This is a genomic window from Pontibacter diazotrophicus (assembly GCF_003367245.1).
Taxonomy (GTDB): domain Bacteria; phylum Bacteroidota; class Bacteroidia; order Cytophagales; family Hymenobacteraceae; genus Pontibacter; species Pontibacter diazotrophicus.
Genome location: NZ_QRGR01000036.1, coordinates 1 through 57036, shown reverse-complemented (window position 1 = coordinate 57036; position 57036 = coordinate 1). Strand labels below are relative to the sequence as shown.

Below are 57036 nucleotides of genomic sequence, written 5' to 3'. Positions count from 1 at the left end.
GCCTTACCCCCAGCTGCCAGTGTGCAAACAGGTTCGGAACGGCTTTAGCCACTCTCCCTAACCAGTCACTCGCTCTGACTTTGTGGCCCCGCAGTTTCTTGTATTTCTGCCTGGCCCAGCTCTTGAGAACAAGGTTTAAATATCCCAATACCTCCTGCAGTTCCGATTTGTAGAAGTGTCCGTAGTAGTTTATCCACCCTTTCAGAACCGGATTGATTTCCTCGGCCAGCCTTGAGAGGCTACTGCCACTTCTACCCGTCAGTTTCCATGCCCTAACCCTTTCCCGGATTGCCTTCTTGGCTTTATCGCCCACTGCCGGTAAGAAACCTGTAAAGTGTTTACCCTGCTTATTCCTTGACTTCCTGCTTCTGAATGTATAGCCCAGGAAGTCGAAAGACATATTCGGGTAAGTTTTGCGTCGGTCCTCGTCCCTGCAGTAGACAATTTTGGTCTTCTCCGGATGCATCTCCAGGCCACACGCTTTTAATCTCGCCTTCAGGTCTTCTCTTAGCTGCTGAGCTTGCTGTTCTGTGAGACAGTGTAACACACAGTCATCTGCGTAGCGCTCGAACGGGCAGTCCGGATAGTTTATCCGAAGCCATTCATCCATACAGTAGTGCAGGAAAAGGTTGGCCAGCAGAGGGCTGATGACAGCCCCCTGCGGTGTTCCTTTCTCCCTGTCTGTAAGCCTGCCGTCCCGTTGCTGAACAGGCACTTTGAGCCACCGCTCGATATAGAGCAGGGTCCATTTGCAGTCTGTGTGCTTGCGTACTGCCTTCATCAGCAGCTCATGCGGAATGTTGTCGAAGAAGCCTTTGATGTCCAGGTCCAGCACCCAATCGTACCTCCAGCATCGTTGCCTGGCTTTGCCCACCGCATCCAGTGCGCTTTTCCCGGGCCTGTACCCATAGGAATCCTCATGGAATACCGGCTCTAGCATCGGACCCAGTGTCATGGTGACTACTATGACCGCTGCTGACTTCTTGGCTCATAGAAACCGAATCTATTCCAAGACCTCCCCAGGTAAGACACTTATCCTTCCACCTAACCCTGCTGCATCTACACAAAGTCGTTTGTTGGTCAGGGGCTTTGCAAAGATGTGCTTGCTTACCCACGACTCCCTGCCTCTTATGCAGCACTACGTGCGCTCTTTTCGCACTCCCGTGCTCAAGAGTATTCGTCAGTTCAGGCTTTTGCAGTCCCGCTTTCTTCAGTGCATCGGTCACCCCAAACCACCTTGCGGCTTGCTAATCGGCTTCACCAACTCGCCGATAAGGGATTTGCACCCTCTGGATAATCTGAGTATATTCATTGCTGAATATAACTCGCGCCATGCTGGGCGCACACATCATCCCGCAGGCTCTCAACAACAACCAGGAGACGTGGGCAAACCTGGAGGACTACACCCGGGACCTGGTGCGGGACGGCATGGAGGTGTATGTGGTGATGGGCTCCTACGGCATAGGAGGGACCGGTGACAGCGGCACCGCCAGGATCATCGACAACGGGAACATAACCGTTCCTGGCCGCAACTGGAAGGTGCTGGTAGTGCTGGAAGAAGGGAAAAACGACCTGCAGCGGATAAACGCCGGCACACGCGTGATAGCCGCCGACACGCCCAACAGCAACACCGTTCGCCCGGACTGGGGCACCTACCGCACAACAGTGGATGCCATCGAGCAGGCCACTGGCTATGATCTGCTTACTGCCTTGCCGGTACCGGTGCAGCAGGCGCTGGAGAGCCAGGTGGACACAGGGCCGACACGGTAGGAATAATGAATATAATGAGGTTAATTAACATCATTATGTAAGACTCCAAGCCATGAACCTCTACCAATTCAACTACTGTGACCTGGGCCGCAGAGCAGAGATAGTCTGGCAGAACGGTAACTATCTTTCTGTGCGGCATGATGGGGAATACAGCGTGGTCCTCTACCACATGGGTGAGGCTTTGTTTTAGTTGCTGTAAGTTCGCAAGACATCTTGAATTCAGAGCGGTGGGAGTGGAGTAGGGCGTAGATCCCTATGCGAATTTCTGGAGACAGCCCTCAAGGACTACTACCTCTACAACCTTGGCATAGACCTGACCTTTACTACGCCGGAAGTGGCTGGCTTCTTTTCTCGGTATCGTTACAGAGCGAGTAGAAGAACACCTCAGCCTCTACCTTCAGTATGTTCCGGAGGTGCGTCAAGTCGCCGCGTGAGTAGCTGGTTATCATTACAATCATGAGGTTCATTAATCTCATTAGCTTCGTTTCCCTTTTGTTATGGTAGTTAAATACGTAAGTATCCTTTCTTATAAAGATCTCATTAACTCGTCTCAGAAATAGAAAATGATTTTGATTTTTGAGACGGCAAACTGAGATTGTTTAGAGGCTGTAGGGGCAGGAGCCGCTGGAGGTTCCACGATCTCATTATTCTCACGTTTTCCGGGACAACGGGAAAGAAACCAAGGCCCCAGCTGTGAACCGCAAAGAGCCCAGAAATCGTGTTGGTTTCCGTTGAGGATCATCTCTCCCGCCCGTATCATAATTCCGCCGTTTCTTGGGACGCCGAAAAGTGGTGGCGGCGGTTTGACTCGTCCTGAAAAAAGTTGAACGAATGTTGTTAATCCTCCTTCCACGTTGCCTGCGACTGCCGGTAAAGGCTCCCGCCTGTGACAGGTTTTCCTTACCCACCTCAAGGTGCAGTAGCAACTTTCCCCTTACCCAGTGCTTTTGCCTACAGGAAACGTCTGTGGCTAATGTAGTGCCGCTACAGGAATACTAGCGCATTGAGCCCAAAGCAGGTGGAGAAAATAGTACTGATTTAAGATAAAGCCCATAACTTTGGAGTTGAAATGAGCATTGGTGCTGATTTCGTGTACCACAGTCAGCATGCAAACTCATACAGTCTACCTAAAGATGAATACTAATGTTGAAAAGCCCAAATTCCGCCCGTCAGGAGGAGAATAATAGCCCGGCTGTGCCATTTCACAAGGTCTTCGAAACGCTGCCTGGGCTAATACTTCTTCTATCACCAGACCTGGTCATAGAGGCTGCCACGGATGCCTATCTGCAGGCAACGCTAACGACGAGAGGGGAAGTTGTCGGCAAGCATGTCTTCGAAGCCTTCCCGGATAACCCGGACGGGCAGGCGGCTTCCTCAGCCAGTCACGTGGGCGCGTCCTTCCAGCAGGTTATCTCCTCTGGGAAGCCGCACAAGATGGGTATTCTTCAGTATGACATTCCCGACCCCGACAGGCCTGGCGGATTCATCGAGCGCTACTGGAGCACCACCAACACGCCCGTGCTGGGCGAGCAGGATGAAGTGCTCTACATCATACACGAGACGACCAACGTTTCGGATGAAGAGAGGGCGAAAATCCTTCTGGAACAAAGCCGGAAAAGGGAGCAGGGAGCGCTGGCACAGGCCGAGCAGCAACGGCTGCGCCTGGAGCGCCTGTTAGAGCAGGCGCCTGCCGCTTTCGCCATGCTGGAAGGCCCGGAGCTGGTTTACAAAGTCATCAACAACGCGTACCAGCAGCTCTTTCCAGGACGCCAGATGCTGCACCTGCCGCTTTTCGAGGCGCTGCCGGAGCTAAGGGATCAGCCCATCTACGAAATCGTGCAGCACGTCATCACCACAGGCGAGACTTTTGAAGGGAAAGAGGTGCTGGTTCCATTGGCCAGGTACGAGGGGCAACCCCTAGAGGCCATCTACTGGAACTTCATTTACCAGGCGCTCTATGATGCCGAGGGGCAAATCAGCGGCATGCTCATCTTCGCGCTGGATGTTACCGATTTTGTGGAGGCCCGCCGACAGGTTGAGAAAAGCGCCGAGTCCCTGCAGGCCCTGAACGCAGAGCTGGAGGAGCGGGTGAGGAGCAGGACCCAAGCCCTGCAACTGGCGCAGGCGGAGACCCTGCAACAAAAGCAGCAGCTCGAGGAGCTGTTCATGCAGGCCCCGGCGGCCATCATGATCCTGGAGGGCCCTGAGCTTGTCCTTCAGCTGGTGAATCCGGTATACCAGCAGATATTCCCTGGAAGGGACATACAGGGCAAACCCTTGCTGCAGGCCCTTCCCGAAATGGAAGGCACCCCCATTCCCGCTGTTCTGGGCAACGTGTACCGGACAGGCGAAACCTATATGGCCAATGAGCTCCCCCTGATGCTGGCCCGCCATGAGGGAGGCCCGCTGGAGGAGATCATCTGGTCCTTCACCTACCTGGCCAGGCGCAATGGGGAAGGCGCAATTGACGGGGTACTTGTCTACGCGCACGAGGTGACCGGCCAGGTGGCCGCGCGGAAATCCATTGAGGCAACTGCGCAGCAGCTGCAGCTGATCACAGACTCGCTGCCTGTCCTGATTAGTTACCTGGACAGGGACCTGAAGTACCGCTTTGCAAACAAAGCTTATAACTCTTGGTTCGATTTGAAGGAAAAAAGCATACTTAATGTTCCTATTATCGATGTAATAGGAGATAAAGCCTATGAAGAAATAAAAATATACATTGAACGGGTCTTGGCAGGAGAAAAAGTGGATTATGAAGCAGCCATGCCCTACAGGGAAGGGCTAAGGCATGTTCGCACCACTTATGTTCCGGATTTCCGCAACGGTCAGGTCGTGGGGTTTTACTCCCTGGTGATGGATGTGTCCGACCAGGTCGCGTCCCGCAGAGCGCTGGAGGAAAGCGAGCGGGAGGCCAAGGGCACCGCAAGGGAGCTGGAGGCGGCAAACAAGCAGCTGACGCATATTAACGCGGACCTGGACAACTTCATCTACACCGCGTCCCATGACCTGAAAGCCCCCATATCCAACATCGAGATGCTCATGCAGGAGCTGCTCTTGGAGCTTCCGCAGCAGAGCCAGGAGCAAGAGGAGCTGAACAAGATCCTGGGCATGATGGGGGGATCGATTTCCCGCTTCAAGAAAACGATCGAAACCCTGACGCAGATATCAAGGCTTCAGAAGGATGAGCCTAGCCTGGCGGAAGCGGTAAGCCTAGAGGAGGTAATAGAGGAGGTAAGCCTGGATATGGGGCAAATCATATCCAAGTCCGGGGCGCAGCTGGAGATGGCCATCGCCGGTTGTGACAAAATCATTTTCTCCAGGAAGAACCTTCGCAGCATCGTTTACAACCTGCTCTCAAACGCCATCAAATACCGGGATCCGGCAAGAAAACTGGTTGTGAAGATCAGCTGCCGCGAAGAAGCGGATTTAACTGTGCTACAGGTGAGCGACAACGGGCTTGGGCTTAGCGGGGAGCAGCAAAGCAAGCTTTTCACGATGTTCAGGCGTTTCCATGACCATGTGGAAGGGTCCGGCGTTGGGCTCTACATGGTGAAAAGGATAGTGGACAACGCCGGGGGAAGGATAGAGGTGCAAAGCACGCCTGGAGTAGGCACGGCTTTCCAGGTTTACTTAAAAAACCAGTACTGGGGACGTTAAGCTCACCTAAATCTTTCTTATGCTTGAGAGCCCCGCGCTGAACGCTTCACCTATTTCACTGGATGTGTTCTCCTGTTTTGTTATCTGTTTCGTTATTCCCTCTATTTCCGGGACAAAAGCAAGCACGGACAATGGTTAGCGTTCGGGAGCAATCTAAAGCAATAACTATGTCCAGAATAACTCTCTGCTGTGCATAAGAGCATTTATGATCAACACTCGATCTGCCTTAGGCTCATGATTCCTCTATTTCCGGGACAGGAGAGCAGCAGGAACAAGCATAGGCAAGCAAAAACAAGCAGGAGCACGCGGAAGCAATATCTGGATTGACCTTCAAAACCTATATCGGTAAAACGGCCGTTTTCTGGGACAGCGGGACAGGCTGAAAGGCTACACTACTTTAAAGCTACTGCTCAATACCACAGCAAAACTGCTTAAAGCCGCAAATAAGCCACTGTTTTTAGCTCATTAGTGCTGAAACCTAGTGCTAACATAGTGCGAACCTAGTGCGGAATTTAGTGCTAACATAGTGCGAATTAAGAGCAGATATAGTGCGGACCTAGTGCTAAATAGTGCGAACCTAGTGCGAGCTCCAGACATCATCAGTGCCCTTACCTCTTATTGACGCTTACCGGCTATACAGCTAAATCCAGTACAGCAAAGGCCTCTTTTTAAATCTCAAAATTCCACGTTTCGCGGGACGAAGCATAGCAACAAACCGCAGCTCTGCCATCTTCCACCAGTGTTGTCTTGGTTAAGTAATTCGTTCTCTAATAACACAGGTTCATCTTGATTTCTTTACCGGGTTTCTTGCTTTAAAATACAGCGGTTTGATGAGCTTAAGCGCCTTATCCTAGAGTGGAAAGTAAACCACCGTTTGTAATACACCAACCTAAAGCCTCTTGTGTGGAGTGCGGAGCAGAAAAGGATGTGTATATCCGGCAACGATTATGGAACATCCATAGTAAAACAGGGAGCGAGCGCACCCAAGCCTGCAAACCATGGATGAGAAAATTAACTTCGGATTCGGAATATTTGATAAGCTGTTTTTCCAAGCAAGTAAGGTGCTATTTGTTTACGATGTGGACGCTGCCTCCATCACGTACCTGAACGCTGCTTTCAGCCACCTCTGGAACCGGACAAGGGAAAGTGTGATAGCAAGCCCTGCCATTCTATTGGAGACCGTTCACCCGGAGGACAGGGAACACCTTTTCAGAGAATACCATGAATTGACGGAGGGTACACCCAAGTACGGAATTGAATTCCGCATCCGGACTCCTGACGGGTCGATTCTGTGGCTGCTGCTGACCCCGCAGTTCTTCACCGATGCTACAGGGGGTAGGTGCATAGCAGGTATGGTCGAGGATATTACTGACGCAAAGGAAAACATCGACACGCTACACAAGCATGGGGCTAAGAAAAACGCCATTCTGGAAATTCTCTCACATGATTTGGCAGGACCACTTGCCAGCATCCAGAGTCTGGCGGACGCCCTCTCCGAGTCGACCAAAAGCTACGAGAACGCTGAGGCAAACAACCTTATCAGGATTATCCGAGAGAGCAGTGAACGGAGCCTCCGCATGATAAGGGACTTTGTGCAGCAGGAATTCCTCGAAACGGCTGAAGCAGCGATGGTGACGAGAAGGGTGAATCTGGTTAAGAAAGTAAGGGAGGTGATGGAGCAGTTGGAAGGCGGGGAGCGTATCATAAACAGGGAGTTCCGCTTCAACTCTTCCAGCGATAGGCTCTACGTCTACATCGACCAAGATAAGTTCGGTCAGGTCATTACCAACCTCATTTCCAACGCCATCAAGTTCACCCGTGACGGTGGAGTAATCGCTGTGGATATAAGCGAGCAGGAGACATCGGTGCTGATAGCGGTGAAGGATAACGGCATCGGCATCCCTGAGCGCTACCATGACAAGCTGTTCGAGAAATTCACCCCGGCAAGACGGGAGGGGCTGAAAGGGGAGCCGTCAACAGGGTTAGGGTTGGCGATTGCAAAAACCATCATGGAGTGGCACAAGGGGAGCATCTGGTTCGAAAGCGAGGAAAACGTGGGAACGACCTTCTACATTGAAATCCCGAAGGAGTAGAGAGGATAGGAGGGACATGGTCGTTACTTAGGCTGCCGCAGGAGAAGAAGCGGCTTACCTGCCGTTCTTCTGATTTAACTCCGCCAGTCTCTCTTTCAGCTTCTCTTTTGTTGACTGGAACTCCCTTTGTAACTCGACATTGTCCTTAGATAAGTGATAAATGTACAGCAGGCACTGACCTGCTTCGTTTGCGCTCAACTTTCCCACATCCAACCCCCTTATATATTCCAGTATTCCAGCATGTACGCCATGAAAGGGGATACTGCAAATCCCGCAGGAGGTAAGTTGTAAACTCTGCCTTTTTTACCCGGAGAAGCTTTTGGCTGTACATGGAACAGTCTATGCCATCACTATCCAGCCAAAGAAAGTCCTTTACATACAGCCCCTTTCCTTTTACTCCGCAGTGGACTCGAACTATATGGTTTATGGATAATTATTTGCGGTTTTTGGCTGGATTCACCACAAAAAGTCTCCATAAGCATTAACAGTTGGTGTAAGGTTACGCTTATCCAGTATCGAAGCGATAAAGCCACAGTTTGTTGAGCAGCGATTCTTGCCATTTTGAGGTGCAAACGTAGCCTCCATTTTACTGACGCAGGGGTGGTGTTAGTTAGCTTAACTCAGAATCATAACCCATTTTGAACAGATAAGCAGGAATGGTCGAAGCAAGATGGGGCTACTTTTGCAAGCACAGTTATTGTTCGAATGTTTTACTCAGAGAGGTGGCTGCGGCAGCATTCTTTGAGTAAATAAAACAATCAACATTATTTATTCGGAAGCGTAATGCATACTAAATTTTAAAGATGGAGCAGCAGGTAAGGTTGAAGAAAGTGTATGGCGATGTGTTTTTCACAGCCACAAGAATCGACAATGGCTCTATCCTGTATGCACAGTGGTTCGGTGTGCAGTCGGAGGAGACTGTTAAGGAGGGTGGCTACAAGCTGCTGGCGATGATAAAGGAGCAGCCCTACTCGAAGCTGCTCAATTGCAACAAGAATGTGGTCGGTTCTTGGGATACGGCACTTGATTGGGTAGAGACCACGTGGACGCCTCAAATGAAAGCCGCAGGCTTGCGTTATCTGGCGCAGGTAATTCCGAAAAGTATTTACGTTACCCTAACCATCGAAAGCCTAATACAGCGGATTGACAAAGATTTTGAGATAAGGGTTTTTGAAGACGATAAAGAGGCTGAAGCCTGGTTACGTTCCATTAGAGGATAACAACCTAAGCTTCCTCCTCTGAATGAATTTCTTTATGCTTTCTCAATATCATCCATCACAGCAGCAGCAAGGGTTTGAAGCATCTTCTGGTCTGAACCAGAGAACTCCCTCGGCACCTTGTCGACAATACAAACAGCCCCTATGTTATAACCATCAGATGTGGTCAAGGGAGCGGCAGCATAGAACTGCAAGCCAAAATCACCTATAACCATGGGGTTCGCCAGCAGGCACGGTTCCTCTCTGGCATTCTCGAAAACGGTGACATCAGACCTTAACACAGCCAGAGAACACAGGCTTATAGCCCTGCTTACTTCGGTTGAGCCTTCCACCCCCACACGGGCTTTTGTGACTACATAGTCCTTATCAACAAAATTAACCAATGCTATTGGTACATTAAACATACGGGATGCAATGGCAGCAATGTGCTTAAAGGTTCCGTTCTCTTCGTAGGTATCCAAAATGTGGAGGCTGCGCAGCTTAGCCAGTCGTTCATCTTCATTATCGGGAATAATGGGTATCCCAAAAGTATTGTCCATGTTAACAGATTATATGTATAATAAAGTGAACCTAAAAGTGTAGGTATAGTACAAAGCTGATTAGTTAACAGTGCTGAATATATATACAACGCTGTTAGCATAAATGAAGCATTCAGCAGCAGAATGGTTGCTACTGGTAAAACTAATCAACTGCAACATCAGTTCAGAAATCCACCCTTATCTGGACTCTTTCCTCTTCAGCCGCAGTCAGCCGTGTTACTGAAACAGTGTCGTCCTCATGAAAATGCTTTGCGATGCCTCTGATGATGCCAACGGCTACTCCCGACATTCTGCGCTTGGAGTAATAGTCGACAATTAATTGCCTTTCGCCTTTCTTTGTCACCAGAAGCATAGGAGGGTTCGCCCTCTCGTCTAATTTCTTCACTGCCCTATGCATAGTGCATTCCGTGTTCAAGAGCATATCGTAGGTGCGCCAGTTCGGATTCATGTACTTGCTGTAAATCAAGAGCAGGTCTGGTACTAAGAACTCCCCAAACTGCTCCATTAAGGTATGGTTCGGGATACCTGTTACTTCGGAAGCCTTGTTAACAATGGCAAACAGTTCTTTTGTGGGGTACATCTCGTGCATTTGGAAGGCTGCTCCTTCCAAGCCTGTTGCTTGGAGCAGTTTTACCCAGGTACTGTAATCGTATGAGTTTTCTACAAAACGCTTCAGCAGAGCGAAAAAAGAACCATGCATCTTATCTTCGCTGATTATGCTATTATTATCCATTCGGTAAGTAATACTATTAGTAATGTGGGCAGTATGCTGGATGTATCAAATTGAGAGGGTTTGAAGCCGAGGCTTCGGTAAAACATCACTTTTTAACCACTCAAGAGCAGCACTAACCTCTGTGAAACGCTGGATTTTCACCGAAAGAGTCATATTGTTCAAAAGATTTAAAACGACTTTTTCCCTTTTTGAATCGGGTGTGACAATTCGGGCTACCTTCTGGACTCTGGTTGCCATTAGGTTACGGTAGAACTCGGAGATAAGGCATGCATAGCTGTCCTCATACACCCAGATGTTTGTCTGTCTTGCATCCAGCAACACCCTCTTAACATCGTATTTTCGCACATGCTCCACTATAACCGCTAAGCTTCGCTCCATCTCTGGCATGACAATATCATCAACATTCGGCATCTCAAAAGTGAGAATGTCGGATGCTGGCTCGTAGTCCAGCCTTAAGAAGCCGTTCTTGTATATAACCATCTTCTACAATCTGTTCTTGCTTAGTGAGCCAAGCCCATTTCACCTAAAGGAGATACGCTTATTCACCTTCAAAAGTAATGGTTTTATAATATAGGATTTGCTCAAAAGTAGAAATAAGTCTACAAGAGGTGATAGAGTTACAGTTGTTACGTTTTTTTTGAGTTGGATTAGAAGTTTGACAGGTGTTATTGGAAGTGACAAAGCAGAGAATCGAATATCTTCGATTTTAACCTTATGTTCTTTCTAAAGTAATGGTGAGTCATTCCAGTGTCTTCAGCTAAGGAAATCTACCTTGATTTGCACATTCTCTGCATCAGCAGGTGAGAGCAGCATTACCTCCACCTTATCGCTTTCATTAAAGTACCTGGCAATCCCTTTGACAATGCCCACCGCAACGCCAGCCATCCTGCGCTTGGACGAATACTCTATCATAAGCTGGTCAACACCCTTCTTTGTTACCAATAGCTTAGGTGGATTAGTTCTGATGTCCTCCCTTCTCGCAGCACCGTGCATCGCTTCCTCTGTATTAATCAGCATCTCATAAGTACGCCACTCTGGTCGGACATACCTGCTGTACAGCAGCATCAGGTCTGGCACCATGAACTCCCCGAACTCCTCCATCAAATCAAAAATAGACTGTCCTGTGGTCTCGCTCAAACAACCGACAATGGCAAAAATCTCATGGGTAGGATACATCTCCTGCATGTGAAAAGACATATGCTCAACGCCTGCCTCTTTAAGCATTTTTACCCAAGTGCTGTGGTCGTGGGTGTTTTCAACGAAGCGTTCAAGCAGCACAAACATGGAGCCGTGCATCAGGTGTAATGCATCGCCTTGTTTTTCCATACAGAAACATTTTATGTCTGTACAATATAGCAAAATAATCCTGTTAGATATGTTAAAAGGCAAATTTCCTGTACCAGTTTCTAAGGAAGCCAAGCTTTGCAAGATAGGTTCTTTGCTTCTTCTGTTCTCTTTAAGTTATCTCCCCCAAATGATGCACCCTCACTTAAAAACGCTTTTCTGCTCCTGGTGCTGCTCAACCTCTCTTAAGTATGTATAATATTCAAACGTTTATTTTCTCGTGAATAAACAGTGCTTTTTTGACCTTAGCGGAGGCTCTGAATGAAATATTATATTGCAACTTAACCTACTGCTATGATTAGTTGTAACTTTGTAGCACAAGATGTATTCATGAGAAAAGAATATCCAAATATTTTCGGGAAGGTGTTCCTGACTGTTGATATAGATAAAAAGAATGAATGGGTACACAATGACTGGATTGGTTACCTGACAAGGGATAACGTTCAGTTTGGTGCCTTGGCATATTTGAATGCTGTAAGGGAATCAGGGTTTAGCTGTGTATTGAATGACAACAGCAAAGTACTGGGTAGTTGGGACCACTCACTTGAGTGGACTGCAAAGGAATGGGTACCGCTGGCAGCCAAGGCAGGTTTAAAGTACTTTGCAATGATAGTGTCCCCAGATTCCTTGGCAGAGTCCTCGGTTTTAAGTTTTGCTAATCTTATTACATCCTTCGAGGTAAAAGTATTCAGTAATATAACCGATGCGAAAAGCTGGTTACGCTACCATTCCTTAGGAGCAAAAGTGTAATCATGCATCCAATAGAGAGTGTGTTAATCATTGATGATGCAACCAGCATCTACCTCACTAAGCGTGTGCTCAGCAGCATTTGTATTGACTCTCGTGCAGGATGTGCGAAACGGTTTGGAAGGACTTAAAGGTCCTGAGACAACTAAACGCAACCACTTTTGGTGATTGGAGTAGTCTGTTGATGTGTTCATGGGGATATGTATCATTCAGAGGATTCACTTGTCTCTGCGTCCGAGTTCCGCACAATTCAACTATTTAGAGTGTTCGCAGTAAACACTAAGCACAAACATTCAATGACCAATGGATCAAACCAGCAATTACGAGGTGTTTAAAGAATTAATGAGGCAAACAAGCAAGGTACTCTTCTCCTACGAGGTAGACGCAGCCTCATTTACCCACCTTAACCCTGCTTTCTCCTACCTGTGGAACAGGACGAGGGAAAGCATCATGGCAAAACCAAGCACCATCTTAGACACCGTTCACCCAGACGATAAAGACTACCTTATAAAGGAGTACCATGAGCTGTTAGATGGCATCATCAAGTACGACATAGAGTTCCGAATCATCCTCCCCGACAAGTCTGTCTCTTGGATGCTGCTGAACCCGAAGCTTGTCACCGACAAGCAGGGGAGGCGGGTACTGGCTGGTATCGTGGAGGACATCACCGCTGCCAAGGAAAACATTGCCAACCTGCAAAAGTTTGCAGCCAAGAAGAACTCCATCCTGGAAATACTCTCACATGATTTGGCTGGTCCCATCGCTAACGTGCAGGGCTTAGCCGACTTGCTATCGGATTACACGAAGGAGTATGGAAACAGTGAGGTTGATAATATTGTAAGAATAATCCGTGAGAGCAGCGAAAAGAGTATCCGCATGATCAGGGAGTTTGTGCAGTATGAGTTTCTCTCTTCCTCCAACACGGCTGTGCTTAAGAGGCGGGTTGACCTTGTGGAGAAGTTGAAGGAGGTGATGGAGCAGTATGAGGATGGGGAGTTCCTGATTAAAAAGAATTTCCAGTTCACTTCTTCCAGCGAGGAGCTGTATGTGTATCTTGACCAGAACAAGTTCATGCAGGTTATCAACAATCTTATCTCGAACTCCATCAAATTCACCCATGATGATGGGGTGATACTGGTTGACGTCAGTGAAAAGGAGGCATCCGTGCTGATAACAGTGAAGGACAACGGGATCGGCATCCCAAAGCGTTACCATGGCGAGTTGTTTTTAAAGTTCACACCAGCAAGACGTGAGGGGTTGAAAGGAGAGCCTTCCACTGGACTCGGCATGTCCATCATCAAGACCATCGTGGAGTGGCACAACGGTAAGATCTGGTTTGAGAGCGAGGAAAACAGGGGCACAACCTTTTTCATAGAGATACCCAAAGAATAAATGGAGGAAAGCTGCGTCAACTGGCACCTCACATTGTCTTCTCCCTTCCCTTCTTAGCTCGGTTAGCCTGCCCTGTAGCTTTCTTCTGATGTCTACACTGTCTCCCCCTATCTCGGTATCCTGCCTCGACATGTGGTCGAGGTAGAGGAGGCACTGGCTCACCTTGCTTGCGCACATCCAACGGCTTGATATAATCATTCATAAAACCATGGGTAAAATCAAGGGAGTAAGCGGTGGTGTGTAACGGGATTAGTTCTTAATCTGCATCGGGGAAATACTTAAAATGCTCATTTTATACTGAAACAGTCACGTTTCCTGTGGGGCGACTATTTGCGGCAGTAGTGTTTTTGATTTTTTTTCATTTATTTCGATAAGATGGAAAAGTTCAAAGGAAGAATTGCGCCCCTGTTGGAAAGCGATGAGATCAGGTACCAAGCCAGCGGTGTCGTAAAGTCCATGTCGGTAGATTATTTCAGCAGCAACTTTAGGGAGATAACTGTTACTGAACTGCCAAACATAGGGCTAAGCTCCTACTACTATCAGAGCATTGAAAACCCTGACTTAGTCATGCATTTCAGGATTTCCGAAACTGCTGGTCTGTCAGCAACGCTGATGCTGTGCAGAGACTTTGAAAGTAAATTGAAGGAGACAGGTATTTAGCCTCTCTTGAAGTTATCTGTGAGGCAGAACAGGTATTGACTCGCCTTAAAGTCTATTTTCCTTGCGACCACCAGAAGCTTTTTCCCATGACGTATGCTCCACGACCATGCTCAGGCATGCTGGCGTTGCCTGTGGATAGCATCCTCGGGGATAGGAGTGAAACTGTGGTTTTTTGCCAACAGCCACTCCGCAGCACTATCCTGATCGAAGAAGTTTTTCATCTTGATGCTGCCCTTGAAAACTGCCATTGAATTCCTGCGCACCTGCTCTGCCACTGTTTGCAGAAAAACGTCCTGTGACATGATCACTGCAATCCTTCGGAGGCTGGTTCCTGCGAGCAGTGGGGCAAGCACCTCCACCGACCATTTCTGATCACTCATGTTAGGTGTCGAGAACTTAGAGGCATCGTAGAGCCAGAGGCTTAAATGATGCTGCTTTATGTGCCCGTACAAGTGCAGCATGCCCTCTCTGTACATTTCGCTGTCAACACTGGTAAGCCACCTGCTTTGGACCCTATTGGCGCTGTTTTCCACATGGCAGGACCTATAGTTCGTGAAATTCTGCATTTAGGAATACAGATATACTATGTTATAAAAGGAAGGAAACTGCTTGAATAGATGGAATGGGTGAGTAAACAGCCCTTTTAGGAGGGTGTAGGTTGTGAGAGTGTATAATATAAAGCAAAACTTCGATACATCTTGCCTTTCACCAGACTCGGAAAACTGCTTATTAGCTAATTTGCGCCTGCTATTAGTAATCTCTAAATATATTCTTTGGGTTATTCCTTTTTAAAAAATAAATAAAATAATATATTTAAATACAAGGCTATAATATCAACTGCATGACTACTGCTGTTTCCACAAATCTTAACGTGCAATTGTTAGCACCTGATGCATTAAGGTTATACTACATCTTTAATACTTATCTGAGAGGCTGTTTTGATTTGTTATTATTGCTTTACAAGTGCCTTTAAGTGACTATTATTGAAATTCAAGAAAGTACTTATATAAGCTGATTTTAGCGTTTCAAGTTTTTTTCTTCTGTTAAAAAAGCATTTTTATATAAAATCAAAACAGCCTCTGAGAGAGAATGATCATAAAGCATTCTATAAACTTTTAGATTTCAAGTATGAATTGAATAAAAGTGATGAAGAGGTGATGATGTATCTTATCAAGATAATGAATGAAAAGCACCCTGCACAGTTACAAGTGTTGCTAAGAAGTATTATACATTAAGATGTTATTATTCTTTAGATTTGTATTGAGCCGACAGAGCTTTAACTATTCTTCCGATCTTCAATACATTCTGCCCTCACCCGATTAAGTGTATTCCTTTCACTCCTGCCTCTTTCTGCCAGCCATTGAGCCATCACAGCAGTGTTTACATCACTGTTGAGTATTAATGTATAATAGTCATTAGTTGAGCTTACACCTCCGCTGGATAAACCATCACATCATCGTACAAGCAAACCCTCTTTCCTGTCTCTGAATAAAGAGCCTGCGTAGCAGTTCTCTTGCCCATACCGTTCTGCTGCTCCGTGTTGGGTGTTTAAATATTTACAATAGTATATAAAAAATACTTATACAGTATGTTAAAAATACTTATAATCATTCTAAGTATTTTTTGCGTGTAGTACGAACTATTCACCATAGATTTTTGTATTTTCATCTCAAACCTTCCTGGCTATAGCTAAACTTACAATAAACAGACAAGGTGTATATGTTAACCGATTGATTTTAGCCTACCTGTACCATAGCTTGTATCTGTGCGCTGTAAGTCGATGCAAACAAAGCAACGATGCCTAAAGTATTACAAATGCCTGATAGTGGTGGTACAAAGGAAAAATTCAACATCATAGTTGGAAAACTTTATGCTACCATAGCCATGCATAAGGCTTATTTCCCAGAACTGGTTACTATAGAAAGGTTTCTGGACGTAAACATGCCAGTATCAGGCAGTGACAAAGATTATCTGGAAAGGCTTGACGAACTCTGCTCATACCTTCACGAACTAAGTGTTAGCTCCTATCTTATTCGCCACCTGCATCACAACCTGTGTGCGGATGTGGATGCATTAAAAAATAACTCCTTTACATTTATTCAGGAAGAGTATTACATCGTTCTGCCTAAGTAGGTATACCATTAGTGTAACCTACCATCCTTGGTACAGGCAGCAAAGTTTTGTCGAAAATGCTTAGTGGTGTTCACTGCTAACCTTACTTGTTTAATACATACCACATTCTACTTTTCTACTATGGAAACATACTTCAAGGTTATGCTTACGCTTTCTCATAGTTCGGCAAAGACATGGGTTGCAGTCAAAGCCAGCAGTGAGGGAGAAGCACTTGTTATTGCAGATAACAGATGCATGGACACCATCTTTTGTATTTGCGGAGAATCGGTTTGTGAAATCACAACAAGAGAGTACTATGCTATACTCACTAATGCAGGAATCAGGCAAAAGGAGCAACTTTGAGCAAAGAGCGTATTACATCGGCAGCGAAAGTAAACCTTGCATCTGTCTGTTTTTATTCAGACTGTGAATGGTAACCTGTAAGATTATGTAGTGTCTATTACATAATACTCCCCCAAAATAATATGACCTCGCCCAAACCACGCTTTTCCGCTTCTGCTGCTAACCAACCTCTCCTGTAAAAGTCAACCAAACATTCGAACGTTTATTTGGTACTGTAAAAGTGAAGTTTTCTACTCACAAACATATGAAATGGAAGTAGGCTTATCCCCAAATACAGTAATGTTTCTCTACAAAGCGATTAAGTAAAACGAACATAGAGCCATGCATCCTGTCTTCCTTAAATTTCACCTTCTCCATAGGGTGGGTAAAATGAATTTGTAACAAGCTGTAACAGGCTTAGGAGTATTTCAATTCAAGGTCAGAGAGCCTGCTGAGAAACATTTCAGATATTTCAATCAGCTTCTCAAAGCCTATTTGCGCCTGGTCAAACAAGTCGCTTCTGTAAGCTTCTACCACTTTATCGGCAAGATAGGAAAACTCCCTGTGAAGACGCCTAAGCTGTTCCAACTCTGTGTCGTTACTGTACGTGACATTGCCCGTGGAGACGAACCACTGCGTCACGGGGTTATTGCTCTGGAAATAGCCCTTGTCATAGTTTCCCCCATGAAGGACAGAACGCACCTTCGATTTAAAGGCGAAGTGCTTTATCCTGAGTTGCTGGAAATCCAGTCTGGCTAATTCCATATAGGCTTATTGTGGGGCATGTCTGCGGCATTATTTATTGATACTGTTCTCTCTTCTGCCAATTTCTACCTGCTTGTTAGGCTACCCTTCTCAGCCATGTCATAACCGCAGACCATGATACCTGTTATCTTCTGGTTCTCGTTATAAATTGCCTGATAGATGAAAGTCAGGTGCATCTGCTCAGGCATGCCCATGTCATAGCGGTCTATCATCACGGGGATGTTCTCCGCCACATAGTCCTTTCCAGTGGCGTATACCTCGTCCAGAATCCCGACAAAGCCCTGCTCAGCCACCTCTGGCAACGCCTCCGCAACCGATTTGCCAATCAAGTGCTTATTTGGCATCAGTTTCTGGTACTTCTCGTTGACCAGCTCGTAGCGATGCTCAGGTCCTCTCAGTACACAGAAGAATACGGGAGCTTTCATGTTCAACTGCTGAAGCACCTTTCGCTCCGCCTCTGCCTTGACGTAAGCCTGCTGCAACTGCTCGGAGAGTTCCACCATCTTCTCATACGACTCTTCGAGTTCATACACCAATTGGCGTGTGTCGTGGATATCCACTGCACTTCCCACCCACATCAGGACGTTGCCTTGTTCGTCTCGCATCGGAACGCATCGGGTGATGAACCAGCGGTAGTTGCCTCTGCTGCTACGGAGTCTTAACTCCGCCTGAAGCTCGGTACCGTTCCTTAATGCTTCTTCCACTTTTCCTTCCATTTTCGGCAGGTCGTCAGGGTGTACGACATGCTGCCATCCATGCTCTTCCAGTACCTCAGGTCTTGCACCTGTGTACTCATAGAATCGCTTGTTGAAGAAGGTGACTTTGCCTGTGGCATCAGCGGTGAAGATAAGCTGCGGCAGTGCGTTCATCATGAACATATATTTGGATTCTTCCCACTCTGCCGCATCTCTGGCAGCCTTCCGCTGTGTCACATCGGTTGTTTTGTGTATAACATACTCCACATCACCATTCTTGTCCAACACGGGCTTATGCACAGCCTCCCAATACCGTTCAGTAAAGCCTCCCCCCTGTGACTCTGGAGAGGGAATGGTGTAGTGGCGGGCAGGTAGATGGTCGGGCTTTTTGCTCTGTATGGCTCTTGTTAGGGAGTCGAGCAGCAACTGCCTGTTTTTAAAATCAGGTTTGGGAGGGTTATCTGGAAACAAGGAAAGGAACTCTTTCCCGACCAGTTCCTCCCTTGTATAAACCATTGCTTTCAGGTAGTCGTCTGTAGCATCAAGTATTTTCAGTTCGGGTGACAGAAATACCACTGTGTCTGGCAGGTTGACCAGTAGCTTGTATGAATCCATTACAGTTTTATGTAGAGCAGTTTAAAATAATTCAGTGGGATACTAATATCTGGGAAAAATGATTACTATACAATTAATAGGCAGTATAAGAGCTTTAAATATTGTTTTTGCCTGTTAAAGTACTATAAAACACTGACGTTAAGGGTGCAAATTTACAGAAATGTTGGGAGCTTTTCTGGTTCATTAGGGCTTCCAATAAGAAGTTTTAAGTTTTTTTCTTTCATTAAGAAGACCCAGAATGTAAGGCATTGTATATGCGGAATCTAAATGAAAATATACTTCAAGATTTTGTTCAGCAGGTTCACTATTTTGTAGATGGAGAACTACAAAAATATTATCTCTCTCGCTGCACGAGCCACTCCATGGCAGGAGCAATATCTGTAAAGTTCTTAAACTCTAAGGTAAGCTTGTTTTCGCCATAAACTTTCTTCACAACATTTTCCCTTACTGTACTGGATGAGACAATTCGAGCCACCTTCTGAAGACGAGTCGCCATCAGGCTGCGGCTGAATTCTGAAACTATGGCTGTGTAGATATCTTCATCAATTTCTATCTCTGTTTTCCTCGCATCTACCAGGAGCCTTTTAACATCATAGCTTCTTACATGCTCCACAATGATTTCTAAGGTATGCTTTACCTCGGACATGTTAACAACATTAACAGTTGGCATGTTAACAGACAGAACATCTGTAGTAGGCTCGTAGTCCAGTTTTATGAAGCTATTATGAAAAATATTCATAGTCTAACTGATGCTGTTTGTTTGCTTGTGTAAGTGAAGCTAATTATGAGCAAAGATAGCCACTTTTACTTTTATCTAAAGTGGGAACTGCTGTCAGCTTATCTCGAAGCTGTTTAGTGTTTTAGTTTTTTGTTGATTTTTCGGACAAACTTCACAATAAATGCCAGCCAATGTAGGGCCTGCCAGTGCTGAGCTTTCGTTTCAAAACGTATGAGCAAGGCCTTAAAGCTATCCAGCCAGGCATTGGCATGCTCAATCACTACTCTGCACTTGAAAAGCTCTTCATCAAAATAGACATACTCCCCGTCCGCTCGCCCGTTTCTTGGATTGAAAGCAATGTTAGCCTCTATGCTCATCTCTGAGCACAGGCCCCTGAAGCCCCCAGAGTCAAAACCCGCATCAGCATTGAGAAACAATCCCTCCGTTTCGATGCCTGCTTCCTGGAGCAGGCCGCACAATTCCTTGAACACCCGCTCTATCTCGAACAAGTCATGATGGGCCCCTGACACAGGTTGGCTACAAGCCAGCAGGAGCCCCTTCCTATCAGCCAGAAACAGACTGTTGCAGCTTTTGGCCGCTTTCCTGGTTTGGTAGCCAATGCACTCCCCGCCGTTCTTGCAGATGGTCTGGCTCCCGTCCAACTGCACGCACGACAGGTTCAACAGCCTGCGCTGGCTTTTCAGGAGCGCTATCCAGGCTTTTCGCAGGCTGCCGTCAGTTGCCCACTTCTTGAAGTGATGGTACACCCCTTGCCAGCTAATGCGCCTGCCCCCAAAGCACTCCTTTGTGCCGGCGCCGCATCTTTGCAGGAAAACAGGATAAGGAAGAACAGGAAAGGTGCTAGGCGCAGATAGTTCATTTTTTACTATATTAACTGCCTTAAATATAGAGCCTTTAGAATGATATTCACTAGTGGAAAGAGAGAAAAAGGCATGGTATGATAACGCCTTCTTTACGCGCAGCAGCTGGTTCCTTTTCTCCCTGAGTGCATCCTCCAGCAGCGAGAGCAGGAAGGCGTATGCCAGCCTGACTGTTTGCAGAGGCTCCTTTTATCCCAGAGACAGCTCCTGCAACTCTCCATGCCATATAGGAAAAGGCAGGCCCACTCCGGCCGCCCTTTCCTTGCTTCCATAACGCTGAGGCTATTTTACCGTAACCGACACCTCTTTATAAGAGCGGTTAGTTTTCCTGTCCGTGGCATCCACCCCCAAAGAGTAGGTTCCGGAGTTGGCATTGTCCATCGAAACCAGTGTGTCGAACTCCACCACCCTTTTTCTCAGCACTTTCGTGAAGTCAACCAAAGGTGTTTCAGCGGAGGCTCCCTTTACTGTAAAACGCATATAGCTTACACTGTCCTTATCAGACGCAGTAACGCTAATGCGCAGCTGTTCCCCTGTTCTCAGGCTTTGGCTGTTGGCAGGGGCATTCACAACTAAATAGGGGACAGAGCCATCGGGCTGCAGGCTTTCATCCTCAAATAAATATTCACATGAAGTGAGCATCAGCAGGACTCCCAGAGAGGCAAGAATTGATTTGATTTTCATTTGGCTAAATACTGTGAATTGATAATAAATGGTAGTTTCTTAAAAATGAGCAGGCTCAACAGGCCTTGCTGAATGCTGTGACAAGGCAGTAACCTGCTATGCAAAACCATAGGGTATCCCCTACAGCAAGGCCTTGTACTTCCCTTGCCAGGCGTGATGCACACCGAGCGTTGTGAGATACACAATGACCGGGAACACCTGGTGAAGCCGCTCTACAGCAGCTCCTGAATAGAGATGGTGATATCGTGCGGCGCTGCCTCATCACCTCCAAAGTAAGGATACAGCTGATACCCCTCGCCCTTTCCGTTGCAGTTCCTTGGCAAGGAAACGGACTTTCCGTCCATGGTCAGCACATAAGCCTGGTCTTCCAGCCTTATTTCGCATGCGGATGGTTTTCCCAGTGTTACATAGCCTATAAAGGCCGATTCCCGGACCTTGTTCCTGTAGGTGTAAGCATGCACCTCCAGGCGCTCCCCGTACCAGCGCCAGCCGAAGCGGACGCTGTTGGTGTGGTGGTCGCTGCTGCAGTCGGAAAGGCCGTACAGCTTGTTCATGTCCCGCTGGTTAGCCGGGTCCTTTGTGGCATAGACTGCAGTACTGTCGAAAATGACAGAAAAGCGCACACGCTCCGTGCTCAGCACCTTAACGAAGTCAGGGTCTGCAGCGAAGGCCCTGAGTGCGTCATGAGTCCCCTTCTTAATAGTGTAGACGGTAGTTTTCGGCTCCTGCTCCTGGCCTGTGATAAGTTGGCACGACTGCAAGGCACAGCTAAGGATGAGCGCTCCGGCAAGGCAGCGCTTCTTAAAAAAAGGCAACATTAGATAAAAGTAAAATTTGCAGCGGTTATAAGTTTTGTGCACGCTCTGTGCTGTTAATTAAGCCTGGAAGGCGATAAAGAGCCAAGGTGTAATATATGGTTGTACTCTATAAATGGAATCAAACTGTTTAGCAGGCAAACCTTGAATATCAAAAAGCTTGTCAAACACCCTGCTCCCGCCCTCGCGTTTGCTGGTACATAAAATATGGGCAGTGTGTCAAAGCCATCAGCCGCTTCCTGCCTGAGGCTTCCCTCTCACGGCTACCTGTTACAGGTGCAGTTGCGGCAATAACACCCACAAGGAGAGCAGCGGAAAGAAAAGGCATTTCAGACTGGCTCACCAGATAACCACCTGCCTGCTGTTGCGCTGAACGGGGGCCAGGTAAAAGGATAGGGCCACCTCGCTGGTGTTCATGCTGGTGTACCTTGCCGCCGTAGGCACCTCATACGCATAGGCCAGTCTGAGCTGGTTCACCAGGAGCCCTGCATTGAAGCTGTATGCCTCGTCCCTGCGGTAGCCGCCGCCCACCCAGAACATGTTCCGGTAAATTGCCTTCAGCTGGCCCTCCACGGCCCCTTCCAGGTTTCTGTCGTACTGGTAAATGCCGTTGACTGCTAAGCCCACCTGCTCGGTGACGGCCGTGCGGTAGCCTGCCTGCGCGATGTGCCTGCGCGTGTACAAATCCTTGAGGAAGCTGTCCCCATAAATCATCCTGTCCTTCGTCACCTCATGCATGGCGTAGCCAAGGTAATACCTCTCGGAGGTCAGCATCAGTCCCAGGTTCAGGTCAAACTTGCTGATACGACTCCTGTTACCCAGCACCCCCAGGAACTGTGGGTCACTCTCGTTGTCCACTGTCAGCCTATGGCCGTCCAGGCTTATAGAGCCGTAGGTAAGGGCACCACCCCAGCGAAGCCGCGTGCGCTCGCCAAGCCGCACGCCGGAGGCGTAGCTTAGCAACAGCTGGTTCTCTGCAAAGGGTCCGAACCTGTCCCCAAGCACGGCCAGTCCCACGGCATGGCTGGCTTTATCCTTCGAGGCATGCCCCCTTTCTTCCTGGCCAGCTGCCCGACCCGTTAAATTCAGCTCTCCCGAGGCAAACATTGTCCTGGGAGCACCCTCAAAGCCGGACCACTGGCTACGGTAGAGGGTTTTTACCACCGAGCCATCAGAGCCTGTGAGCGCCGGGTTGTAGTACTGCTGGAAAAGAGAGAAATTGGCGATGTTCTTCCTGCCCTGTGCCTGCACGCCCAGGGCAGAGACTAAAATCAGGACTGATAATATATACCTCTTCATCTTTAATCACTTCTTAAGAACTGTCACAACACCTTTCTTCACCACGTTGATGTCCCTTATCTGGACAATGTAGAGGAATCCTCCCTCCAACACCTTACCGTTCCTGTCCATGCCGTCCCAACCCTGCTCAGGGTTGGTCGTTCTGAACAGCCTTGCCCCGGCACGGCTGAACACCTCCACCTCCACGTTGTTGTAGAATCTCAGCTCAGGGATAACCCAGGTGTCATTGATGCCGTCGCCGTCAGGAGAGAAGGCGTTCACTATCTTAAGTTGGTTTTCCGGCTTCGCGTAAAGCTCCTTGTCCAGCCTGAAGCTTTTCTCAATGGCGTTATGGTATGTATCTGTGCTGCGCACCCTGATAGAGAACTGCACCCGACCGGACATACCTTGATTTGATTTCAGGTGGAGTTTATCGCCGCTGATTTCAAACAGGCTGTTGTCAGCACTTCCCTCACCGCCTACCAGGGCGTAAACAAACTGTGAGTCATCAGGGTCGGTTGTGGTAAGAACGCCAAGCGCGTTATCAGCGGTCGCTTCCGGCGTGAAAGTAGCCGTGCTGAGGGCAAGGGCGGTAGGGACTTTGTTTGACTGTACCTCCACTGTAATCCTGGCTGTTATACCAGTTAGGTTTGTCGTCATCGGTGCAGGCACCAGCACTCCTGACAGCTCATAGGCACCAGCCACAAAACCGTTGTATCCGTCCTGCCCCCACGCTACCCGGACTTGCTCCCTTATGCCTGTTGCGTAAGCGACTTCCACTGTAGCCGGCAGCGGCACATCCGCGCAGGCAGTTCTGATGGGCACCCTGATGGTTGCAGGTGCTGTAACATCCGCAATGTCACGGGTGATTTTCACCACTTCTGCTGTTACAACCGCGCCTTTGTTTCCGGCGGCATCCTGCAGGTACACCGCTGCTGACAATGTGCCGTCGTGAAGGCCGGTCAGGTCAAGGGAAGAGATGTCGAATCGGGCGCTTTCCACAGGAGCGGTACCTGTCACAGGTGTCCCGCCCTGGCTGCTGGTGATAGTGTAGTGCAGCGTTGCACCAGTTTCCGCACCGCTTATCCCCATAGAGACATTGCCCACATTCCGAATGTCCACAGGGCCGGTGTTGAAAACGACGCCGTATCCGGCTGGCGCCGTGGCGTCATATACGATGGCATTTCTTACCGCTCTCACGTTACCCGCTTCGTCTCTTAGCTCTGCATAAACAGTCTTGCTGCCATCTCCGCTGGCCAGCGTCCAGTTTTTTGTGGCGCCTGCTGTTTCCCAGGCGCTCCAGGTGCTGTTGTCGTTGGAGAAGCGCATCCCGGTTACACCGGATCCGGTTCCGTCGGCGGCTGATATGGCTAAGGCCACTGAAGCACTGTTGGTATAAGCCGCTCCGCCGTTGATGGCAATGCTTCCTGTCGGCGCCGCCTTATCCAGCCTGAAGCGAACGGTTGTCGTGTTTTCAGCCGCATCCGACACTGTCAGAGCATAGTCCCCTTCCGCGCCTACGTTAGAGCCGCTGGCAAAGGGCTCCCCGTTTAAAGTCGCGGTGCCCTCGTTGAAGGAGATGGTAATGTCACTGTTGTAAACGCCGTTGTCAGCTATGCCCTCTACCAGGGGAGGCGTAAAGTCCACCCTCATAACAAAAGGCTCAGGGTTTATCTCTGTTTCCCAGAGCACGCTCCAGTTGGAGCCGTCCTTCAGCAACGCAGCGTATTCAGCTGTAGTCTTGCCTGCCCTGGGCCCTACATACTGCTCAAGAGGGTCTATAAACATCCCGAAGGTCATGCTATAGTCCGCTAAGTCAGAAGGCAGGTAGGTGGTTGCATCACCTATTTTGCCTGATGTTGTCCATGTGAAAGGCCAGTGCACGATGAGCAGGGCGGTTCCGGTAAAGGTAGCCGTCTCGCTGTTGGCAGGAGTAAAGCCCGTTCCATTGCCATCGGTCTGGTATACGGTTATCTGGTCACCGCACCCTATTTCCAAAGAGGGGTTACTCTTCCCCGAGTTGCTGAACACGGTGGTGGAGCCAAGGCTTGTCGTGTATGGAGATGCTGTCTTCAGAGCAATGGTGGTGCCTGCTGCAATGGTGCTGCCCGTGGTGTTCGTCCAGGTGGCAACCTGCTCTTTGTTTCTTGCGTTTCCGGGAGCCGTAGTAGCCCCTGCACTCCGCCAACCGTTGTTGGTGAACCTGATCTCTGTGCCAGGAGCCATGTCTACCCAGGCCACAAATCCTATGTCCCCGTTGCCGGCGTTGAAACCTGAGACAGCGACGTCACCAGGCCGGAGGGCTGTTCCGGTATTGGCTGAAAAGTAAGCCTGTGCCGGCAGTTCCCGGGAGTCAGCAGGAAAGTAGGATAGTAACAGGAAGCATACGAGCAGCACTTTCAAGAGCGGATTGAAAAAGGCGCACCGTGCACTCTCCCTCTCCTGAGAAGAGGGAAGGGTAAGAACTTGCATAAAACGAATAGGTTGGTAGAGGTTGTGCTTATAAATAAATTTATACTTCCGGCAAATGTAGAAACTTTGGTGAATTGTAAAAAACCATTCACCAATTTTGTAAATAAATATTTAAGTATATAAATGTTACGCTTTTATAATCCTTTAAATAAAAGGCTTCATGTGATTCCTAAAGCCTTTTTTGCTTGACTAATACAGAAAGTCAATAGAGCCTTTAGCAACTATGCCGGGTGCTCTCAGTTACATTAAATATGATTTTTTCTGTTTGTTTTATTACTACAGAAGAACAACCCCACTAGAGAGTTAAATTATCGCTTGCTCGATTTGAAACTCTATCTGTCTGGATATTCTACCTGTAAAGCCTACCCTGCGTTTAAACATAAGTTGCTTAAACGCAGCATCTCACTACCACATAGATACTCTGGAAGCAGTTTCCCGCACTTTTCACCCATGTTCTTTTCTAAAGGCACTTGTCTACCCCGTGTTATACCTTTACAAATTAATGGGAAGTTGGTAAAAGCGATACCGGGTAAGATGTGCAGACGAAAAGAAAGGAGGCAGGCAACGCCGGCTCAGGAAAAGGCTTCTGATAAGGTTCCTGCCAAACTGAATATTGACTATTGCATGTATGCATGTAAGTTGTACCCGCTCGATAACCTGTCTCAGGTGGAATCGCAACGTTTTACTGGAGAATTTTTTCAGGCAGCCACAGCCTCCATTCAAATGTAGCAACTCCAGGACAAGGGTTCCCTATAAAAAGCACTTTCAGAACAATGTGTTTGTCTATGAAAAGCCGCTGCTAGTCATTTCAAATAAGTACAACATAGAATGGGATGGTGCACCGCTAAACTTTCTGGGCATTGAAGATCTGGAGAAAATAATAAACCGCTACAGCCATAAGTACCAGATAATCTACAACAGGCCCCTTGCTACTCAGATTGTGGCTGATAACAGTGAAATACTTGATTTGAAGGAGCACTCCTGGCTAAGGGAAAACCATCCGGAGGTACTTCTGGTCTGTGATCTGTACCAGGAGCATAGGGCCATTGTAAATAATTTCAACCATTTACAGTTAATGATCTACGCTAACTGCGACCGCTTTATATCCATGCACGGGGGGACTGCCGCACTCGCCAGTTGCTTCGGGGGAGTGAACGTGATACTGTCTAAAGGAAGCCCGAAGGAAGTGCATCTGAACGAATTCTCAACTATTTTCCCCGCCTTGTCTGGGGCCAGGATTCTGCACGCCAACAGCAACGAAGCTTTATTTAGGCATCTCGAAGAAGCATTTTAAGTAGTATGGGCTTAGCCCTGTAGAGACGCTGTATTGTGAATGGCAGGCGTTCTCCCTGCCATAGCATGCAGCAATGGGGAGGATCATCTTAATTTAATGACACCTCCTGTGCTGCCGCTTGCTTATGTCATTATTGCGTCCTTGCTTTCAGTCATAATACAGGATGCGGCGACTATGAATGTAAAAACACCGCATCATTAGAGCAGCTCACAAATATTCTACCCCCATAAGGCGCACCAGATACTGTCTGAGAGGCTGCACAGCATTGCACAGGGCTCAAGCACTACATTGGGCTGGGGCTCTTGGCTTCCTCCTGAGTTTGTGGAGTGCAAAAAAGGGTACTACTAAGTCCTTGTTCCAAAGAATAAACATACCCTATGATGAAGAGGAAAAGAGGGGCTTTTTTTCAGAAACAAGGAGAAAAGATTGCATAGTGCAACGAAGGTAATGCCCGGTTATTCCTCTTTATAAGTCTCAGTGTTTGCCGCCACAACCGCAAAGTGAAGCCACCCCGTCACTTTACCGTATTTTAATAGTGCGCCTGCGCCCATATTCTTCAACCTGTTGGCATGCACCTCCCGTATCAAACGCCACTACTTGTAATGACGGCAGGGGAACATCATTAAGTTAAACAGGTTTCCTTGCCATTGCCAAACAGGACACAAAAGGGTGCTGAGCCGCCTTATGCGCTTAGGCTCTATGTCTTGCTGCTTTTATATGTTGTCTGTATGTCGGGAGCCGGTAAAGCAAGGCTACTATTAAATTCATTTATGTATTTCATTAATATTATAAATAATAATTAATAATAAGCAGCGTCTATATTTGCAGCGATCAAGACACGTTGACACTCAATAATACTAATCCGATGGCTGCCATAGGTCAAAACATACAGAGAGCAAGCCGGCTTTTGTCTGGTGGAAAATTAGTGGCTATCCCGACTGAAACGGTTTATGGCCTCGCGGCCAACGCACTTGATGCGCTTGCCGTTGAACAGATATTTTCAGTTAAAAACAGGCCACACTTCAATCCACTGATCATCCACATTGGGAGCAGCAATGAACTTATAAAGTACGTCACAGAAGTGCCCGCGGCAGCTCAAAGACTGATAGAGAAGTTCTGGCCAGGACCCTTAACTTTGCTGCTTCCCAAAAAAGAAAATGTGCCGGACATTGTCACGGCATCGCTCCCTCATGTAGCTGTGCGGGTTCCCGATCACCCCTTGACCCTTAAACTGCTGCAGATGCTGGAATTCCCGCTGGCAGCCCCAAGTGCAAATCCCTTTTGCTATATAAGCCCTACACGGCCTGAGCACGTACAGCAGCAGATTGGTGAGAAGATACCGTACATACTGGACGGCGGCCCCTGCGATAAGGGGGTGGAGTCTACAATAGTTGGATTCGAGAACAACAAGCCAGTAGTTTTCCGGCTTGGTGCCATTACCCCTGAAGAGATAGAAGAAGTAGCGGGAGAGGTTAAGGTGCACAAGCAAACTGGCAGGAGCCTTTTAAGCCCCGGCATGTTGCCCTACCACTATTCTCCCAGAACCCCGTTGTACCTGACAGACAGAGTGGAGGAGTTACTGGAAAAGTATGGCGCTGCAGAAACGGGTATCATCACATTTCATAAGACCATGGACAACCTCCCGCAGGAGCATCTTGCTGTCTTGTCGCCCACTGCCAACATGAGTCAAGCAGCCAGTAACCTGTACCACTCCCTTCACCGGCTGGATGGCATGAACCTGAAGAGGATTATTGCTGAAAAGCTTCCGGAGAAAGGTCTTGGAAAGACAATAAATGAGCGCCTGAAAAAAGCCGCAGGAAGAATAGTGGCCGAATCATGATAGGCATTTTTGTATTAACTGCCTACTGAGTCTTCTTAACCCTTAAGTAGCACCACCAAAATATTATTCCCCAAGTCTTGTACTTGTGTCTTTGAAAACTAAACCCTAACCCAGCAAATATTAATTCATGAAAGTACTTAAAACAGCCCCTTTTACAAGTGGCCTGGCTGGCCTGCGCGAAAACTTTAAAAGTGATGCCCTCTCTGGCTTCCTGGTGTTCCTGATTGCCCTGCCCCTCTGCCTTGGCATATCCTTGGCCAGCGGTTTTCCCCCTGTGGCAGGTATACTTACAGCAATCATCGGTGGCATGGTAGTCAGCTTTCTGGGGGGCTCAGAACTCACCATAAAAGGGCCGGCTGCCGGACTTATTGTGATTGCCCTGGGCGCAGTGGAGGAGTTGGGGCAGGGGGACTCCCTGCTGGGATACAAGCTGGCGCTGGCTACCATTGTAGTGGCTGGTGTCATCCAAATCCTGTTCGGCTTATTGCGAAGCGGAGTGCTGGGTGACTTCTTTCCTGTAGCAGCCGTGAGTGGTATGATGACCTCCATCGGTATCATCATCATCTCTAAACAGGTTTTCACCCTGATGGGTGTGAAGCCTGCCGGCAAAGAACCCTTGGAGCTTTTAGTTGAAATACCCCAGGGAATTGCCAACCTGAATCCTCAGATAGCCATCATCGGAGTTACCAGTCTGCTCATTCTGTTTATCCTTCCGCTCCTGAAAAACAAATATTTGAAACGGGTACCGGCACCCCTTCTTGTGATACTGATATCTATTCCGCTAGGGCACCTGTTCGGCCTGGCGCACAGCCACACGTACCTTTTTCTGGACAAGCACAATTACAGCGTTGGTCCCGAGTTCCTGGTAACACTCCCCAAGGACCTGCTCAGTGCCATCACTTTCCCGGATTTTTCCCAAGTATTCTCTGGCACCTCTATTAAGTACATCATCATGTTCGCAGTGGTTGGTTCATTAGAGAGTATTTTGAGCACCAAAGCCGTGGATACGCTGGACCCCTACAAGCGCAAAGCTAACCTGAACCGCGATATGGTGGGGGTGGGCATCGGCAACACCCTCGCCGGCCTGATTGGTGGTCTGCCTATGATCTCAGAGATAGTGCGCTCTTCTGCCAACGTCAATAATGGAGGCAAGACACGCTGGGCTAATTTCTTCCATGGTGTTTTCCTGCTGGGGTTTGTGGCCCTGGCGCCTGGCCTGATACACCAGATTCCGCTTGCCGCCCTGGCTGCGATGCTTATCTACACAGGTTTCAGACTGGCTTCGCCTACTACTTTCATTCAGACTTTCCACAAAGGTTGGGAGCAGCTGGTGATATTTCTGATTACGATCATCTTTACCCTCTCCACTGATTTGCTCGTGGGTATAGGTGCTGGTATAGCCGCTGAACTGCTCATCCTGATGATAAAAGGGCTACCGGTGAAAAGCATCTTCAAGCCGGGCATCAAGCTTCAGCAGCACGAAGACAACGACTACATACACATCGCCTTGTCAGATGGAGCAGTGTTCAGCAACTACATCAAATTACGAAAGTACCTCGATAGCCTGCCACGCCAAAAACACCTGGTGCTCGACTTTTCTGAAACCATCGTTGTGGACCATACTGTAATGAGGCACCTGCACCAGTACCGGGAGGAGTACATGGCGCAGGGAGGATGGCTGGAGATGACAGGTTTGCACGCTCACAAACCTGTGTCCAAGCATCCGCTTGCGGCCAGGGTCAGGGCGCAAAAGAAAAAGCAGGTGAAAGTGGCCGCTTAAAGAGAAGGGCTGTTTTGATGAGAGCCGCTTATTGCTGCTGCCTTAAATCACTTTATTTAAAGGTGTAAATTAAGCCTCCTGCTTTGGTAATGTTTCCATCATCAAAGCAGGAGGCTTTCTGCTGTAGCTGTAAAAGAAGAGAAACAGAAGCCGTAGCGGCTTAAAACTGTTCAAGCCATCCAAACCATTCCTGGATTGTTCTGCTTTTTTCTTTTTGTATGTAGTCTAAAAATGAACTCGCAACAGGAGAAAAGCTTTTGTTTTTTAACCATATCAGGTTCCAATTTGATTTTATGGGGAATCCCTTGACTGGGATGATCTGCAGGTCACCGTTGCTCAGTTCATTCTTGATTCCTATCAACGGCATGATGGAATAGCCCAACCCGGCAATCACAGCCTGTTTTACCGCTTCATTAGAGGTTAGCTCCATCTTTTTTATGACAGGCAGGTTGTTCTGTTTGATAAACTTCTCCATTATATGCCGGGTGCCTGATCCCGGCTCCCGGTAAATCAGGGGGATAGTCTCCAGAATGCTCTTTTCGTGTAGCTGTCGTTTAAATTCTTGCTCCTTATTGCCAACCAGGTGCAGTTTGTTTTCCATCAACTCAATATTGTCCACCTGCAGGTTCTCCGGTAAGACGGACACCAGGGAAAAGTCGACCTCGTTCTTTTCCAGGCTTTCAATTACCATGGCCTTGTTCGTCACGTCCAGCACTAACTCAATGCCGCGGTGCTGCTTCAGAAAATCAGACAGGAAATAAGGCATCACGTATTTGCCGGTTGACACAACCGTGATTTTCAGGCGGCCGATCAACTGCCCCTTGTATGCGAGCGTCTTGTAGTTAATGGCATGTACCTCATTGAGAATCCTCTCTGCTGCAACAGCTATTTCCTTCCCGAAGTCAGTGATGAAGATTCTCCTCCCAATCACTTCTGTCAAAGGAATCTCGAACTGGTCCTGCAGGTTCCTGAGTTGTATGGACACGGCGGGTTGTGTCAGGTGCAGCTCCTCGGCAGCTTTTGTGATACTTTGGGTCTGGGTGATTTTCAGGAAAACCTGCAACTGGTGCAATGTGTAGTTCATAAGTTTTGTTTATGGGTGGCATTAAAAGTATATATTTTTATTTATATAATCAATTAGCGATTTTTGTAGCACAAATAAATCACACATGAGCGAAATGAGATTAGCTGAAGGCTACGGAAATTCTACCGAGTCGGTGGATGCTCCGGCTTTGACAAGAATCACCGTTGCGAAAGGCGACGGCATCGGACCAGAAATCATGGAGGCTACTTTGAAAGTGCTGCTTGCGGCTGGGGCTAAACTGGAAATTGAGGAGGTCCAGGTCGGGGAAGGCGTATACCTCAATGGAAACAGTTCCGGTATTTCCAAAGCATCCTGGGAAGCCATCAGGCGCAACAGGGTTTTCCTGAAGGCTCCCATCACGACCCCACAGGGGGGTGGGTACAAAAGCCTGAACGTGACCATGCGTAAAATGCTGGGCCTGTATGCCAACGTGCGGCCCTGTGTTAGTCTCCACCCCTTTGTAAAGACCAAGCATCCTGTTATGGACATGGTGATTATCAGGGAGAATGAGGAAGACCTGTACGCCGGTATTGAGCACCAGCAGTCTGATGAAGTGGTGCAGTGCCTGAAGCTCATCAGCCGTCCGGGTTGTGAGAAAATAGTGCGTTACGCGTTTGAGTATGCACGGCGGCATAACCGCAAAAAAGTCAGCTGCTTTACCAAGGACAACATCATGAAGCAAACCGACGGGTTGTTTCACCAGGTTTTCAATGAGGTTGCCAAAGAATTCACCGGCATCGAAAGCGAGCACTGGATTGTGGATATAGGTGCCGCAAGGCTGGCCGATACACCTGAGGCCTTTGATGTGGTAGTGATGCCGAACCTCTACGGCGACATACTATCCGATGTGGCAGCGCAGATAACCGGTTCAGTCGGGCTAGCCGGTTCAGCCAATATAGGCGAAACGTGTGCCATGTTTGAGGCCATCCATGGTTCAGCCCCGCCTATTGCAGGTAAGAACCTGGCGAACCCATCCGGGTTGCTTCAGGCGGCCATTATGATGCTAAACCACATCGGGCAAACCGAGGTGGCCCAAAAAGTGCAGAACGCCTGGCTCAAGACCATAGAGGACGGAGTGCATACAGCAGATATCTATAAAGAGGGGGTTAGCAAACAAAGAGTGGGCACGAGGGAGTTTGCACAGGCCGTCATCAGAAACCTTGATCAGAAGCCATCTTCTCTGAAGCCAGTGGCCTATGAAAAAGGGGCATCATTCAACCTGCCCAAATACCAGCGGAAGCCGGCTGCTAAAAAAGACCTGCTTGGAGTGGATGTGTTTGTCCAGTGGAATGGCACGAGTGCAGAAGAAATGGGAGAGTTGATTCAACAGCTGGACACGCCTGAAGTGAAGCTTACTATGATCTCTAACCGGGGCATTAAAGTTTGGCCCGAGGGGTTTGAAGAGACTTTCTGTACCGACCACTGGCGTTGCCGCTTCAAACATGTGGAAGGGAAATTCATCACGAAACAGCACATCCTGGCTATTTTATCGAAGGCCATAGAAAAAAACATTGACACCATCAAAACAGAAAACCTTTACGCCTTTGACAACAGAATCGCCTTCTCTCTCGGGCAGGGGCAATAAATACAATACCTTAGGTAGCTTATCACAGAAAGATGATTTCGTTTTTAGGTTGGATTCCATTAATTATCGGCTCTTTCATCACAGCCAAAAGTGAGGCTGTCCTGTTCACGGAGCTTTTCAAAGCTTTAGCCGTCATAGTTTGCCTCGTTCTGCTTCGAATTATTTCTAACAACAATAAAAACAGTTCTTATGACAACAATTAATCTGATCATGGGTGACTACACCCCGATGGAGGCCAAAGAGGTGCTTCTCAAAGTTGTAGAAAGCAAAATCAACTTTCATAAAATCAGAAATCTAAGCGCCTATGTTCATTTCGGCAAAGCTGACGCTGATTCAGAAACAAGAATTAAAGAGCTGAAAGAGGCGAGAGAGCAAATTATTGCGCTGGTTCAAAAAGCAATAGACGACAACACCATGATTGAAATCGGTTCAACGATAGATATTGCCTTCAAAGTCAAAGCTCAACCTGAGGAGAATGTTCAAGGGCAGGAGGTTGCTGATAGCTACCAGGCATAAGAAAGAAAACGTGATAGCCCCCCTCTTGGAGGAGGCTTTCGGGGTAGAATGTTTTGTTGCCGAGGATTTAGATACGGATAAGTTTGGCACATTCAGCGGAGAGACAGAAAGGAAGGATGATTCCATTACCACCGTACGGAGCAAATGCCTGGAAGCCATGGCCATGTATGACTGCGACTTAGGCCTTGCCAGTGAAGGTTCGTTTGGGCCTCATCCTTCCTTTTTCTTCCTTCGTGCTGACGAGGAAATCCTGGTGCTGATAGACAAAAAGAACAGCCTGGAAATCATTGTCCGGGAGTTGAGCACCGAAACCAATTTTGGCGGGGAACAGGTTCACTCAGAAAGCCAGCTGTCAAGCTTCGCTGAAAGAGCGCAGTTCCCATCGCATGCCTTGATACTCCGCAAGTCGAAAGAAAACAATGACGAGGTTATAAAAGGTATTCAGGGCTGGAGCCAGCTTAAAGAATCTTTCCATCATTTTTTAGGAAAGCACGGCACAGTGTACGTGGAAACGGACATGAGGGCCATGCTGAACCCCACGCGGATGAAAGTAATCGGACAGGCATCCCAGAAGCTGATAGATAAAGTCAGCTCACGCTGCCCCCAATGCGCTACTCCTGGCTTCGGCATTACCGGAGCTAATCAGGGACTGCCCTGTGAATGGTGCCGTTACCCTACCCGTTCCACATTGAGTTATACTTATCAGTGTCAGAAGTGTGCCTTCATAAAAGAGGAGAAGTACCCGCATCAAAAGACCCACGAGGACCCAATGTACTGCGATATGTGTAATCCATAATCAATCAGATTAGAAAAAGATTATTTAAGGTCTACTTATAAGCCGGAGATGAAAACGATTATACGCAACGCTAATGTCGTAAACGAAGGAAGAGTGTTTGTTGCAGATGTGCTGATTGCAAAAGATAGAATTGAGAAGGTTGCTCCTGAGATTACTTCCTCTAAAGAAGGAAAATTTGTGGAGATTAATGCTGAAGGGTTGTATTTGATACCGGGTGCTATTGATGACCAGGTGCACTTCAGGGACCCCGGCCTGACTCAAAAAGCAGATATCTTCTCCGAGTCAAAAGCGGCTGTTGCGGGTGGTGTTACTTCCTTTATGGACATGCCCAATACCGTTCCCAATACGCTGACGCAGGAGTTGCTTGAAGAAAAATACGGTCTCGCTTCTGAGAAGTCCCTGGCGAACTATTCCTTTTTCATGGGCATTGGGAAAGACAACTTAGAGGAAGCCTTAAGAACGGATACAGAAAACGTTTGTGGCATTACCGATGATGGCCTCTACTTTCATAATGAGGAAGGAATACTGGCTAATTATCCTGTCTTCTTGGAAAAGCTTTTTTCACGTACAGAAACATTAGTTGCCCTGCATAGTGAGAATGACAGTATTATTAAAAGGAATACTGCTGTATACCGGCAAAAGCATGGTGATGACATTCCCTTTGACTGCCATCCTCTGATAAGAAGTGAAGAAGCTTGCGTGAGCGCAACGAAAGGGGTGCTACAGGTAGCCCGAAAACACAACACCCGCCTTCACCTTTTTCATATTTCCACACTGGCAGAAACAGAGCTGCTTGATAATCAGGCAAAGGTCCGGGAAAAGCGAATCACGGCTGAAGCCTGTATCCATCACCTATGGTTCTCAGATAATGACTACCATCGTTTGGGCGCAAAAATAAAGTGGAACCCGTCCATCAAGACAGAAAGAGATCGGGAAGGTTTGTTACAGGCCCTGCTAGCCGACAGGCTGGATATCATAGCAACAGACCATGCCCCACATACGGTAGAAGAAAAATCAGGCAATTATTTTCAGGCGAATTCCGGAGGGCCCCTGGTACAGCATGCCTTACCTGCCATGCTCGAGCTTTATCACCAGGGGAAAATAAGCCTGGAAAAGATAGTTGAGAAAATGAGTCACCATGTGGCTGAAGTTTATAGAATCAGGGAAAGAGGCTACATTCGGGAAGGATATTTTGCCGATTTAGTTTTAGTTGACCTCCATTGCCCCTGGAAGGTAAGTCCACAAAACCTCCTGTACAAATGCAACTGGTCTCCCTTTTTAGGACAGGAATTCAATAGTAAAATTACCCACACATTTGTAAACGGAGATTTGATGTATGCAAAAGGTCAGGTTACGAGCGATACAAGAGGTAAAAGGTTGAAGTTTGAAAAGATAAGGTAAGCATGAGGAGAATCTTTGTAACGGGCATTGGTACAGGAGTGGGCAAAACGGTGGTTTCAGCCATTCTTGCAGAAAGGCTAAAAGCCGATTACTGGAAGCCTGTTCAATCAGGCGACTTAGACTGTACTGATACTATGAAGGTTCGGGATTTAGTAGGCAATTCAACCACAGTATTCCATCCGGAAAGGTATAAGTTCACACAACCTCTTTCTCCACATGCGGCAGCTGAAGTAGACGGCGTAACAGTAAAGCTGGAAGAGTTTTTGACTCCAGAAACAAATAATCATTTAATCATAGAAGGAGCCGGAGGTTTATTGGTCCCACTAAATAAGCAACATTTAATAGCTGACCTCATATCACACTTGAAAGCAAGTGTGATCCTGGTGTCCAGAAACTACCTGGGAAGCATCAACCACACCTTACTCACTATTCAGGAATTAAGGCGCAGAAACATACCTGTTCTTGGTCTTGTTTTTAACGGCAGGAGCACACCACAGACAGAAGCCATTATTCAACATTATTCTCAGTTGCCAGTCTTGTTCAGTGTTAAAGAGGAGAAGGAAATAAACAAACATACTGTTTTGAAATATGCTAAGAACATAGAGATATGAACAACAAACTTTTTCTTGTCTGCCCCGATAGCCTGGTAGAGCCCTTCATCCGGGAACAGTATGGGCAGAATGTGCTTTTTCTTACCGCTCTTGGCGCTGTCTTCAATTTCAACGAAATACACTATGTGGAAGCAGTAGACGATCTGCTCCAAGAAGAAGCAGTTGAAGAAATCTTCATTGTAAATGATCTTTGCTGTCGCTTCATGACAAGTATTCTGGAACGGGAAAAAGGTTTTGGAACAAGAGCAGAGCAGGAAATGGTGGATCTGTTCATCGAAAATTATTCAAACATAATGGCAGGCCTTACTCTGAATGATAGGAAACAAAAGTTCGCAAAACTGAATATCCACCGGCAGGCCTTCGAATTGATATCCAACGAACGCTTGCTGTCCCGGATTTCCCAGGCAAAGATTAGCCTGAAGGGGCTTATCACGTCAAAAACACAAGGCCAACTCAAAGAAATGAATATAAACCTTCAGGAGATTTGCAAATAAATACATCCGCCCCCATTCCCTGTTATGGAGCTAAAAAAATCAGCCTTACACTCCTCACGGCATATGGCAGGCTACAAAAGGCTCAACAGCTTTATTGCTTCCTGCTTCGGTTTTACCTTGGCTGTGACGCTGCCCACGGTAGCAGATTATGTGACTTTGTTGGTCTTGAACTGATATGTGATGCGCCTTATAATGGCCCAGCTCATCGGCTATGTGCGGGGATGGGGCAAGGCAAAAGCTTCGGGTAAAAACGGGTGGACATATTTTGCCGGCAACAGCCTTTTCCAAATCGCAGCACTTGCCCTTCTGGCTTACCAAACAGGCAAGTTTAGTTGCGGTACAGGATGGCTATTTCAGTAGTGCACCTTCTTTTACTATCTTGTTTTGCCGGTAATAAGGGAGTTGCAGCTATAACCGTATACAATGGAATTCAAGAATACAGACAGGTTGCTTAAGCTAAGGTTCCTGGGCAGGCACAGAAAAGAAATCAAAGCAGAGTACCTGAAGCATGCGTTAAAGACGGGCTATGTCTTTATCAGGGCGGACAGTAATTTCCGTGCTGCCGGAAAGCTCAGGTTTATAGAGAGAAGCTTTGATGAAAGCCATTTCAAAAGTCTCTGCGAGCAAGAGGCTAGAGATGAACATACAGCTGCCGATGAGGGTAAATGGGTATATTATGAGGTGCATTGGAATTCAGACAAAATATCTGACCATCTCAAAGAACCTTTCTAACCGCTGTTCTTTGGACGCAGCGGTACGGATGCTCAGGCTGAAAGTGCCCCACAAGCCGCGGTTGTTTGTAGCTCAAGGCCTGTTGCTTTGTTGCTATCTAAGAATCAGTAGGCTGTAGTAATAATCATCGGGTATGACAATTGAAAATGAGCAGGATTGCCGCCTACAGATAATGGAGCTGTTTTACAACTACCTCTATGAGGATACAGATGCCGGGACCCTGGTAAGCGAGCTAAAGAAAATCGAGGCCCTGGCTCAACAGAGCCTCAGAGGGTCTACAGGAGAGTGCGTTTTGTTCCGCTTCTTTGAAGGCGGTAAGCTTACAACCGTAGGCGACATGGAAAAGGTGCTGGCAGCGCCGTGCCACCCAAACTACGCCCAGCTCCAGGAGGCCCTGAAACGCGCGGTTCTAAGAAATGAGTTACAGGTCTGATACCTATAAGTGCAGCTTACAAACCTCCTGCCTCATTTCAGCAGCACAGTTGATGCAGAGGTAGCAGGTGGCCCTGCCGATGCCGAATATCTAGGGGATTTCTTCCACAGTATTCCAGGTCCTTCCGGAGTCACATCTGGGTCTTGAAGTATTGCAATACATTGCTGAAGCATGATAAAGCCTGTCACATGCCTGTCCCGGGGAAGAGCTGCGCTCATTCTTCATCACACGCACGGGCTGGTGAACCAGGGGGATTCTTAAATCGATGCCCTGGAGCTGCCCTCGCTTGCCGTGACCGGCATGAAGGAGGGGGAGTCTAAGCGAACTTGCTACCTTTTACTGGAGGCTTCTTCTTAGGCAGATTTAAATTTGACTATTATTAACAGACGTGAACTTGATGCTTCCTTCAAGCGGATGGCCATTGACCTCTCCTACGCGAGGGGTTCGGTAAAAGAGGTGGCCGACGAGCTGGGCATAGATCCCGGCCGGCTGAGCAAGTGGCGGCAAAAGGACAGCTCGCCAGTCCGCCCCACGGAAGGTCTGACAGACGAGCAAAGGGAGATAAAGCGGCTACAAAAAGAGTAGAAGGAGGCGCAATTAGAGCGCGATATGGACCCGATGCTGACGCACGTCTGCGGGTCAAAAAAGGCGATGAGCATCTTCTCCAGGGGAGACGGGCGGTATACAGGTTCATAAAAGAGCACCGAAACCGGTTTCCCGCCAGAGAGGATGTGTAAGGTGCTCCAGGTAAGTACCAGTGGCTACTATTACTGGCTCAAACATCCGGTTGGGATAAGAGCGGACAAGGAGCAGGAACTAGTGGAGCAGATTAAACAGGTTTATGAGCAGAGCAAACGCCGCTACGGCTCCCCCAGGATTGCTGTTGAGCTCAAAGAACAGGGGATTCACGTGTCGCCCGCCTGATGCAGAAGCATCAGGTCAAGAGCATTATACGCAAGAAATACCGGATGCGGACCACCGACTCCAGCCATGCATACACAGTGGCGAGAACCACCTCTCGAGGGATTATCAAGCGGCAGGACCGGCGGAGAATTGGGTATCCGACTTAACCTACATCAGAACCGGGGAAGGCTGGCTCTACCTGACGGTGGTGCTGGACCTGGCGGACAGGAAAGTAGTAGGCTGGGCACTGAGTGAGACCATGGAAGCGGAGGCGACCACCGTGGCGGCCTGGCAGATGGCGGTGGGAAACAGGCCCCTGTTCCACTCCCTTTTGTTTCACTCCGACCGGGGCGTGCAGTACGCCTGCAGTGCCTTCCGAGAGCAACTGGAGGGAATGCCGGTGCTGCAAAGCATGAGCCGCAAGGGTAATTGCTGGGATAACGCTGTGGCAGATAGCTTCTTCAAGACGATGAAAACGGAAATGGTGTACCACCACAAGTTTGCCACCAGACAGCAGGCCCGGCTGGCTGTGTTTGAGTATATTGAACGATTCTATAACCGGAAAAGGAGGCATTCAGCCCTTGGTTACCTGACGCCGTGCCAATATGAAAGCTTGTTGTACAACCAAGCAGTGGCTGCCTGAAAAAAGTCTCCAGTAAAACATTGCAATTCCACTTCAGGATTACTATGAGTGGCTGGAGGGACTGCCGGAAGATATCCGCAAGGACATGCGCCGGCTGGGGTTTGAGAAATGCAAGTCAGCCCCTTCCTTCACCAGGTATGTAATGGAGAAGAACGACGTGGGAATGGAGGAGTACATCCGGCAGCACATGGATCCGGAGGACTATGCTGCCTTCAATGCAATGAGAAAAGCTTTATGATGGTATTATTATAAGAAAGTGGTAGCATAATCAAAAATATTATAGGATTATAATGTTAAATCTCAAGCTAATGCTGCTACCTTTGGGTGTGGCTAACGACTTTTAGCGAAGTGGTTACTTCATGTTTGGTTATTTGTTTGGATGATAGGGTAGTCTATGGCTACCCTTTTCTTTTCTCTGCCTGGCTGAAAGGCCCAGAAATGATTCAGAAGGCTTTCTAATGGCTAAAAACAAGCCGCAACAACGTGTTGCAACAGAATCGCAACACGAGGCATTGCTAGGCATAAACGGTTGAAATAGAAGGCATCCCTTAAACCGTATCAAAATTCCCGCGTTTGGCGGGACGAGCACAGACAGCTATTCTGGGTAAGTTATTATGCTGCACCTTCTTCGGCTCCGACACCAAGACCGTGGAGGAGATAGCAAAGATTCTTGGCATTGGCAGGGCCACCTGCTACCGCTATATCCAAAGCACAAGTGAGGCAGTGTGAAAGGGAGCGCTAAAACTGTGGCAGTTCAATTGTATCCAGGTACGGCTCAGGCAACCATTGGCTGGTGAAGCCCTGCACCAGCACAATCTCATTGAATGCAGGGTCGTACCACATCTCGCAGAAGAACCTGCCCATGTGGTAAAGCGCCAGGCCATAGTTGCCCTCTGTGCGGGTAGAAAGGAAGGTGCCCCGCTTCCATACGCTGGCGGCTCTTTCGCTGAGGGGCAGGGTGTTAAATTCTTGCAGATGCATCACAAGGGCTATACGCCTGCGACCTCTGCAGGTACATAAGCGAAAGCACTTGGAGGCTACAGAAACTCTATCATTACAGAAGATTCCGCAGTGGCCGGAGAGCAGCGGCATTATTCTGCTCAGGCCGGAATTATTATCCCTGCGACTGTGTCTGGCTTTTGACTCTGAGAGGGTTTTTTCATGAATTGTTAGTTGAGGTCTGGATGAAGGGGTAGCCGGTGGCTGCCCTTTTCTTTTGCCGGGCCAGGAGCAGGCACTCTTCAAACTGCACCCGGGCAGTTTGAAGAGTGCCACAAGACTTGCTGTTCCCCTGAAGATGAGGAGCATCTTTAGACACCATGGCAACGTATGGCAATGGTGCCTGTCATCAATAATAAATGGGCATGGGAAACCTGCCCTGACTCTTTTCCTTCAGCTTGTGCTGAAGCATGTTTTTTAGCAACAGAATGGAAAGTATAGAAAGTTTTTTAAAGGAATTAGGCCCCATATATGCAGCTCTTCTGGCCACCTTGTTCACCTGGTTTTTGACCCTTCTTGGCGCCTCCATGGTTTTTCTGTTCCGTTCCATGAGCAGGGCGTGGCACGATGTGATGCTGGGCTTTACAGGAGGAGTGATGCTGGCGGCCAGTTTCTGGTCCTTGCTGGCCCCATCTATTGAATTAGCGGAGAAAAAGTATCCCGGCTTTAGCTGGGTGCCGGCAGCCATCGGCTTTCTGGCGGGTGCCCTTTTTATTTTCGCACTGGATAAGCTGGCCCCACACCTGCACATCAACTTCAAGGAAGACGAGACGGAGGGAATCAAAACAAACTGGCACAAGACAACACTGCTCATTTTGGCCATTACCCTGCATAACATTCCGGAAGGGCTGGCGGTGGGCGTGCTGTTCGGCGCAGCTCACATTGGCCTGGATGGGGTGACGTACGCCTCTGCCATTGCCTTGGCCATTGGTATTGGTCTGCAGAACTTCCCCGAGGGCTTTGCAGTGGCTATGCCCTTGCGCAGGCAAGGCGTCAGCCGAATGAAGAGCTTCGGGTATGGCCAGCTTTCAGCCGTAGTGGAACCTGTTGCCGGTGTTGTGGGAGCAGCTGCCGTAGTCACCATGCAACCCATTCTGCCTTATGCCCTGGCCTTTGCGGCGGGGGCCATGATATATGTGGTAGTGGAGGAGGTGATTCCAGAAACACAGCGCGATAAAAACACCGATGTCGCCGTGCTGGGACTGATAGGGGGGTTTGTGCTGATGATGGTGCTGGACGTTGCCTTCGGCTAATTACATTGCTACAGTCGTCGGTGTAGAGTGTCTTGTCCTGATATAGGTGGTTAACGCATACATAACAACAGCATAGCAACGGCGTAAAACTTATAAAGCATTGCGATACAGTAAGTGGCTAGAGATCATTGCACGCTTTTCTGCAATGCCAGCAATTGTGCTATGAAAACACAAAAAGACAAACGTTATGAAAAAAGTATTAAACATCTTTATAGCAGGGGTATTCGGCACTGCTATTGGAGTGGCCTGTACAAACGGAACCACTACGACTGCTAACACCACTGAAGCTACAGCGATGACAACCCCGGCTACTCAGGCAGCGCAGCCTGTACAGCAAGATGCCAAGGCGATGGTAAATGACTGGCCCGAAACCGCAAAGATGGCGGCCAACAATATGATGATAAGTATGGGCAGCCAGCAGAGAGCACTCCCAGCAGGCTGATATGGTATAACACGGGTCCATTTAAACGCACCATTGTCTACAGAGAAGAAGTACAGCACGACTTCCCGATGCCGCACAAGGATGTTCTGGAGCAGTTCATCAACTATCAGGTGCCGGCCGACAAGTTTGATGAGCTGGCCATGTATGACGGCAGTGTGATCGCAGAACGCACAAAGGGTGAATTATCAGCCCGCTGCGACAAGGAAGGAGCCAATATTCTGGCACTCAACTTGGCCGATGATGTGGTAAAGGGCAAACGCTCCGTAGATGATGCCCGACAGTTTTACGCTGACGCAATCATGCAGATGATGGAAGGGCAAAAGCCCGCTTACATGGAGAGCCTTCAGTTTAGTGCTCCGAGCCAGGATGTTGGCTTTACTGATAGAACCGTCCTGGATATGTCGAAGGTAAAGGAAATGAAGCAAGGAAATTAAAGACTGTAGAAAACGGACAGAGTTGAATCGGTCACCACCAACACAATATCGTAAGGGCCCTCTGCCATCCGCATGGTGGCCGCGTCCAGGAAATCAGAGGGTTCCCTTGTTTTGTCAGTTGTCAGGGCTACCGGCTCCACCAGGTGGAATGACCATGGTATTTCCGTGGCAAAACTCATTTCCGGCTGCACATCAAGCATCAGCTGCTTCAGAAAAGGCTGCATGACCTCCGGCGTGACTGCAGGGCTGTAGGCAAGCAGAACCCCCACATGCATTTCTGCAGGTGGCGTTTTCCCTTGTGCATCCCTAAGCTCATTCAGAAAGCGCTTAGAGGAGGTAAGCCCTCTGACGAAGGTAGTCGTCGTGGCAACCCGGCTCAATTGCAAGACCCTGATGGCCCTGAGCAGGCGGAATGCCCTGAAAGCAGGTATGAAAAGAGCCAGTATTGTCAGCCAGTTTTTTTTCATGTAGCTGACTTTGTCGGCGGAGAGCACCAGCTTCGTCGTAAGCTCCAGCACAAAAAGAAGCCATATCAGAATCACCAGCTTTTCCTGAAAGGGGGACAGGCCTTTTGCCAGTTCCACGATAAAAAGGTACAGCCATACTATAGAGAGCAAGAACATGGGCCCCTCCAGCCAGGCCTCGAGCTTGTAGAGTATGCGGAATCTTTTTTTCTGAATTTTCTCTGAGGTCATGCTGTCTGAGACTGGGTGAATGAAATACAGCGCCCGCTGCAGGCTTTAGCTCACAGCACAAAGGCATTCCGGTATTCCTGCTATACCTGAAGTCAGGAGACTTTGTTGGAATGCAGCAATTGAAGGCTCCCTACCCGAGATTTACTCGATGTGGTGCCCTGCTAAACCAATAGTATCTATCTTGATTTACCTTTATGCTGAACGGAGTGCGCTACTACTATACCCACGCTGGCGGCGGTGGCGGGCACTGCGTAGGGATGAGGCTGTACCCGGAGGAGGTCCAAGAGCGGGGGTAAGGATTACATTAATCTGACAGAGAACAACCAGACAGAGCGCATGGAGATAACTAACTTAACCGGCTCAGCTATGATCTGGAGCAGTGAGAAAGACAATGAACCGTACTTTGATCACGGGCTGAAGACAACAAACCATACGACCAATAGCAGCTGCAAGCCTACATGTTGCCTTCCCTATTTAAAGAACCTGCCCATCCCCAGGGAGAAGATCATCACCCCATAAAAGATTAGTTTTGTAAAGAGCTGTGGTGACCTCCTCCCATTTTTAGATAGGTGCTATTATGGGCTATTTTTATTTTGTCCAACCAACTGTTTTCTTCCATTTCTCAATTTCCTGTTTCCTTTCTCCAAAGTTTTGCGGTGGTAATTGATTTTCAATTTCTGCTTGTCTTCTTATAATATCCGTTTGTTCTTCAAGGGTGTTAAGTCCGATTGATTTTCTCCTTTGATTTACTTTGGTCAAGTCGTCAAAAAGTTTCGGGCTTAACTTTCCGTTTTCGTCCCAATCAAATTGAGTTCCATAAAGTTGAGGCTTACCTTCGAATCCAGCTACTCGGTCGGTCAGGTAAGCTAAATTCTTTGGATTGGCTTTGTTTTCATTTACAGCAACTTCTAATAATTTTAGGGATATTTTCATAAATACTGGCTGTCCGATTGAGTGTTGTATCACCAACCAAGCTGCTTCACTGGCTTCTTTGCCTCCTTTGTCAACGGTAGGATAACCGATTTTGTCTATTATCTGATTTAAGATTTCTGCATTCCTGTTATGTATCTTCGCCATTTCTTCGTTATAGCCTTCACCAAGTTGCCCGTTTTCAATAAGCTTGTCCCGAAATTCCAAGTCAGCGTTTTTCAGTTCAATTATTCTTTCAGCAATGTCTTTGTAATTCATTGTGCTAATTGTGTAGTTATAATCTTGCCCTTAACTACCAGCTAAACGTGAACGTGCGCTTATCTGCATTATGTACGGAACAGTTATAAGGCTGACCTTCCTGCATTTTCGAGGTGCGTTTGCGCATGCGGGAGGGATTAAAGCCATACCTCAATACAGCAAATCTCCAGTAGGCTTTATTACCGCCGGCTGCCTTTCAGGCTCACTCAATCTAATGGAAAGCACAGAGGCTGTTGCTGCCTGTTGCTCTAGGCAGGCTGCAGTCCCGCCAAACGTGGGTTTTCTTGAGAAGCTTTACAATCAACAGTCTCCGTACTTGCCATAATAGGTGTTATAAGCTGGAGGAAGTGTATTTTTTCACTTTCTTCTGAATATCTTCATAATTTGGTAAAAGAACGCCAGAGTAGCAGCGATAGCAAACATGCCGGCCCAGGAACTGGGTCTTTTGAAAGCATCATGGTAAAAGCCGCAGCCGCTCAGCGTGAGGGAAAAGAAGAGGCAGATGAGACTGTAGAGCCACTTGAGACGCAGTTTTATTATGGTCTTATTCTCTACTTGTTTGATTGAAGGAAACTGCTGAATCCGTGGATATTTCTGCGCTACTCAATCACCATAGTAGATGCTTTATTGTACATACTCAGCTTCATCCAGTACTTCATCCCCGTCGGTGTCCCATATGTTAAAGGAACCGGAGATGTACTCCCGCTCTTCTATCAGCCCGTCACCGTCTGTGTCCCAGGTGCCGTACAGGCCCGTTCTGGGAAAGACTGCGTCAAACTCCACCCGCTCTATGAAACCATCCCCGTCGGTGTCCCATGGTTGCCAGTCTCTTGCGTCTATATTATAGTTGTAGTCCGATGTCACTGTGGTCCACTCGCCTGTTGAGACTCTTCCGTCTTTGTTCAGGTCCCAGATTTGATAGAAACCTGAGGTGAACTCCTCCTCACTCAGGAACCCGTCACCGTCCACATCCCAGGCCTTATAGTAAGATGTCATTAGCGTCGTGTCAATCTCCTCCTCAATCAGGGTGTCAGTTACAGCCACATCATCGGTCTCCACATCATCCTCCGCTACCTCTGTTTCGCCATAGGTGCATGCTGTGATGGCGGCCAAAATGAAAAAGCAGCGTCCGTTTCTTATCGCTTTCAGGCTCCTTCTCTCTTTCATGGTTAGACTTTCCTTTAAGTTTATTGTATTAAGGTTCGTAGGCGCTTGCTAAATTCTACGGGGCCTGCCTGGCTTCGTTCTGTGGAAGACTTCAGTGTTTTAGCAGCCTGCCTGGCGACAAGATAACGTGGCTTCCTTAGGCCCGTACAGACTATACGTTCGGCTCCGGCCGCTGCCCTGCCCTTTCAATACTATAAAAATGAAGTTTCCAGACCCTGCTGCATATATCCCTTCTGTTCCGCCCGAATGGGTAAAGCGCCTGGCCCAGATTGGCCTAACTGCAAAAGGCATTGTTTACTGCCTGCTCGGCATATTGGCACTGGTAACGGCTCTTGAGTTGGGCAGAGACACACGGGAGATAAGCAGAAAGGAAGTCTTCCTTTTTATTGAGGAGCTGTTCCTGGGAAGAGCCCTCTTGCTGATTGTCTCCGTCGGCCTGGCGTGCTACTGTGTCTGGAGGCTGCTGCAGGCTCTTACAGACACGGAGGGAAAAGGGACCGACATCAAAGGACTTATCTACAGGGCGCGATACGGAGCCAGCGGCGCCTTCTATGGGCTTCTGACATTTATGGCGGCCAAGCTGGCAGTGAGCAGCGGCAGTGACAGCGAAAGCATCAGGCAGTCGTTCATCGCAGAGGTACTGCAAAAGCCCTTAGGCCAGTGGCTTGTTATCTTTGGTGCGGCGCTCATTGGCCTTGGCGGGGCTTACTTCATCTACGAAGGTATCTCTGAGAGGTACAGGAAGAAGATAAAAGAGGCCGGGTTAGGCCACAAAGCGGAAGAGACGATGATAAAGACCGGGAAAATAGGCTACGTGTCCCGGGGCGCGGTGTGGGGTATCTTCAGCTACCTGCTCCTGCGAGCCACCCTCAACGCCAAGTCAGGCGGTGCCGAAAGTGCCTTTCACTTTCTGGAAAGCGCTGCCCATGGGGCTTACCTGCTGGGGGCTGTGGCGCTCGGGCTGATCTGCTACAGCCTTTTTGTTTTCATAGAGGCCCGGTTCCGGTACAGCAGCAGATAAAAGCCATGGTCTATACCTGTTGCCCTGCCTATTTAAAGAACCTGCCCATCCCCAGCGAGAATATCATCGCCCCGTAAAAGAAGTGCTCTATCACCACGATGGGCAGGGAGTTGTACTTCCTGTAGGTGTGGCTAAAGACAAAGCTGATAAGGAAGGCGCCGATGATGGCAACCCAGTTGCCGAAGACAATGTGGGAGAAGCCAAAGAAGGCGCTGTTCAAAAGGACGGACATCTTTTTGTTTGGGAAAAGGTCGCTGTAGCGGTGGTAGTACCAGGCCCTGTAGACTATCTCCTGCGGGATGACAGACCAGAAAGGGTACAGGGCCACTGCCAGCAGGTAGCGGTCGAAGTTCTCCTGCGGCAGGTAGTAGAGCATGTCCCGGTGAAAGAAGCGCATAAACCCGTAGACCAATGCGGAGAGGAACACAAACCTGCCGACCAGAAACTTCCAGTTGACGGGCACCAGTCTTAAGAATCGCCTGTTGTGGAAACGCTTACTCCTGAGCAGGAGGATAAGCAGGAGCAGGCCCATTGCCAGGAGAGGCACCAGGTTGTATATCCCGTGCAGCTGGTATGCGGTGAAGAGCGGTACGGCAACATAAATCAACAGCAGCTCAACAGTCTTCCATATCATGTTCCGGCTTTTCTTCATTCTCCAAAGGCAACACAGGTTATCCCGCCCTGGCCTTCATACGGCTAGAGCGGCAGCTGTAGAGGGGTACCTGCTTCAGGGGCTGTAGGTTTCATCAGCCGCTCAGGCAGGAGGAGTGCAGTTGGGCTAACTATAAATTCTTGCGCCTGCATCAAGAGGCAACAATTGCATTTGTTGAAGTGCTCCAACAGGAAAGGAGTGAAGCAACACGTAACATAAAAGTTGTTATCAGTTGCATGAGATGCTTTTTCGGTCTGGTAAGAACGGTGCTTCAGGGCGTATTATTATCCTGAATTCCGCGACTTTTTGCGCGCGCCTGCCATCTTTCGCGTGCCCACTTCTGCAGGTCCTCCACCGCGTCGAACTCATCGGTGATCTCCAGGCCCAGCAGCGTCTCGATAATGTCCTCCATGGTCACCAGGCCCGCCGTGCCGCCGTACTCATCCACCACCAGTGCGATGTGCTCCTTTCTGTCCATCAACCGGGTAAACAGCTCCGGCACCGGCATGCCCGGGTGCACGGCCTGGATGGGGCGGCTGATCGCTGACAGCGGCAGGTTGCCTTCGACTTCGATGATGCGCTGCAGCACCTCATCCTTAAGCACAAAGCCTGTGATATGGTCGATAGAGTCTTCAAAAACCGGAATCCTGGAGAAGCGCATGTTGGCCGAGTTGTCATAGAACTCCCGTATAAGCTGCTTCTCGGGTGCGGCCTTTACCACTGTGCGGGGCGTCATGATGTGGCTTGCCAGAATCACATTAAAGCCCAGCACGTTGTTTATCACGCGCGACTCATCTCGGTGCAGGACGCCTTCTTTTGTGCCAATCTCCGCCATGGCCGTGAAGTCGGCCCTGCTCAGCACGCTCTTCTCCTTGTCCTGCTTCATGCGCCTGGTGATGAACTGCGAAAACAGAATGAAAGGGTAGAGGGGGGAGTAAATCAGTATCGAAGAGGTGTTTCAGTAAAAAAAGACCGATAGTACAATGCACTGCAAGAGAAGAAGTCCGAAAAACTAAAGGGCTCCAGTTTCGCAGTTCCCGACCCTAAGAGTACCTGCTTCAAGAGTAAAGTGTTTCACCCGCCGATTATCCATGGCTCAAACCTTTCACCGGATTTAATTATAACAGACAGATTGATTTCTCTAGATCTCAGGAGGGCAAATAGCGAAAGCTCTGTTCTGCTCTCTAAAGCATAAGGTAAGAAAAGAGCCACCTCTACAAGAGGTGGCTCTTTTGGAATCATGAAAGTCTTGTGCTAAACACGCCCAAAGACGTGAAAAGAAGACGAGTCTTGTTATACGGAAAGTCTCCTGCTAAGGTCTGTACGGAACTCAGCTCCTGTGATTGTAGTAACTTCTAAAAGTTAGCTTCCTTTGTTGGGGCAGGCAAAGTGTGTGCTCTTGTCCGGCATCTTTCTATTAAACCTGGGTATGTCCGGGTTTTCCACTGTTTGGATATCCTGAGCTGATTTCCTCTCTCTATTAGGCTCAGTTCCTTCCAGGTGGTGCCTGATTAGCGGCAGGAGATCTTAGGTACTTTCGAGTTTCCCCCCTACGTTACGCAGCACCTCGCAATCGCAATACCAGCCAGACAATCACTTTGTCTTCCTCCAGGTGATGTTCCTTCAGGAATCCCTCTGTGAACGCAAAAGAACGGTCGCATTCTTCTGTCTGAAGCTGTTCTTCAAGTAAGTCCAGTAGTTCCCTGAAATGATGGGCCGGCATAGGCAAACGATGCTGGAAGCGCTCTTTCCCGCTTCTTGCCAGTTATATAAGCAGCTGTTCCTGCCCCTCTCTTTCCTCGCTTATTTTCTTTATCTCTTCTTTCGCTTATGCTGCTGCTTTTATATTGCCCTTACCGGTAGCTGGCTTTCTTACCGCTCAATCAGCACATGGACTCTTAAAACAACGCATGTAACCTCTGCCAGGGGAAGAGGCCAATGCACTATGGGAGTTAATTTTAACGGCGCAATTATCAAATTGTTAACCATTTTGTGCCTTTTTTGCCCTTTTCCTGCTTGCCTGGCTGCTCGGTTCATTTTTCGGTATTGCTTCCACCCTAAGGCGCTTGCTGGCTTGCTCCTTTGACTGGTGCAGCGTCTAACCTTTCTGCTGTGGCAGGGTATAAGGTTTTACTGCTACAGCGGTAGCAGGAGGCGCCCTAACCTAAAGAAAAAGTTTCTATGCGATTAGTGACTGTAAAGGCCCCTGCGGGACAGGGGAAGGACGTGGTGGCCATAGCACTGGAGGTGGGGGTTTCCCACGTGTCCGTGCACCAGGCAAAGGAGCATATCTCCGATGGCAGGGAGGTGACGCAGGACGTGGTGGAAGTGGCGACGGCCACGCCCAAGGCAAAAAGGTTCATAGAAAACCTGATGGAATCCTCCTTCTACGAACCGGCAACCTATACTTTCACTGTCCGCCATCCTGAGTCCCTGTTTGGCTCCCAGCCCCCGGAAACGGAGACCCACCCTATTACCAGGCCTACCACGGACGTGTACGAGGAGCTGTGGCAGTTCACAAAGGTAACGGTGAGCCTGGTTGGGAGGGTGTTCCTTTCCTCCGTGCTTCTTTCTTACGGGATGGTCAAGGACATGCTGCCGCTCATCATCGCGGGCCTCCTGTTTTTGCCTTACCACCACCACATGCTGGCGACAGGGCTTGGCGCCTGTATCAGTGAGTGGCGCCTGCTCAGGCAGGGGCTGCTGGCGCTGCTGCTGACCACTGCCCTGATTTTGCTGGCAGGTGTCTGTGTGGCGGTGTTTACAAAACCTCCTATTGGCTGGGAGGAGTTCGGCAGCCCCGTGTCCGGCTTCTTCCTGTCCACCGCCATCGGCATCGCAGCCGGGCTTGGTGCCGTGGATGACGCCGGGCGAAGGGAACTCATAGGCCTTGCCGCCACGGCCCATATCTCTGTTTACCCGGCCTGGTTCGGGCTCAAGCTCGTCTTCGGCTTCGATGAGGGGGACAAATGGATAGAGCACCTGCTGACCTTCGCCATCAACGTAACCTCGCTGACTCTTGCCGCCGGCATCACCTTTGCCCTCATGCGCATGAAGGGCGGGGGTATCCGGCGCTTTGTAAGGCAGATGGGCCATGCCGAATAAGGGAAGAACAGCCAAAGACAACAAGCGGTTTTTCGACAGCCTCCTCCCTTGAGCTCTACAAAAGGACCAAGCAGTACCTTGCTTGATTAAACATACCACTCCTATGAAAGATAAACTAAAACGCTTTCTGCTCATCCTGTTTCTTGTCATCGGCACCTTTTATCTCTTTTTTCACGGGCTGGCGCTGGCAAAGGGCGTGCTGGCCCCACTTTTCTTGGCCGTGATTCTGGCCATGATGCTCGCGCCGGTCTCCAACTGGCTGGAGGGGAAGGGCGTAAAGAGGGGGTGGGCCGCCCTGCTCTCTGACCTGGTCTTCTTTTTGTTTGTCGTCGGCGTTTTCTGGGCCGTGGGAATGGAAGTCCAAAAGCTCACCTCACAATGGCCTTCCATCCAGGACCGGCTGAGCGACAAGTTCGGCCAGGTGGAGTCTTTTGTCGAGGAGAACAGCGGGTTCTCTCTCGATAACCCTTTTTCGCAGGGTTCACCTCAGGGGGAAGGTGAGCAGGCCAGCCGGGGTGGGGAAAACAGAGGAAGTTCGCAGCAAACCAGTGGGGACGGGAAGGCGCAGCAGGCCAGCGACAGCGGCGGAGGAAGCAGTGGCATATCGGTGAAGAGTATTCTGACGACGGTGGCCTCCAGGCTCTTTGGCTCCCTGAGCGCCATTCTGCTCATTACCGTCTATATCTTTTTCATGCTGCTCTACCGCAGGAGGTTTTACCAGGCCGTGCTGAAGTTTGTTCCTGGTGACAAGCAGGAGGAGGGCAAGCAGGTTCTTTCTGAGATCGTGAAGGACGCCAGGCAGTATCTTGTCGGTAACCTTATACTGGTTGCTGCACTGTCTGTCATCTATGCCATCGGCTTTTCAGTGTCAGGGATGGGGAGCCCCTTCACAACAGCCTTTCTAGTCGGCGTCCTGAGCCTGGTTCCTTATGTTGGCAACATAGTGGGTGGTGCCATCGCACTGGCCATTGCCTTTGCCACGACAGGGGATTTGAACGCGGTGTGGATTGTGCTGGGCACCATCGCTGTCGCACAGTTCGTGGAAAGCTACCTGATTGAGCCATACCTGGTGGGAAACCGCATCAAAGTGAATCCTTTGTTCACCATTATTGCCGTCGTCGTCGGGTCAGCTGTATGGGGCATCATCGGCATGATCGTGTTCCTGCCGCTGTTCAGCTTCATCAAAGCAGTGGCCGACCACGTGCCGATGCTAAAACCTCTGGGATACACCATCGGCAGTGAAGGCGCCAAAGAATAAAGCCTATGATGAAGAGGAAAAGAGGGGCTTTGTCAAACTGAACGCGATCACGCTGCTCTTCACGCTTGGCGGCATCATATTAAGCATCATTTACCTGGCCCTTGTGGTTTCCCTTCCGGCACTGGTAGGCAACCTGGGGCTGCCAAGTACTCTTCAGACTGTTACACAATGGGGCAGATGGCTTGTGCTGGCAATATTTGTTATGCTCGGGCTAGCTTGATTTATAAAGTAGCCCCTAACAGAGACAATCCTCAGTCTAAATGGGTGAGTTGGGGTTCTGGAATAGCCACAGTTCTGTGGTTGGTAGCTTTCCTTTTATTTTCTTGGTATGTGAACAACTTCGGCAGTTATGAAGCAACCTATGGTTCCCTTGCCGCTGTCATTATCCTCATGTTGTGGCTTAACCTTACTAGTTTCGTCACTCTTTTGGGTGCAGAGATCAATTCTGAACTGGAGCATCAAACCGCTAAAGACACCACCGTTGATAAGGATAAACCTATGGGGCAACGCGGCGGCTTTCACGCTGACCATGTGGCAGACGAAGGATCCCGGCAATAAATAACACTTATTCGCACCGACAAGACCTCCTCCTGAATGAGAGCTTGTACAGCAACACTTTATATTTTTAAAGGGGGCTTATGAAACTGAACACCAAGCAGATACTGTAAAACAGTAAAAGCCGCCATGGGAATTAGCGGCTTTTACTGACTATGAAGTCGAGCATTCTAATGTGCAACTTTACATCTATACGGTTTTAATTACGTCATGTTTTTTTACGCCTTATTTAGGGAAGATGACACAACTATAACAATCAAGCAGTGCAGGCTCATCGAAAGTCGGTACAGCGGAGTATAGGCTCCCATGGACTGCTGTCCTTCTTCCTCTTAGTGCCTGTAGTTGTAGCTGTTTCGCTGTGTTGTGTGATCAGCGGTGATGTTTAAAACATGTAGCTACACTTATTCGTACGCAATCGGTATGAGTACCAATAATTTGCCAAAGGCGGCCCTGGCCCCGGCCATTTGAGGTACCTTATACATCCTGTCCACAGAAGCACTTCCAAAGAGCAACCCTCTTTTTATCCAGAAGCACTTCCAAAGAGCAACCCTCTTTTTATCGCTACCATGCGGGCCCTGCCCGTGGGGCTTGTGCTCTTTCTCTATTACAGGCAACTGCCAAGAGGGGCCTGGTGGCTTAAAAGTTTACCCTTTGGCAAACAGTGGGAGCCATTGTCATAGTAACACCAGTGGTGTCGGGTGAGATAGGGCAAAGCAAAAAGATGCGCAGGAGATGCCTGCACTTTTGCAATCGGCTCAGACACAAAGCAGTTGCTTTCGTCAAATGGAAATGTTCGCATTCACCCAGTCGTACTAATCTAGTATCACCTCTGAATCAGATCATATAAAATGGAAGAAGTTATTTCTCTGATCGCAGGCATCGCCATATTGGCCCTGGCGTTCTGTGATTTCTTTTACACTACCCTTTCCGGTAGCGGAGCAGGCTACTTAAGTAAACCATGTGCAACCATCACGCATAAACTGATACTGCTTCTGGAAAGAAAATTTAGCAGGAAAGTGTACAGCATATCCGGTTTGGCGGTTAACCTGGCGGTGTTGTCAATGTGGGTGCTGCTTATATGGCTGGGGCTGTTTCTGGTCTATTCTTCTAACCCGGAGGCAATTGTAAACAACAGTGGGAGGGAAGCCTCTGCGGTGGAACGCTTTTACTTTACGGGCTATGTTTTGTCCACACTTGGAGTAGGGAATTACCAGCCTAAAACACCATCTTTTGAGATACTGACCAGTGTCTTTTCTTTTTTCGGTTTTGTTTTCTTTTCCACTTCCATGACCTACCTGCTGTCAATTTCCTCTGCAGTAGTGCAGAAGCGTTCCCTTGCCTTGTCCATCAGGAGCCTGGGAGGAACACCATCTGGGATCGTAAAGCGCCTGCTGGAGGTGGATATATCCTTTGGGTATCAGCAAATCTCAAACTTACAGCAGATGGTACACCAGCACTCTGTCCTGTACCAGGCCTATCCTGTGCTCCACTTTTACCACAACACTGACAATGCCGTTTCACTGAGCATCAACCTGACAACGCTGGATGAGGCGCTGAGCATCATGCTTAACAGCAGCAAGTTTGAGTCTTTGCATGAGGAACTACAGTCACTGAGGGGCTCCATTACCCTGCTGTTAAAGCACTTGGAAAGTCGTTTTGGGACTAAAGCAGGCGAGAAACCGGCTATCAACTGGCATGAACTGCAGTTGCCAGAGAGTGTTCTGCAGGAAGGCTTTTCAGAGAACCCCGACCTGTCTGATAGGAGAAAGGTTCTGACGAGCCTGTTACGCAACGAGAACAGGAGCTGGAAGGATGTTTACCCTGGTTTAGATTTATAGAAATCAAACACCAGGATTTCATATACTAAAATCCTAGGATTTAAACTGCTTACATGTTTCTGTATTGCATCACGAACATGAAATTTGTGCCGTGGCAGAAAGGCAGTATCTGGTTTGTAAACAGCAGAATTGCATCCCAGAAAATATAGGTTTTCTTGAGATGCTTTTACAACCAACAGTCTTCGTACTTACCATAACTGATGTTATCAGAAAGTAAAGCAGTTTTTTTATGTTGAATACAAAGGTGACTTATTTTCGCTAGTACTTCATATTTGTTAATTTAGACATACCTAAATAGAGGCGCTAAAGATTCAAACGGTTTACAGCATACTTACCTAATGGACTACCTGTACATGAAAATATTCCGAAAAAATGGAAAAACGATGGGAGTTAAATCTTACAGTAACAGGAAATCCCATCAAACTAATGAAGATCTTTTCCCGACTGAGTGGGAGATCCTTAAGCAAGGAAAGATGATGGCAGGGAAGGCGGCGTTAAGACCTGCGGAATTAGAGGATGGTTATTATCCTATAGAACATTTCAAACCCATACATTTTGCCGCTGGTGTTGTTCCATACAGGGACTACGTCGAAAGCGGAATATCAAGTCACTTCTATGAGTATACAGGGCCAGGAGGAAAGGCCAGTCTTAATATGACATCAGAAGGCTGTTGTGACCTTGGCTGATGACTTTGCCTTGAAATTGATGTAAACAAAAAAAGGAGGCTCGAGTCATTTTACAGACTTGAACCTCCCGCTCTTAAAACAAAATGATTATCTACTTTTTATACTTGTAGTGGCTCAAAGGCAGTTGCTGAAGCACGGGTAAGCTCTCCCTGCGCCCAGACCGGTTAGCTCAGTTACCGTAGCAGGTGCTGCTCTAATTCGATGTGCTGTTTCACCCAGTGCATCGTCACTGTCGGTATACCCCTAAAGTTAAAGATGAGGTGCCTTCGGCGGGTCAGCAGCTGACTACCTGCGCTAGCTTCCCCTGTTCCGGAGTCAAAGAGTATCCTGGCTGACTTTGCCTTCTCCATGGCTGCCTTTGACAAACCGACTGGCCTGCCGCCTTTCCTTCCTCTGGTTTTGGCTGAATCGAGTCCCGCCTTTGTTCGTTCGCGTATGATTTCCCGCTCGAACTCTGCCAGTGAAGCGAAGATGTTGAAGGTGAACCTGCCGGTGGGCGTGGCCGTGTTAATGCCGTCCTGCAGGCTCACAAACTCCACCCCCCTTTCCTTGAACTCTGACACCAGGTCAATCAGGTCCCGCAGCGAACGGCCCAGCCTATCCAGTTTCCACACCACCACTGTGTCGCCGCTCCTAAGCTGGCTTATCATCTTCTCCAGCTCCGGGCGCTCCTTGCTCTTGCCTGATTTCTTCTCTCTGAATATCTGGCCGCACCCATGTTGGGTGAGGGCGTCAAGCTGCAACTCCAGCTTCTGGTCCTGGGTCGAGACCCGGGCGTATCCTATCTTCATATCAGTATCATAAACTCATCTCAAAAATAAAAAAAGATTTTGATTTTTGAGACGGCAAAATGAGACGCCATACAAGCTGCAGGGGCAGGTTCCGCCGGAGGTTCCACGATCTCATTAATCCCACGTGGCTGTTGCACAACCGGCTGAAGATAGCCGTTAAAGGATAATGACTTATTGCTTGTAACTATGCAGGGCAAGAAAACTTTCAAAGATGAGAAGGAGCTGCTCTTCTCGCTCTCGGCGCACGTGCCGGAGCACAACTTTTACCGCCGGCTCAAGCAGCAGCTGGACCTGAGCTTCCTTACCGAGCTGACGCGGGGTTACTACGGTAAGTGTAGTCAGCAGAGCGTTGACCCGGTGGTGTTCTTCAAGCTCTGCCTGGTGGGCTACCTGGAGATATCACCTCAGACCGCAGGCTCATCGAGCACTGCAGCCTCCGCCTGGACCTTTTGTATTTTCTGGATTATCAGCTTGACGAGCCTCTGCCCTGGCACTCCACCGTATCCCGCACCCGCCAGCTTTACCCCGAGGCCCTTTTTGAAGCCTTGTTCAATAAAGTTTTCACGCTGTGCGTGGAGAAAGGTATGGTCAGGGGGGACACACAGGCCGTAGACTCAGCGCCCGTGAAGGCCAACGCCTCCATGGACAGCCTGCTGCTAAAGCAGCCAGAGGAGGCAGTGCAGCAACAGGAGACAGGCAAGCGCCACAGCAAGCCGGCACAGGTCATCACCGCTCCCGCCCATCAGCTCAGGAAGCTGGAGAAGCATCAGGAGAATATCAGGGGCACATTCACCTCATTGGGGTCAACCCATGAGAAGGCACAGCTGGTCAGCAACAAAACGCACTACTCCCCGCATGACCCCGATGCCCGCATATCAGTGAAACCGGGAAAGGCCCGGAAGCTCAATTACCACTGCAGCATGGTGGTCGATACGGCCAAAGGTGTTATCTCCCATATCCGGGCAGACTTTGCCGACGGCAGGGACAGTCAGCACCTGCCTTCCCTTGTGGTGCAGGTGCAAAGCAAGTTGAAATCAAACGCGCTGCTCATGCGGGACCTGCTAGCCGATACCGGCTACTCCAATGGCTCCAACTATTTCATGCTCGAGCAGCAGGGCATTACAGGCTGGATTCCCGTGTTCGGGATGTACAAGCCCGAGATAGGGGGCTTTCCCTATGAGAAGGAGAACGACCGCTACATCTGCCCCATGGGCAAGCCGCTCCCCTTCAAGGGCTTTGACCGCACTGCGGACGGCAGGCTGCTGAGAAACTACTGGGCAGCGCCCAGTGACTGCAGGCAGTGCTCCT

At 48.7% G+C, this 57036-nt stretch carries 57 protein-coding genes and 2 pseudogenes (1 of these 59 only partly in view); 35 read left to right on the top strand and 24 right to left on the bottom strand.

Annotated elements, in window-relative coordinates; all coding sequences use genetic code 11:
- A protein-coding gene (gene ltrA, locus DXT99_RS23340) for a group II intron reverse transcriptase/maturase (protein ID WP_115568010.1) crosses the window boundary here: on the bottom strand, positions 1-955 show its 5' portion. Its footprint begins 5 nt before the window's first position; 955 of the gene's 960 nt are visible here — the first part of the coding sequence; its start codon is at positions 953-955; the stop codon falls past the left edge of the window.
- A 356-nt stretch (positions 956-1311) separates the two neighbouring features.
- On the opposite strand from ltrA, the gene DXT99_RS23335 reads away from it, so the two are divergent.
- Together DXT99_RS23335 and DXT99_RS27185 are read left to right on the top strand one after the other, a co-directional pair.
- Positions 1312-1770, top strand: a complete 459-nt coding sequence (locus DXT99_RS23335; RefSeq protein ID WP_246000981.1) for a DNA/RNA non-specific endonuclease — start codon at positions 1312-1314, stop codon at positions 1768-1770.
- A gap of 52 nt (positions 1771-1822) precedes the next feature.
- A complete protein-coding gene (locus DXT99_RS27185; protein WP_181885234.1) occupies positions 1823-1960 on the top strand; it encodes a hypothetical protein in 138 nt (45 codons plus the stop codon).
- A gap of 133 nt (positions 1961-2093) precedes the next feature.
- On the opposite strand, the gene DXT99_RS27785 is transcribed toward DXT99_RS27185, so the two are convergent.
- On the bottom strand, positions 2094-2228 hold the full coding sequence (locus tag DXT99_RS27785) for a hypothetical protein (RefSeq protein ID WP_262511378.1): 135 nt from the start codon (positions 2226-2228) through the stop codon (positions 2094-2096).
- A 685-nt stretch (positions 2229-2913) separates the two neighbouring features.
- Here DXT99_RS27785 and DXT99_RS23325 point away from each other — a divergent pair.
- The 3 genes from DXT99_RS23325 to DXT99_RS23315 all read left to right on the top strand — a co-directional run bounded on the left by DXT99_RS23325 (position 2914) and on the right by DXT99_RS23315 (position 8743).
- A complete protein-coding gene (locus tag DXT99_RS23325; protein ID WP_115568007.1) occupies positions 2914-5430 on the top strand; it encodes a PAS domain-containing sensor histidine kinase in 2517 nt (838 codons plus the stop codon).
- Between the two features lie 998 nt (positions 5431-6428).
- Positions 6429-7523: a PAS domain-containing sensor histidine kinase gene (locus DXT99_RS23320; protein WP_115568006.1), complete on the top strand. Its 1095-nt coding sequence runs from the start codon at positions 6429-6431 to the stop codon at positions 7521-7523.
- A gap of 803 nt (positions 7524-8326) precedes the next feature.
- Entirely contained in the window at positions 8327-8743 is a 417-nt protein-coding gene (locus tag DXT99_RS23315) for a hypothetical protein (RefSeq protein ID WP_115568005.1), read from the top strand.
- Positions 8744-8775: 32 nt separating this feature from the next.
- Here DXT99_RS23315 and DXT99_RS23310 read toward each other — a convergent pair whose 3' ends face one another.
- The 4 genes from DXT99_RS23310 to DXT99_RS23295 all read right to left on the bottom strand — a co-directional run bounded on the left by DXT99_RS23310 (position 8776) and on the right by DXT99_RS23295 (position 11338).
- Positions 8776-9279 carry a GAF domain-containing protein gene (locus DXT99_RS23310; protein WP_115568004.1) on the bottom strand — a complete coding sequence of 168 codons (504 nt, stop codon included), beginning with the start codon at positions 9277-9279 and terminating at the stop codon, positions 8776-8778.
- A 163-nt stretch (positions 9280-9442) separates the two neighbouring features.
- Positions 9443-10012, bottom strand: coding sequence for a heme NO-binding domain-containing protein (locus DXT99_RS23305; RefSeq protein ID WP_115568003.1), 570 nt, complete (start codon positions 10010-10012; stop codon positions 9443-9445).
- Between the two features lie 45 nt (positions 10013-10057).
- Positions 10058-10492, bottom strand: a complete 435-nt coding sequence (locus DXT99_RS23300; RefSeq protein WP_115568002.1) for an STAS/SEC14 domain-containing protein — start codon at positions 10490-10492, stop codon at positions 10058-10060.
- 273 nt (positions 10493-10765) lie between these two features.
- Positions 10766-11338: a heme NO-binding domain-containing protein gene (locus DXT99_RS23295; RefSeq protein WP_115568001.1), complete on the bottom strand. Its 573-nt coding sequence runs from the start codon at positions 11336-11338 to the stop codon at positions 10766-10768.
- A 348-nt stretch (positions 11339-11686) separates the two neighbouring features.
- On the opposite strand from DXT99_RS23295, the gene DXT99_RS23290 reads away from it, so the two are divergent.
- The 3 genes from DXT99_RS23290 (at position 11687) to DXT99_RS23280 (ending at position 14155) form a co-directional block, all read left to right on the top strand.
- Positions 11687-12106 (top strand): STAS/SEC14 domain-containing protein, encoded by a 420-nt coding sequence (locus DXT99_RS23290; RefSeq protein WP_115568014.1) that lies wholly within the window; start codon positions 11687-11689, stop codon positions 12104-12106.
- A gap of 300 nt (positions 12107-12406) precedes the next feature.
- On the top strand, positions 12407-13495 hold the full coding sequence (locus DXT99_RS23285; protein WP_115568000.1) for a PAS domain-containing sensor histidine kinase: 1089 nt from the start codon (positions 12407-12409) through the stop codon (positions 13493-13495).
- Between the two features lie 375 nt (positions 13496-13870).
- Positions 13871-14155, top strand: a complete 285-nt coding sequence (locus DXT99_RS23280) for a hypothetical protein (protein WP_115567999.1) — start codon at positions 13871-13873, stop codon at positions 14153-14155.
- 110 nt (positions 14156-14265) lie between these two features.
- On the opposite strand, the gene DXT99_RS23275 is transcribed toward DXT99_RS23280, so the two are convergent.
- Positions 14266-14721 (bottom strand): hypothetical protein, encoded by a 456-nt coding sequence (locus DXT99_RS23275; protein ID WP_115567998.1) that lies wholly within the window; start codon positions 14719-14721, stop codon positions 14266-14268.
- Positions 14722-15952: 1231 nt separating this feature from the next.
- Here DXT99_RS23275 and DXT99_RS23270 point away from each other — a divergent pair.
- Positions 15953-16288, top strand: a complete 336-nt coding sequence (locus tag DXT99_RS23270; RefSeq protein ID WP_147294289.1) for a hypothetical protein — start codon at positions 15953-15955, stop codon at positions 16286-16288.
- Positions 16289-17026: 738 nt separating this feature from the next.
- Here the strand turns inward: DXT99_RS23270 and DXT99_RS23265 are convergent.
- From DXT99_RS23265 to DXT99_RS23230, 8 genes are all read right to left on the bottom strand, one after another.
- The gene (locus DXT99_RS23265) at positions 17027-17374 is read right to left on the bottom strand and encodes a histidine kinase (RefSeq protein ID WP_115567996.1); all 348 of its coding nucleotides are present in this window, start codon (positions 17372-17374) and stop codon (positions 17027-17029) included.
- Positions 17375-17439: 65 nt separating this feature from the next.
- Entirely contained in the window at positions 17440-18684 is a 1245-nt protein-coding gene (locus DXT99_RS23260) for a PAS domain-containing protein (protein ID WP_115567995.1), read from the bottom strand.
- Between the two features lie 334 nt (positions 18685-19018).
- Positions 19019-19423 carry a hypothetical protein gene (locus DXT99_RS23255; protein ID WP_115567994.1) on the bottom strand — a complete coding sequence of 135 codons (405 nt, stop codon included), beginning with the start codon at positions 19421-19423 and terminating at the stop codon, positions 19019-19021.
- A 113-nt stretch (positions 19424-19536) separates the two neighbouring features.
- Positions 19537-20169, bottom strand: coding sequence for a transposase family protein (locus tag DXT99_RS23250; protein ID WP_181885233.1), 633 nt, complete (start codon positions 20167-20169; stop codon positions 19537-19539).
- A 396-nt stretch (positions 20170-20565) separates the two neighbouring features.
- Positions 20566-20967 carry an Ig-like domain-containing protein gene (locus DXT99_RS23245; RefSeq protein WP_115567992.1) on the bottom strand — a complete coding sequence of 134 codons (402 nt, stop codon included), beginning with the start codon at positions 20965-20967 and terminating at the stop codon, positions 20566-20568.
- Positions 20968-21179: 212 nt separating this feature from the next.
- Positions 21180-21785, bottom strand: coding sequence for a hypothetical protein (locus tag DXT99_RS23240; protein WP_115567991.1), 606 nt, complete (start codon positions 21783-21785; stop codon positions 21180-21182).
- Positions 21786-22121: 336 nt separating this feature from the next.
- Entirely contained in the window at positions 22122-23081 is a 960-nt protein-coding gene (locus DXT99_RS23235; protein WP_115567990.1) for a PorP/SprF family type IX secretion system membrane protein, read from the bottom strand.
- Between the two features lie 6 nt (positions 23082-23087).
- Positions 23088-25532, bottom strand: a complete 2445-nt coding sequence (locus tag DXT99_RS23230) for a gliding motility-associated C-terminal domain-containing protein (protein ID WP_115567989.1) — start codon at positions 25530-25532, stop codon at positions 23088-23090.
- Between the two features lie 775 nt (positions 25533-26307).
- On the opposite strand from DXT99_RS23230, the gene DXT99_RS23220 reads away from it, so the two are divergent.
- The 3 genes from DXT99_RS23220 to DXT99_RS23210 all read left to right on the top strand — a co-directional run bounded on the left by DXT99_RS23220 (position 26308) and on the right by DXT99_RS23210 (position 30446).
- Positions 26308-26826: a hypothetical protein gene (locus DXT99_RS23220; RefSeq protein ID WP_115567987.1), complete on the top strand. Its 519-nt coding sequence runs from the start codon at positions 26308-26310 to the stop codon at positions 26824-26826.
- Between the two features lie 841 nt (positions 26827-27667).
- On the top strand, positions 27668-28666 hold the full coding sequence (locus DXT99_RS23215) for an L-threonylcarbamoyladenylate synthase (protein ID WP_317048162.1): 999 nt from the start codon (positions 27668-27670) through the stop codon (positions 28664-28666).
- 127 nt (positions 28667-28793) lie between these two features.
- Positions 28794-30446 carry a SulP family inorganic anion transporter gene (locus DXT99_RS23210; protein ID WP_115567985.1) on the top strand — a complete coding sequence of 551 codons (1653 nt, stop codon included), beginning with the start codon at positions 28794-28796 and terminating at the stop codon, positions 30444-30446.
- A 160-nt stretch (positions 30447-30606) separates the two neighbouring features.
- Here the strand turns inward: DXT99_RS23210 and DXT99_RS23205 are convergent, their stop codons facing one another.
- Positions 30607-31530, bottom strand: coding sequence for a LysR family transcriptional regulator (locus DXT99_RS23205; RefSeq protein WP_115567984.1), 924 nt, complete (start codon positions 31528-31530; stop codon positions 30607-30609).
- 148 nt (positions 31531-31678) lie between these two features.
- Here DXT99_RS23205 and DXT99_RS23200 point away from each other — a divergent pair, with 148 nt between their 5' ends.
- The 13 genes from DXT99_RS23200 to DXT99_RS27175 all read left to right on the top strand — a co-directional run bounded on the left by DXT99_RS23200 (position 31679) and on the right by DXT99_RS27175 (position 40373).
- A complete protein-coding gene (locus DXT99_RS23200) occupies positions 31679-33115 on the top strand; it encodes an NADP-dependent isocitrate dehydrogenase (RefSeq protein ID WP_115568013.1) in 1437 nt (478 codons plus the stop codon).
- A 189-nt stretch (positions 33116-33304) separates the two neighbouring features.
- Positions 33305-33631, top strand: coding sequence for a hypothetical protein (locus DXT99_RS23195; RefSeq protein ID WP_115567983.1), 327 nt, complete (start codon positions 33305-33307; stop codon positions 33629-33631).
- 10 nt (positions 33632-33641) lie between these two features.
- On the top strand, positions 33642-34427 hold the full coding sequence (locus DXT99_RS23190; protein ID WP_246000978.1) for a DUF6671 family protein: 786 nt from the start codon (positions 33642-33644) through the stop codon (positions 34425-34427).
- Positions 34428-34475: 48 nt separating this feature from the next.
- Positions 34476-35828 carry a dihydroorotase gene (locus DXT99_RS23185; RefSeq protein WP_115567981.1) on the top strand — a complete coding sequence of 451 codons (1353 nt, stop codon included), beginning with the start codon at positions 34476-34478 and terminating at the stop codon, positions 35826-35828.
- A 2-nt stretch (positions 35829-35830) separates the two neighbouring features.
- Positions 35831-36439 carry a dethiobiotin synthase gene (bioD, locus tag DXT99_RS23180; RefSeq protein ID WP_115567980.1) on the top strand — a complete coding sequence of 203 codons (609 nt, stop codon included), beginning with the start codon at positions 35831-35833 and terminating at the stop codon, positions 36437-36439.
- Positions 36436-36933, top strand: a complete 498-nt coding sequence (locus DXT99_RS23175) for a hypothetical protein (protein ID WP_115567979.1) — start codon at positions 36436-36438, stop codon at positions 36931-36933. The genes bioD and DXT99_RS23175 overlap by 4 nt, the downstream gene beginning before the upstream one ends.
- A 192-nt stretch (positions 36934-37125) precedes the next feature.
- On the top strand, positions 37126-37293 hold the full coding sequence (locus DXT99_RS27180) for a hypothetical protein (protein WP_181885232.1): 168 nt from the start codon (positions 37126-37128) through the stop codon (positions 37291-37293).
- A gap of 63 nt (positions 37294-37356) precedes the next feature.
- Entirely contained in the window at positions 37357-37665 is a 309-nt protein-coding gene (locus DXT99_RS23165) for a hypothetical protein (protein WP_115567977.1), read from the top strand.
- 133 nt (positions 37666-37798) lie between these two features.
- Positions 37799-38098 carry a hypothetical protein gene (locus tag DXT99_RS23160; RefSeq protein WP_147294288.1) on the top strand — a complete coding sequence of 100 codons (300 nt, stop codon included), beginning with the start codon at positions 37799-37801 and terminating at the stop codon, positions 38096-38098.
- 369 nt (positions 38099-38467) lie between these two features.
- On the top strand, positions 38468-38683 hold the full coding sequence (locus DXT99_RS28025; protein ID WP_394851345.1) for a transposase: 216 nt from the start codon (positions 38468-38470) through the stop codon (positions 38681-38683).
- A gap of 144 nt (positions 38684-38827) precedes the next feature.
- Positions 38828-39022, top strand: coding sequence for an IS3 family transposase (locus DXT99_RS28020; protein WP_394851344.1), 195 nt, complete (start codon positions 38828-38830; stop codon positions 39020-39022).
- Positions 38940-39644 carry an IS3 family transposase gene (locus DXT99_RS28015; RefSeq protein ID WP_394851343.1) on the top strand — a complete coding sequence of 235 codons (705 nt, stop codon included), beginning with the start codon at positions 38940-38942 and terminating at the stop codon, positions 39642-39644. Before DXT99_RS28020 ends, DXT99_RS28015 begins: the two co-directional genes overlap by 83 nt.
- A gap of 573 nt (positions 39645-40217) precedes the next feature.
- Positions 40218-40373: a helix-turn-helix domain-containing protein gene (locus tag DXT99_RS27175; protein ID WP_181885231.1), complete on the top strand. Its 156-nt coding sequence runs from the start codon at positions 40218-40220 to the stop codon at positions 40371-40373.
- A gap of 9 nt (positions 40374-40382) precedes the next feature.
- Here DXT99_RS27175 and DXT99_RS23150 read toward each other — a convergent pair whose 3' ends face one another.
- Positions 40383-40625: a hypothetical protein gene (locus DXT99_RS23150; protein WP_115567975.1), complete on the bottom strand. Its 243-nt coding sequence runs from the start codon at positions 40623-40625 to the stop codon at positions 40383-40385.
- A 446-nt stretch (positions 40626-41071) separates the two neighbouring features.
- On the opposite strand from DXT99_RS23150, the gene DXT99_RS23145 reads away from it, so the two are divergent.
- The 3 genes from DXT99_RS23145 to DXT99_RS23135 all read left to right on the top strand — a co-directional run bounded on the left by DXT99_RS23145 (position 41072) and on the right by DXT99_RS23135 (position 42772).
- On the top strand, positions 41072-41896 hold the full coding sequence (locus tag DXT99_RS23145; protein WP_115568012.1) for a ZIP family metal transporter: 825 nt from the start codon (positions 41072-41074) through the stop codon (positions 41894-41896).
- Positions 41897-42083: 187 nt separating this feature from the next.
- Positions 42084-42338, top strand: a complete 255-nt coding sequence (locus tag DXT99_RS23140; protein WP_115567974.1) for a hypothetical protein — start codon at positions 42084-42086, stop codon at positions 42336-42338.
- A 68-nt stretch (positions 42339-42406) separates the two neighbouring features.
- Positions 42407-42772 (top strand): hypothetical protein, encoded by a 366-nt coding sequence (locus tag DXT99_RS23135; RefSeq protein WP_115567973.1) that lies wholly within the window; start codon positions 42407-42409, stop codon positions 42770-42772.
- Here DXT99_RS23135 and DXT99_RS23130 read toward each other — a convergent pair.
- The 3 genes from DXT99_RS23130 to DXT99_RS23115 all read right to left on the bottom strand — a co-directional run bounded on the left by DXT99_RS23130 (position 42769) and on the right by DXT99_RS23115 (position 45822).
- Complete coding sequence (locus DXT99_RS23130; RefSeq protein WP_115567972.1) at positions 42769-43467, bottom strand: hypothetical protein; 699 nt, start codon at positions 43465-43467, stop codon at positions 42769-42771. The genes DXT99_RS23135 and DXT99_RS23130 overlap by 4 nt on opposite strands.
- A 588-nt stretch (positions 43468-44055) precedes the next feature.
- Positions 44056-44655 (bottom strand): DUF6624 domain-containing protein, encoded by a 600-nt coding sequence (locus DXT99_RS23125; RefSeq protein WP_115567971.1) that lies wholly within the window; start codon positions 44653-44655, stop codon positions 44056-44058.
- Positions 44656-45279: 624 nt separating this feature from the next.
- Positions 45280-45822 (bottom strand): EF-hand domain-containing protein, encoded by a 543-nt coding sequence (locus tag DXT99_RS23115; protein ID WP_115567969.1) that lies wholly within the window; start codon positions 45820-45822, stop codon positions 45280-45282.
- Between the two features lie 199 nt (positions 45823-46021).
- Between DXT99_RS23115 and DXT99_RS23110 the strand changes: the two genes are divergently transcribed.
- On the top strand, positions 46022-46843 hold the full coding sequence (locus DXT99_RS23110) for a DUF1206 domain-containing protein (protein ID WP_115567968.1): 822 nt from the start codon (positions 46022-46024) through the stop codon (positions 46841-46843).
- Positions 46844-46871: 28 nt separating this feature from the next.
- Here DXT99_RS23110 and DXT99_RS23105 read toward each other — a convergent pair whose 3' ends face one another.
- The 3 genes from DXT99_RS23105 to DXT99_RS23095 all read right to left on the bottom strand — a co-directional run bounded on the left by DXT99_RS23105 (position 46872) and on the right by DXT99_RS23095 (position 49218).
- Entirely contained in the window at positions 46872-47477 is a 606-nt protein-coding gene (locus tag DXT99_RS23105) for a CPBP family glutamic-type intramembrane protease (protein WP_181885230.1), read from the bottom strand.
- A 289-nt stretch (positions 47478-47766) separates the two neighbouring features.
- A complete protein-coding gene (locus tag DXT99_RS23100; RefSeq protein WP_246000975.1) occupies positions 47767-48381 on the bottom strand; it encodes a CBS domain-containing protein in 615 nt (204 codons plus the stop codon).
- 669 nt (positions 48382-49050) lie between these two features.
- Complete coding sequence (locus tag DXT99_RS23095; RefSeq protein ID WP_115567966.1) at positions 49051-49218, bottom strand: DUF2695 domain-containing protein; 168 nt, start codon at positions 49216-49218, stop codon at positions 49051-49053.
- 458 nt (positions 49219-49676) lie between these two features.
- On the opposite strand from DXT99_RS23095, the gene DXT99_RS23090 reads away from it, so the two are divergent.
- From DXT99_RS23090 to DXT99_RS23065, 5 genes and pseudogenes are all read left to right on the top strand, one after another.
- Positions 49677-50600: a hypothetical protein gene (locus tag DXT99_RS23090; protein ID WP_115567965.1), complete on the top strand. Its 924-nt coding sequence runs from the start codon at positions 49677-49679 to the stop codon at positions 50598-50600.
- 82 nt (positions 50601-50682) lie between these two features.
- Positions 50683-51858, top strand: coding sequence for an AI-2E family transporter (locus DXT99_RS23085; RefSeq protein WP_147294287.1), 1176 nt, complete (start codon positions 50683-50685; stop codon positions 51856-51858).
- A pseudogene (locus DXT99_RS28010) lies at positions 51839-52416 on the top strand (YihY/virulence factor BrkB family protein). The gene DXT99_RS23085 and the pseudogene DXT99_RS28010 overlap by 20 nt, the downstream one beginning before the upstream one ends.
- Before the next feature lie 845 nt (positions 52417-53261).
- Positions 53262-54251, top strand: coding sequence for an ion channel (locus DXT99_RS23070; RefSeq protein WP_115567962.1), 990 nt, complete (start codon positions 53262-53264; stop codon positions 54249-54251).
- Positions 54252-54589: 338 nt separating this feature from the next.
- Positions 54590-54937 carry a hypothetical protein gene (locus DXT99_RS23065; protein ID WP_115567961.1) on the top strand — a complete coding sequence of 116 codons (348 nt, stop codon included), beginning with the start codon at positions 54590-54592 and terminating at the stop codon, positions 54935-54937.
- Positions 54938-55110: 173 nt separating this feature from the next.
- Here DXT99_RS23065 and DXT99_RS23060 read toward each other — a convergent pair whose 3' ends face one another.
- Entirely contained in the window at positions 55111-55728 is a 618-nt protein-coding gene (locus DXT99_RS23060) for a recombinase family protein (protein ID WP_115567960.1), read from the bottom strand.
- Between the two features lie 449 nt (positions 55729-56177).
- Between DXT99_RS23060 and DXT99_RS23055 the strand changes: the two are divergent.
- Positions 56178-57036, top strand: a pseudogene (locus DXT99_RS23055) (IS1182 family transposase); the annotation flags it as partial.

Coding starts and splice junctions, on each gene's coding strand:
- DXT99_RS23135 (WP_115567973.1), top strand. CDS start 42,407: ATGCCGCACAAGGATGTTCTGGAGCAGTTCATCAACTATCAGGTGCCG.
- DXT99_RS23245 (WP_115567992.1), bottom strand. CDS start 20,967: ATGAAAATCAAATCAATTCTTGCCTCTCTGGGAGTCCTGCTGATGCTC.
- DXT99_RS23165 (WP_115567977.1), top strand. CDS start 37,357: ATGGAATTCAAGAATACAGACAGGTTGCTTAAGCTAAGGTTCCTGGGC.
- DXT99_RS23230 (WP_115567989.1), bottom strand. CDS start 25,532: ATGCAAGTTCTTACCCTTCCCTCTTCTCAGGAGAGGGAGAGTGCACGG.
- DXT99_RS23150 (WP_115567975.1), bottom strand. CDS start 40,625: ATGCATCTGCAAGAATTTAACACCCTGCCCCTCAGCGAAAGAGCCGCC.
- DXT99_RS23255 (WP_115567994.1), bottom strand. CDS start 19,423: ATGAATATTTTTCATAATAGCTTCATAAAACTGGACTACGAGCCTACT.
- DXT99_RS23185 (WP_115567981.1), top strand. CDS start 34,476: ATGAAAACGATTATACGCAACGCTAATGTCGTAAACGAAGGAAGAGTG.
- DXT99_RS23305 (WP_115568003.1), bottom strand. CDS start 10,012: ATGGATAATAATAGCATAATCAGCGAAGATAAGATGCATGGTTCTTTT.
- DXT99_RS23275 (WP_115567998.1), bottom strand. CDS start 14,721: ATGCAGAATTTCACGAACTATAGGTCCTGCCATGTGGAAAACAGCGCC.
- DXT99_RS23260 (WP_115567995.1), bottom strand. CDS start 18,684: ATGGATTCATACAAGCTACTGGTCAACCTGCCAGACACAGTGGTATTT.
- DXT99_RS23290 (WP_115568014.1), top strand. CDS start 11,687: ATGAGAAAAGAATATCCAAATATTTTCGGGAAGGTGTTCCTGACTGTT.
- DXT99_RS23100 (WP_246000975.1), bottom strand. CDS start 48,381: ATGAAGCAGGACAAGGAGAAGAGCGTGCTGAGCAGGGCCGACTTCACG.
- DXT99_RS23060 (WP_115567960.1), bottom strand. CDS start 55,728: ATGAAGATAGGATACGCCCGGGTCTCGACCCAGGACCAGAAGCTGGAG.
- DXT99_RS28015 (WP_394851343.1), top strand. CDS start 38,940: ATGAGCAGAGCAAACGCCGCTACGGCTCCCCCAGGATTGCTGTTGAGC.
- DXT99_RS23145 (WP_115568012.1), top strand. CDS start 41,072: ATGGAAAGTATAGAAAGTTTTTTAAAGGAATTAGGCCCCATATATGCA.
- DXT99_RS23240 (WP_115567991.1), bottom strand. CDS start 21,785: ATGTTGCCTTTTTTTAAGAAGCGCTGCCTTGCCGGAGCGCTCATCCTT.
- DXT99_RS23070 (WP_115567962.1), top strand. CDS start 53,262: ATGGAAGAAGTTATTTCTCTGATCGCAGGCATCGCCATATTGGCCCTG.
- DXT99_RS23105 (WP_181885230.1), bottom strand. CDS start 47,477: ATGATATGGAAGACTGTTGAGCTGCTGTTGATTTATGTTGCCGTACCG.
- DXT99_RS23320 (WP_115568006.1), top strand. CDS start 6,429: ATGGATGAGAAAATTAACTTCGGATTCGGAATATTTGATAAGCTGTTT.
- DXT99_RS23125 (WP_115567971.1), bottom strand. CDS start 44,655: ATGAATTACAAAGACATTGCTGAAAGAATAATTGAACTGAAAAACGCT.
- DXT99_RS23300 (WP_115568002.1), bottom strand. CDS start 10,492: ATGGTTATATACAAGAACGGCTTCTTAAGGCTGGACTACGAGCCAGCA.
- DXT99_RS23140 (WP_115567974.1), top strand. CDS start 42,084: ATGAAAAAAGTATTAAACATCTTTATAGCAGGGGTATTCGGCACTGCT.
- DXT99_RS23270 (WP_147294289.1), top strand. CDS start 15,953: ATGCCTAAAGTATTACAAATGCCTGATAGTGGTGGTACAAAGGAAAAA.
- DXT99_RS23115 (WP_115567969.1), bottom strand. CDS start 45,822: ATGAAAGAGAGAAGGAGCCTGAAAGCGATAAGAAACGGACGCTGCTTT.
- DXT99_RS27180 (WP_181885232.1), top strand. CDS start 37,126: ATGGCCCAGCTCATCGGCTATGTGCGGGGATGGGGCAAGGCAAAAGCT.
- DXT99_RS23210 (WP_115567985.1), top strand. CDS start 28,794: ATGAAAGTACTTAAAACAGCCCCTTTTACAAGTGGCCTGGCTGGCCTG.
- DXT99_RS27185 (WP_181885234.1), top strand. CDS start 1,823: ATGAACCTCTACCAATTCAACTACTGTGACCTGGGCCGCAGAGCAGAG.
- DXT99_RS23285 (WP_115568000.1), top strand. CDS start 12,407: ATGGATCAAACCAGCAATTACGAGGTGTTTAAAGAATTAATGAGGCAA.
- DXT99_RS23295 (WP_115568001.1), bottom strand. CDS start 11,338: ATGGAAAAACAAGGCGATGCATTACACCTGATGCACGGCTCCATGTTT.
- DXT99_RS23160 (WP_147294288.1), top strand. CDS start 37,799: ATGACAATTGAAAATGAGCAGGATTGCCGCCTACAGATAATGGAGCTG.
- DXT99_RS23195 (WP_115567983.1), top strand. CDS start 33,305: ATGACAACAATTAATCTGATCATGGGTGACTACACCCCGATGGAGGCC.
- DXT99_RS23325 (WP_115568007.1), top strand. CDS start 2,914: ATGTTGAAAAGCCCAAATTCCGCCCGTCAGGAGGAGAATAATAGCCCG.
- DXT99_RS23110 (WP_115567968.1), top strand. CDS start 46,022: ATGAAGTTTCCAGACCCTGCTGCATATATCCCTTCTGTTCCGCCCGAA.
- DXT99_RS23205 (WP_115567984.1), bottom strand. CDS start 31,530: ATGAACTACACATTGCACCAGTTGCAGGTTTTCCTGAAAATCACCCAG.
- DXT99_RS28020 (WP_394851344.1), top strand. CDS start 38,828: ATGTGTAAGGTGCTCCAGGTAAGTACCAGTGGCTACTATTACTGGCTC.
- DXT99_RS23265 (WP_115567996.1), bottom strand. CDS start 17,374: ATGGAATTAGCCAGACTGGATTTCCAGCAACTCAGGATAAAGCACTTC.
- DXT99_RS23235 (WP_115567990.1), bottom strand. CDS start 23,081: ATGAAGAGGTATATATTATCAGTCCTGATTTTAGTCTCTGCCCTGGGC.
- DXT99_RS23095 (WP_115567966.1), bottom strand. CDS start 49,218: ATGCCGGCCCATCATTTCAGGGAACTACTGGACTTACTTGAAGAACAG.
- DXT99_RS23310 (WP_115568004.1), bottom strand. CDS start 9,279: ATGGACAATACTTTTGGGATACCCATTATTCCCGATAATGAAGATGAA.
- bioD (WP_115567980.1), top strand. CDS start 35,831: ATGAGGAGAATCTTTGTAACGGGCATTGGTACAGGAGTGGGCAAAACG.
- DXT99_RS23130 (WP_115567972.1), bottom strand. CDS start 43,467: ATGACCTCAGAGAAAATTCAGAAAAAAAGATTCCGCATACTCTACAAG.
- DXT99_RS27785 (WP_262511378.1), bottom strand. CDS start 2,228: ATGATTGTAATGATAACCAGCTACTCACGCGGCGACTTGACGCACCTC.
- DXT99_RS23175 (WP_115567979.1), top strand. CDS start 36,436: ATGAACAACAAACTTTTTCTTGTCTGCCCCGATAGCCTGGTAGAGCCC.
- DXT99_RS23280 (WP_115567999.1), top strand. CDS start 13,871: ATGGAAAAGTTCAAAGGAAGAATTGCGCCCCTGTTGGAAAGCGATGAG.
- DXT99_RS23090 (WP_115567965.1), top strand. CDS start 49,677: ATGCGATTAGTGACTGTAAAGGCCCCTGCGGGACAGGGGAAGGACGTG.
- DXT99_RS23065 (WP_115567961.1), top strand. CDS start 54,590: ATGGACTACCTGTACATGAAAATATTCCGAAAAAATGGAAAAACGATG.
- DXT99_RS23315 (WP_115568005.1), top strand. CDS start 8,327: ATGGAGCAGCAGGTAAGGTTGAAGAAAGTGTATGGCGATGTGTTTTTC.